The organism is Streptomyces alfalfae, assembly GCF_004127445.1.
GTDB classification, from domain to species: domain Bacteria; phylum Actinomycetota; class Actinomycetes; order Streptomycetales; family Streptomycetaceae; genus Streptomyces; species Streptomyces alfalfae.
On record NZ_QEXM01000012.1, the window covers coordinates 169,476 to 225,496 of the forward strand.

General features: G+C 71.6%; 52 protein-coding genes and 1 pseudogene (2 of these 53 cut by a window edge). 23 read left to right on the forward strand and 30 right to left on the reverse strand.

Features of this window, described 5'->3' with window-relative positions; all coding sequences use genetic code 11:
* A protein-coding gene (pdxR, locus tag DCW30_RS03390) for a MocR-like pyridoxine biosynthesis transcription factor PdxR (protein WP_062777777.1) crosses the window boundary here: on the forward strand, nt 1-1,040 show its 3' portion. It extends 484 nt beyond the left edge of the window; 1,040 of the gene's 1,524 nt are visible here — the last part of the coding sequence; its start codon lies beyond the left edge, outside the window; it ends in the stop codon at nt 1,038-1,040.
* Here pdxR (DCW30_RS03390) and DCW30_RS03395 read toward each other — a convergent pair.
* From DCW30_RS03395 to DCW30_RS03465, 15 genes are all read right to left on the reverse strand, one after another.
* Nucleotides 976-2,442 carry a UbiD family decarboxylase gene (locus tag DCW30_RS03395; RefSeq protein WP_076682390.1) on the reverse strand — a complete coding sequence of 489 codons (1,467 nt, stop codon included), beginning with the start codon at nt 2,440-2,442 and terminating at the stop codon, nt 976-978. The genes pdxR (DCW30_RS03390) and DCW30_RS03395 overlap by 65 nt on opposite strands.
* Nucleotides 2,439-2,792 (reverse strand): chorismate mutase, encoded by a 354-nt coding sequence (locus DCW30_RS03400; protein WP_076682392.1) that lies wholly within the window; start codon nt 2,790-2,792, stop codon nt 2,439-2,441. Before DCW30_RS03400 ends, DCW30_RS03395 begins: the two co-directional genes overlap by 4 nt.
* On the reverse strand, nt 2,789-3,184 hold the full coding sequence (locus DCW30_RS03405) for a cupin domain-containing protein (protein WP_107419628.1): 396 nt from the start codon (nt 3,182-3,184) through the stop codon (nt 2,789-2,791). The genes DCW30_RS03400 and DCW30_RS03405 overlap by 4 nt, the downstream gene beginning before the upstream one ends.
* A gap of 84 nt (nt 3,185-3,268) precedes the next feature.
* Complete coding sequence (locus tag DCW30_RS03410) at nt 3,269-3,949, reverse strand: flavodoxin family protein (RefSeq protein WP_076682394.1); 681 nt, start codon at nt 3,947-3,949, stop codon at nt 3,269-3,271.
* A 93-nt stretch (nt 3,950-4,042) separates the two neighbouring features.
* Nucleotides 4,043-5,347: a TrpB-like pyridoxal phosphate-dependent enzyme gene (locus DCW30_RS03415; protein ID WP_062777767.1), complete on the reverse strand. Its 1,305-nt coding sequence runs from the start codon at nt 5,345-5,347 to the stop codon at nt 4,043-4,045.
* A gap of 2 nt (nt 5,348-5,349) precedes the next feature.
* Complete coding sequence (locus tag DCW30_RS03420) at nt 5,350-6,645, reverse strand: MFS transporter (protein WP_076682396.1); 1,296 nt, start codon at nt 6,643-6,645, stop codon at nt 5,350-5,352.
* Nucleotides 6,645-7,874 (reverse strand): ATP-grasp domain-containing protein, encoded by a 1,230-nt coding sequence (locus DCW30_RS03425; RefSeq protein WP_076682398.1) that lies wholly within the window; start codon nt 7,872-7,874, stop codon nt 6,645-6,647. Before DCW30_RS03425 ends, DCW30_RS03420 begins: the two co-directional genes overlap by 1 nt.
* Before the next feature lie 29 nt (nt 7,875-7,903).
* Nucleotides 7,904-8,692, reverse strand: a complete 789-nt coding sequence (locus DCW30_RS03430; protein WP_076682400.1) for a B3/B4 domain-containing protein — start codon at nt 8,690-8,692, stop codon at nt 7,904-7,906.
* 189 nt (nt 8,693-8,881) lie between these two features.
* Complete coding sequence (locus DCW30_RS03435; protein WP_076682402.1) at nt 8,882-10,135, reverse strand: MFS transporter; 1,254 nt, start codon at nt 10,133-10,135, stop codon at nt 8,882-8,884.
* Nucleotides 10,135-11,424: an amidohydrolase family protein gene (locus DCW30_RS03440; protein ID WP_076682404.1), complete on the reverse strand. Its 1,290-nt coding sequence runs from the start codon at nt 11,422-11,424 to the stop codon at nt 10,135-10,137. Before DCW30_RS03440 ends, DCW30_RS03435 begins: the two co-directional genes overlap by 1 nt.
* A gap of 38 nt (nt 11,425-11,462) precedes the next feature.
* Entirely contained in the window at nt 11,463-12,128 is a 666-nt protein-coding gene (locus tag DCW30_RS03445) for a hypothetical protein (RefSeq protein ID WP_206269284.1), read from the reverse strand.
* Nucleotides 12,118-13,539 (reverse strand): phenylacetate--CoA ligase family protein, encoded by a 1,422-nt coding sequence (locus DCW30_RS03450; protein ID WP_076682406.1) that lies wholly within the window; start codon nt 13,537-13,539, stop codon nt 12,118-12,120. The genes DCW30_RS03445 and DCW30_RS03450 overlap by 11 nt, the downstream gene beginning before the upstream one ends.
* Nucleotides 13,540-13,666: 127 nt before the next feature.
* A complete protein-coding gene (locus DCW30_RS03455) occupies nt 13,667-14,374 on the reverse strand; it encodes an SDR family NAD(P)-dependent oxidoreductase (RefSeq protein WP_205576569.1) in 708 nt (235 codons plus the stop codon).
* Nucleotides 14,375-14,420: 46 nt separating this feature from the next.
* Nucleotides 14,421-15,056 (reverse strand): anthranilate synthase component II, encoded by a 636-nt coding sequence (locus DCW30_RS03460; RefSeq protein WP_232627042.1) that lies wholly within the window; start codon nt 15,054-15,056, stop codon nt 14,421-14,423.
* On the reverse strand, nt 15,053-16,519 hold the full coding sequence (locus DCW30_RS03465; RefSeq protein ID WP_237283301.1) for an anthranilate synthase component I family protein: 1,467 nt from the start codon (nt 16,517-16,519) through the stop codon (nt 15,053-15,055). Before DCW30_RS03465 ends, DCW30_RS03460 begins: the two co-directional genes overlap by 4 nt.
* A 710-nt stretch (nt 16,520-17,229) precedes the next feature.
* Here DCW30_RS03465 and pdxR (DCW30_RS03470) point away from each other — a divergent pair.
* Nucleotides 17,230-18,714 carry a MocR-like pyridoxine biosynthesis transcription factor PdxR gene (gene pdxR / locus DCW30_RS03470; RefSeq protein WP_076682410.1) on the forward strand — a complete coding sequence of 495 codons (1,485 nt, stop codon included), beginning with the start codon at nt 17,230-17,232 and terminating at the stop codon, nt 18,712-18,714.
* On the opposite strand, the gene DCW30_RS03475 is transcribed toward pdxR (DCW30_RS03470), so the two are convergent.
* Nucleotides 18,711-18,902 carry a leucine zipper domain-containing protein gene (locus DCW30_RS03475; RefSeq protein ID WP_079249842.1) on the reverse strand — a complete coding sequence of 64 codons (192 nt, stop codon included), beginning with the start codon at nt 18,900-18,902 and terminating at the stop codon, nt 18,711-18,713. The two genes, pdxR (DCW30_RS03470) and DCW30_RS03475, sit on opposite strands and share 4 nt — an antisense overlap.
* A gap of 81 nt (nt 18,903-18,983) precedes the next feature.
* Between DCW30_RS03475 and DCW30_RS03480 the strand changes: the two genes are divergently transcribed.
* Both DCW30_RS03480 and DCW30_RS03485 read left to right on the forward strand, forming a co-directional pair.
* Nucleotides 18,984-20,528 carry an MFS transporter gene (locus tag DCW30_RS03480; protein WP_076682412.1) on the forward strand — a complete coding sequence of 515 codons (1,545 nt, stop codon included), beginning with the start codon at nt 18,984-18,986 and terminating at the stop codon, nt 20,526-20,528.
* Nucleotides 20,525-21,130, forward strand: a complete 606-nt coding sequence (locus DCW30_RS03485) for a TetR/AcrR family transcriptional regulator (protein WP_232627040.1) — start codon at nt 20,525-20,527, stop codon at nt 21,128-21,130. Before DCW30_RS03480 ends, DCW30_RS03485 begins: the two co-directional genes overlap by 4 nt.
* Nucleotides 21,131-21,186: 56 nt before the next feature.
* Here DCW30_RS03485 and DCW30_RS03490 read toward each other — a convergent pair whose 3' ends face one another.
* Both DCW30_RS03490 and DCW30_RS03495 read right to left on the reverse strand, forming a co-directional pair.
* Nucleotides 21,187-21,603: a CBS domain-containing protein gene (locus tag DCW30_RS03490; RefSeq protein WP_198504650.1), complete on the reverse strand. Its 417-nt coding sequence runs from the start codon at nt 21,601-21,603 to the stop codon at nt 21,187-21,189.
* A gap of 143 nt (nt 21,604-21,746) precedes the next feature.
* Entirely contained in the window at nt 21,747-22,910 is a 1,164-nt protein-coding gene (locus DCW30_RS03495) for a diaminopropionate ammonia-lyase (protein ID WP_076682416.1), read from the reverse strand.
* A 117-nt stretch (nt 22,911-23,027) separates the two neighbouring features.
* On the opposite strand from DCW30_RS03495, the gene DCW30_RS03500 reads away from it, so the two are divergent.
* Nucleotides 23,028-23,966: a LysR family transcriptional regulator gene (locus tag DCW30_RS03500; protein ID WP_076682418.1), complete on the forward strand. Its 939-nt coding sequence runs from the start codon at nt 23,028-23,030 to the stop codon at nt 23,964-23,966.
* Between the two features lie 16 nt (nt 23,967-23,982).
* On the opposite strand, the gene DCW30_RS03505 is transcribed toward DCW30_RS03500, so the two are convergent.
* Nucleotides 23,983-24,624 carry a carbonic anhydrase gene (locus DCW30_RS03505; protein ID WP_076682420.1) on the reverse strand — a complete coding sequence of 214 codons (642 nt, stop codon included), beginning with the start codon at nt 24,622-24,624 and terminating at the stop codon, nt 23,983-23,985.
* A gap of 236 nt (nt 24,625-24,860) precedes the next feature.
* Between DCW30_RS03505 and DCW30_RS03510 the strand changes: the two genes are divergently transcribed.
* The 4 genes from DCW30_RS03510 to DCW30_RS03525 all read left to right on the forward strand — a co-directional run bounded on the left by DCW30_RS03510 (nt 24,861) and on the right by DCW30_RS03525 (nt 28,668).
* On the forward strand, nt 24,861-25,445 hold the full coding sequence (locus DCW30_RS03510) for a sigma-70 family RNA polymerase sigma factor (protein WP_076682422.1): 585 nt from the start codon (nt 24,861-24,863) through the stop codon (nt 25,443-25,445).
* Nucleotides 25,442-26,194 (forward strand): anti-sigma factor, encoded by a 753-nt coding sequence (locus tag DCW30_RS03515; protein ID WP_076682424.1) that lies wholly within the window; start codon nt 25,442-25,444, stop codon nt 26,192-26,194. The genes DCW30_RS03510 and DCW30_RS03515 overlap by 4 nt, the downstream gene beginning before the upstream one ends.
* A gap of 73 nt (nt 26,195-26,267) precedes the next feature.
* Nucleotides 26,268-27,917 carry a molybdopterin-dependent oxidoreductase gene (locus tag DCW30_RS03520; protein ID WP_076682426.1) on the forward strand — a complete coding sequence of 550 codons (1,650 nt, stop codon included), beginning with the start codon at nt 26,268-26,270 and terminating at the stop codon, nt 27,915-27,917.
* Between the two features lie 100 nt (nt 27,918-28,017).
* The gene (locus DCW30_RS03525; protein WP_076682428.1) at nt 28,018-28,668 is read left to right on the forward strand and encodes a fasciclin domain-containing protein; all 651 of its coding nucleotides are present in this window, start codon (nt 28,018-28,020) and stop codon (nt 28,666-28,668) included.
* A 112-nt stretch (nt 28,669-28,780) separates the two neighbouring features.
* Here the strand turns inward: DCW30_RS03525 and DCW30_RS03530 are convergent, their stop codons facing one another.
* The 3 genes from DCW30_RS03530 to DCW30_RS03540 all read right to left on the reverse strand — a co-directional run bounded on the left by DCW30_RS03530 (nt 28,781) and on the right by DCW30_RS03540 (nt 33,940).
* Nucleotides 28,781-29,938 (reverse strand): cellulase family glycosylhydrolase, encoded by a 1,158-nt coding sequence (locus DCW30_RS03530; RefSeq protein ID WP_076682430.1) that lies wholly within the window; start codon nt 29,936-29,938, stop codon nt 28,781-28,783.
* Between the two features lie 517 nt (nt 29,939-30,455).
* The gene (locus DCW30_RS03535; RefSeq protein ID WP_076682432.1) at nt 30,456-31,484 is read right to left on the reverse strand and encodes a LacI family DNA-binding transcriptional regulator; all 1,029 of its coding nucleotides are present in this window, start codon (nt 31,482-31,484) and stop codon (nt 30,456-30,458) included.
* Complete coding sequence (locus DCW30_RS03540; protein ID WP_076682434.1) at nt 31,481-33,940, reverse strand: glycoside hydrolase family 2 protein; 2,460 nt, start codon at nt 33,938-33,940, stop codon at nt 31,481-31,483. Before DCW30_RS03540 ends, DCW30_RS03535 begins: the two co-directional genes overlap by 4 nt.
* Before the next feature lie 270 nt (nt 33,941-34,210).
* Here DCW30_RS03540 and DCW30_RS03545 point away from each other — a divergent pair, with 270 nt between their 5' ends.
* From DCW30_RS03545 to DCW30_RS03555, 3 genes are all read left to right on the forward strand, one after another.
* Nucleotides 34,211-35,533 carry an ABC transporter substrate-binding protein gene (locus DCW30_RS03545; protein WP_076682436.1) on the forward strand — a complete coding sequence of 441 codons (1,323 nt, stop codon included), beginning with the start codon at nt 34,211-34,213 and terminating at the stop codon, nt 35,531-35,533.
* Between the two features lie 128 nt (nt 35,534-35,661).
* Nucleotides 35,662-36,654 (forward strand): carbohydrate ABC transporter permease, encoded by a 993-nt coding sequence (locus tag DCW30_RS03550; protein ID WP_076682438.1) that lies wholly within the window; start codon nt 35,662-35,664, stop codon nt 36,652-36,654.
* The gene (locus DCW30_RS03555) at nt 36,651-37,538 is read left to right on the forward strand and encodes a carbohydrate ABC transporter permease (RefSeq protein ID WP_076682440.1); all 888 of its coding nucleotides are present in this window, start codon (nt 36,651-36,653) and stop codon (nt 37,536-37,538) included. Before DCW30_RS03550 ends, DCW30_RS03555 begins: the two co-directional genes overlap by 4 nt.
* 118 nt (nt 37,539-37,656) lie before the next feature.
* Here DCW30_RS03555 and DCW30_RS03560 read toward each other — a convergent pair whose 3' ends face one another.
* Nucleotides 37,657-38,304 carry a hypothetical protein gene (locus tag DCW30_RS03560; protein WP_123985566.1) on the reverse strand — a complete coding sequence of 216 codons (648 nt, stop codon included), beginning with the start codon at nt 38,302-38,304 and terminating at the stop codon, nt 37,657-37,659.
* Nucleotides 38,305-38,520: 216 nt separating this feature from the next.
* Nucleotides 38,521-39,423 carry a LysR family transcriptional regulator gene (locus DCW30_RS03565; RefSeq protein ID WP_076682444.1) on the reverse strand — a complete coding sequence of 301 codons (903 nt, stop codon included), beginning with the start codon at nt 39,421-39,423 and terminating at the stop codon, nt 38,521-38,523.
* Between the two features lie 170 nt (nt 39,424-39,593).
* Here DCW30_RS03565 and DCW30_RS03570 point away from each other — a divergent pair, with 170 nt between their 5' ends.
* Both DCW30_RS03570 and DCW30_RS03580 read left to right on the forward strand, forming a co-directional pair.
* Nucleotides 39,594-39,905, forward strand: a complete 312-nt coding sequence (locus DCW30_RS03570; protein ID WP_076682446.1) for an EthD family reductase — start codon at nt 39,594-39,596, stop codon at nt 39,903-39,905.
* 751 nt (nt 39,906-40,656) lie between these two features.
* Nucleotides 40,657-40,839, forward strand: coding sequence for a hypothetical protein (locus DCW30_RS03580; RefSeq protein WP_062777700.1), 183 nt, complete (start codon nt 40,657-40,659; stop codon nt 40,837-40,839).
* Between the two features lie 61 nt (nt 40,840-40,900).
* Here the strand turns inward: DCW30_RS03580 and DCW30_RS03585 are convergent.
* Nucleotides 40,901-42,112: pseudogene (locus DCW30_RS03585) on the reverse strand (amino acid permease); the annotation flags it as partial.
* A gap of 235 nt (nt 42,113-42,347) precedes the next feature.
* Nucleotides 42,348-43,022, reverse strand: a complete 675-nt coding sequence (locus tag DCW30_RS03590; RefSeq protein ID WP_076682448.1) for a GbsR/MarR family transcriptional regulator — start codon at nt 43,020-43,022, stop codon at nt 42,348-42,350.
* Between the two features lie 182 nt (nt 43,023-43,204).
* Between DCW30_RS03590 and DCW30_RS03595 the strand changes: the two genes are divergently transcribed.
* Together DCW30_RS03595 and DCW30_RS03600 are read left to right on the forward strand one after the other, a co-directional pair.
* On the forward strand, nt 43,205-44,398 hold the full coding sequence (locus DCW30_RS03595; RefSeq protein ID WP_076682450.1) for a cytochrome P450: 1,194 nt from the start codon (nt 43,205-43,207) through the stop codon (nt 44,396-44,398).
* Complete coding sequence (locus DCW30_RS03600; RefSeq protein ID WP_076682452.1) at nt 44,395-44,616, forward strand: ferredoxin; 222 nt, start codon at nt 44,395-44,397, stop codon at nt 44,614-44,616. Before DCW30_RS03595 ends, DCW30_RS03600 begins: the two co-directional genes overlap by 4 nt.
* An 83-nt stretch (nt 44,617-44,699) precedes the next feature.
* On the opposite strand, the gene DCW30_RS03605 is transcribed toward DCW30_RS03600, so the two are convergent.
* Complete coding sequence (locus DCW30_RS03605; protein ID WP_076682454.1) at nt 44,700-45,764, reverse strand: fatty acid desaturase family protein; 1,065 nt, start codon at nt 45,762-45,764, stop codon at nt 44,700-44,702.
* A 563-nt stretch (nt 45,765-46,327) separates the two neighbouring features.
* On the opposite strand from DCW30_RS03605, the gene DCW30_RS03610 reads away from it, so the two are divergent.
* The 6 genes from DCW30_RS03610 (at nt 46,328) to DCW30_RS03635 (ending at nt 52,448) form a co-directional block, all read left to right on the forward strand.
* Nucleotides 46,328-46,765 (forward strand): NfeD family protein, encoded by a 438-nt coding sequence (locus tag DCW30_RS03610; RefSeq protein ID WP_076682456.1) that lies wholly within the window; start codon nt 46,328-46,330, stop codon nt 46,763-46,765.
* A 29-nt stretch (nt 46,766-46,794) separates the two neighbouring features.
* A complete protein-coding gene (locus tag DCW30_RS03615) occupies nt 46,795-47,904 on the forward strand; it encodes an SPFH domain-containing protein (RefSeq protein WP_076682458.1) in 1,110 nt (369 codons plus the stop codon).
* A gap of 236 nt (nt 47,905-48,140) precedes the next feature.
* Nucleotides 48,141-49,010: a universal stress protein gene (locus tag DCW30_RS03620; protein WP_076682459.1), complete on the forward strand. Its 870-nt coding sequence runs from the start codon at nt 48,141-48,143 to the stop codon at nt 49,008-49,010.
* Nucleotides 49,011-49,474: 464 nt separating this feature from the next.
* The gene (locus DCW30_RS03625; protein ID WP_076682461.1) at nt 49,475-49,966 is read left to right on the forward strand and encodes a hypothetical protein; all 492 of its coding nucleotides are present in this window, start codon (nt 49,475-49,477) and stop codon (nt 49,964-49,966) included.
* Entirely contained in the window at nt 49,963-50,460 is a 498-nt protein-coding gene (locus DCW30_RS03630) for an NUDIX domain-containing protein (protein ID WP_079249843.1), read from the forward strand. Before DCW30_RS03625 ends, DCW30_RS03630 begins: the two co-directional genes overlap by 4 nt.
* Nucleotides 50,457-52,448 carry an ABC transporter ATP-binding protein gene (locus tag DCW30_RS03635; RefSeq protein ID WP_076682463.1) on the forward strand — a complete coding sequence of 664 codons (1,992 nt, stop codon included), beginning with the start codon at nt 50,457-50,459 and terminating at the stop codon, nt 52,446-52,448. Before DCW30_RS03630 ends, DCW30_RS03635 begins: the two co-directional genes overlap by 4 nt.
* An 82-nt stretch (nt 52,449-52,530) precedes the next feature.
* Here DCW30_RS03635 and DCW30_RS03640 read toward each other — a convergent pair whose 3' ends face one another.
* The 3 genes from DCW30_RS03640 to DCW30_RS03650 form a co-directional block, all read right to left on the reverse strand.
* Nucleotides 52,531-54,507 carry a hypothetical protein gene (locus tag DCW30_RS03640; protein WP_119271178.1) on the reverse strand — a complete coding sequence of 659 codons (1,977 nt, stop codon included), beginning with the start codon at nt 54,505-54,507 and terminating at the stop codon, nt 52,531-52,533.
* 166 nt (nt 54,508-54,673) lie between these two features.
* Complete coding sequence (locus tag DCW30_RS03645) at nt 54,674-55,297, reverse strand: DJ-1/PfpI family protein (RefSeq protein ID WP_076682469.1); 624 nt, start codon at nt 55,295-55,297, stop codon at nt 54,674-54,676.
* A gap of 2 nt (nt 55,298-55,299) precedes the next feature.
* On the reverse strand, nt 55,300-55,962 hold the full coding sequence (locus DCW30_RS03650; RefSeq protein ID WP_062777985.1) for an HD domain-containing protein: 663 nt from the start codon (nt 55,960-55,962) through the stop codon (nt 55,300-55,302).
* A gap of 53 nt (nt 55,963-56,015) precedes the next feature.
* Between DCW30_RS03650 and DCW30_RS03655 the strand changes: the two genes are divergently transcribed.
* A protein-coding gene (locus tag DCW30_RS03655; protein WP_076682471.1) for a GlxA family transcriptional regulator crosses the window boundary here: on the forward strand, nt 56,016-56,021 show its 5' end (the start). Its footprint extends 984 nt past the window's final position; 6 of the gene's 990 nt are visible here — the first part of the coding sequence; the start codon lies at nt 56,016-56,018; its stop codon lies beyond the right edge, outside the window.

Below are 56,021 nucleotides of genomic sequence, written 5' to 3' on the forward strand. Positions count from 1 at the left end.
CCACCCTCGGCTACGGACTCGCCGAGGGCTCCCTCGCGCTGCGCGCCGAGATCGCCACCCTCGTGCGGCAGAGCCGTGCCCTGCACACCTCCCCCGACCGCATCGTGGTCACCAACGGCGCGACCCAGGCCATGGACATCCTCGTCCGCGCGCTGCTCGCGCCCGGCGACATCGTGGTGATCGAGGACCCGAGCCACACCGTGCTGCGGCAGATCTTCGGCTCGTCCGAGGCCGTCGTGGTCCCGGTGGCCGTGGACGAGGAGGGTCTGCGTGTGGCGGACATCGACGCCCGCGTGCGGGCGCACGGCCACGACCCGGCCCGGGTGCGCCTCGTCTATGTGACGCCGTCCCACCAGTTCCCGACCGGCCACGTGATGTCCCAGGCGCGGCGGCGGGCGCTGGTGCGGTGGGCCCACGAGCGCGGAGCCACCGTCCTGGAGGACGACTACCACAACGAGTACCACTTCTCCGGCGAGCGGCTGCCCGCCCTCGCCTCCGACCAGGACAGGGACGTCGTCGTCTACGTCGGCAGCTTCAGCAAGACCCTCTTCCCGGCGCTCCGCATCGGGTACGCGATCCTCCCCCGGCGCCTGGTCCAGCCCTTCCTCGGCATCAAGTGGATCACCGACCGGCTCACGCCGACCGTCGACCAGGAAGGGCTCGCCGACTTCATCTCCTGCGGCGCGTACGCCCGGCACATCAGCAAGATGACCCGGCTGTACCGACAGCGCAGACACCGGCTCCTCGAAGCGCTCTACGAACACTTCGGGGCCGGGGTGCGGCTCTCCGGCGAGGCCGCGGGCCTGCACGTCCTGGTCACGCTGCCGGGTCTGCGCGGCCAGGACGAGGCGGGGATCGCCCGCCGCGCGGCGGCGCTCGGGGTGCGGATCTACCCCGCGTCCGGGTACTACGTGCAGGACCCGCCGTCGGAACCGGCCTTCCTGATGGGTTACGCGGCGCTGTCCGCGGCGCACATCACCGAGGGAGTGGCGCGTCTGGCAGCCGCGGTGCAGGAGCCGGCGGCGGTGCGTCCCGCGTGAACCCGGGCCTGCGGAACCGGTCCCGCTGGGCGAAGGGGACCGTGCAGTCGAAGACCGCCTTGGCCGTGCGGCCGTCGGCCGACACCGTCGGGGAGTAGAGGGGTGACTGCGTCGGGTCGAGGGGGAAGCCCTCGCGGTCCGGGAGCACCACCACGTCCTGGTCGGCCTGGAGCCGGGTGGCCATCGCCCACCACAGGTCCTGGTCGGACTCCGGGTCCACGTCGTCGTCGACCGCCACCACCAGCTTGATCATGCGGAACTCCTCCAGGATCGCCCGGCAGTGGTCCCGGACCGCGGCGTCGTCGGCGGCGGCCCGTTTGCGCCGCCACTGCACGACCGCCATCAACTGCCCGCCCCCGGCGGTGTGGCAGTGCACCGAGGAGACCGGTGCGCCGCGCCGCGAGAGCCGTTCGAGCACGGCGGCCTCCATGCCGAAGCCGAGCAGGACCGACTGTTCGTGGCCGGGGCCCGACACGGCCTGGAGGATCGCTCCCGGCCTGGCCGTGATCCCGGTGATCCTGATGACCGGGAGCGCGGGGTGGGCGCGGCCCTGGTAGCCGAGGAACTCCAAAGTGGCAGCGGCCCCTCCGGGGTTCTCCGGCATGGTGTCCGCGAGGAGTTCGCCCTCCAGGACGTACTCGGCGTGCGCGATGCAGTCGGTGTCCACCGTCCGGCAGGGCATCAGCTCGACCGGGGCCCCGCCGAGCGCCCCGGCCACCGCCAGCTCGTCGAGGCCGGCGGGGACCAGGGACGTCGGGCAGCACGAGGCGAGGAGCACGGCGGGGGCGACACCCAGGTGGATGGCGACGGGCAGGCTCTCGCCGCGGCGCAGCGCGGCCTGATGGGCACGCTCCAGGTCGCGGCCCGGCACCATCCAGATGGTCAGCAGGTCGGGACCCTGCACGCACATCCGGTGGATGGACAGGTTCCGCACACCGGTCTCGGGGTCGGTGGCGAGCACCGCGCCGAGCGTCAGATAGGGCCCGGCGTCCTCGTCGGTGAGCACCGGGATCGGCAGCGTGGTGAGGTCCGGTGCGCACGCGGTGCGGCGGATCGCGGCAGCGTCTTCGACGTGCACCGCGGGCAGCGGTGACGCGACGGCGTCGCGCAGGTGGTGGGGCAGCTCCACGGGGGTGAGCCCCAGCAGACCGGCGGCCCGCCGGCGCGTCCCGTACAGCCCCATCAGTACGGCGCTGGGGGCGCCGGAGTCGGGAGTGACCTGTTCGAAGAGGACCGCGGGGCCCGGCCCGGTGGGCGGCGGGGCCGGGGCCCCGGCCCACCGGGCGTAGCGGGCGGACACCCCGTAGCGGGCCGGGACCTCCTCCCTGACCCGCACCAGCTCGCCGGGCGTCGCGTCGAGCCCGGCGAGCGCGGTGCGCAGATCGGCGAGGCGCCCTCTCACGAGCGGGCCCCCGCGGCGGTTTCCCGCCGCCGCTCGGCGAGGCGGTCGAGCTGGAGCCGGGTCAGCTCGTCGATGAGGGTGCGGTAGGTGGCCTCGGCGATCGCGGGCGGCATCCCGTGCTCCTCGGCCAGCCCGCGCACCTTGGCGACGACCTGTTCGACCCGGCCGGGCGAGCGGACGGCGTCCTCGTCCCGCTTGTACTCGGTGAGGGTGCGCACCACGGTGGTGCGCTCGGCCAGCAGGGCGACGATCCTGCGGTCCAGGTCGTCGATGGAGAGCCGCAGTTCGGCGATCCGCCCGTCCCCCGGGCCCGGGTCGCCGCCCGGCTCGGCCTCGGTGCCGCTGCTCATGACGCGGGGACCTGGTCGATCACGAAGACGACGGTGGGCTCGCCCTCGGCCCCCTGCGAGCGGTGCCGCTCCTCGCCGGGGATGAGGAAGCCCATGCCGGGCCGGCAGGGCACCGAGCGGTCGTCGAAGTGGATGGTGAACTCGCCCTGCAGCACATAGCCCTGGTGGCCGCGCGTGCACCACTCCTGCTCGTCGAAGCCCGCGGGCAGCTCCATCAGTCTGGCGCGCATGCCCTGCGTGTAGGCGATCTTCACCCGGCCGTCGGCGCCCGGCTTGTGCCACTTCTCCCACGGGATGGCGTCGAAGTCGATGCCGACCAGGGTGGGCGTCACACCCTCGGCCGCCGGTGCGGCCTGTGCCGTGTCGTTCGCCTCTGTCGCCTCGGTCGTCATTGCGGTTCCCTTCTCGGTATCACGGACATTGCGGAGCGTGCGGACGCACGGGCTTGCGGAATTGCGGCACGACGGACCCCGGGTTCACGGCGCGCGGTTCGCGAGGGGCCGTGCGCCCTGCCGCGACACCCGCTCGTTGCGGTCGGTCGGGGGCAGCACCGGCTCGCCGGTGAGCGCTTCCTGGCTCTTCAGGAGCTGGACCATGTCCAGCATCCGGTGGACCATGCGCTCCAGGGCGTCGAGGCCCTCGGCGTCGTTGAGGCCCGGCTCAGGTGAGGTGTTGCGCAGCAGCGCGGGAAAGCCGCTGCCGACGAGGATCATGCGGTTGAGCAGAAGGTTGTCGACGAGCTGGTTGTGCACGGAGGAGTCGCTGTAGCGCCGGCCGGTGACGATGATCCCGCCGACCTTGTTGGCCAGCGGCCGGTCGAAGCGCAGGAAGCCGACGCCCGCCCGCTCGATGAAGATCTGCATCAGATGGGCCAGACCGAAGCCGTGCACGGGCACCGCGTAGAGGATGCCGTCGGCCCGCTTCATCCGCTCCACGATGTCCGGCATCCCGTCCCGCAGCTCGCACGGCGTGAGCCTGCTGTTGCAGTCACCGCACGGGCTGCACGGTGAGATGCGGTGGTCCCGCAGGTGGATGGCGTCAAACTCGGCGCCGCGTTCCCGCGCCAGCAGGCCCGCGTGGTCCAGGGCCAGGTCGGTGTTGCCCCCGGCCCGTTCGGAGCCGGATATCCCAAGGATGGAAGGTCGCTTTCCCTGCACTGCTCTCCCCGTTCTCCTGTACGACGTGCGCGAGGGGTGGGCCGCCGTCGGGCCCGCCCCCGCTCCCCGGCACGGTCAGTCGTGTGAGTCGTGTCAGTCCTGGAGCTTGCCTGCGAAGTAGTCGATGTACGCCTGCATGTCGAAGTGGCCGTGCCCGGAGAGGGTGAAGAGGATGCTCCGCTCCGCGCCCTCCTCCTTGGCCTTCAGCGCCTCGTCGATGGCGGCCCGCACGGCGTGCGTCGACTCGGGGGCGGGCACGATGCCCTCGTTGCGCGCGAAGGTCACGCCCGCCTCGAAGCAGGCGGTCTGCGGGACCGCGCGGGCCTCCAGCAGATCGGCCTCCTTGAGGGCGCTGATGATCGGCGCCATGCCGTGGTAGCGCAGGCCGCCCGCGTGGATGCCCGGCGGGACGAAGTCGTGGCCGAGGGTGTGCATCTTGGTGAGCGGGGTGAGCCCGGCGGTGTCACCGAAGTCGTACTCGTAGCCGCCCTTGGTCATCGTGGGGCAGGACGAGGGTTCCACGGCGATGGCGCGCACCGAACGGCCGCCGCCCAGCTGCTCGCGCAGGAAGGGCAGGGCGAGTCCGCCGAAGTTGGAGCCGCCGCCCGCGGCCCCGATGACGATGTCCGGGTAGTCGTCGGCCAGCTCCATCTGCAGGAGCGCCTCCTGGCCGATGATCGTCTGGTGCATCAGCACGTGGTTGAGCACCGAGCCCAGCGCGTACTTGGCGCTGCCGCCGCTCGCCGCGGCGACCTCCACCGCCTCGGAGATGGCGAGGCCCAGGCTGCCGGTGGAGTCGGGGTCGGCCGCGAGCGCCGCCCGCCCGGCCGCCGTGAGCTCGCTCGGGCTCGCCGTCACGCTGGCGCCGAAGGTCTCCATCAGGCCGCGCCGGTAGGGCTTCTGCTGGTAGCTGACCTTGACCATGTAGACCTCGCAGGCGAGGCCGAAGTAGGAGCAGGCGAGCGCGAGGGAGCTTCCCCACTGTCCCGCGCCGGTCTCCGTGATGAGCCGCTCCACCCCGGCCCGCTTGTTGTAGTACGCCTGCGGGACGGCGGTGTTGGGCTTGTGGCTGCCCGCCGGGCTGACGCCCTCGTACTTGAAGTAGATGCGGGCCGGCGTGTCCAGGGCCTGTTCCAGGCGGCGGGCGCGGATCAGCGGCGCGGGCCGCCACTGCCGGTAGATGTCGATGACCGCGCCCGGGATGTCGACCTCCCGGTCGGTGCTGAACTCCTGGGCTATCAGCTCGGCGGGGAACAGCGGTTCCAGGTCGGCTTCGGTGATCGGCTCCTTGGTGCCGGGGTGCAGCATCGGCGGGAGCCCGCCCGGCAGATCCGGGATGACGTTGTACCAGGTGGTGGGGATGCGGTCTTCGGCGAGCAGGAACTTGGTGTTGGGCATGATCACTTTCCGGTAGGTGCTTCGGCTGGTGCGGAGGAGGACGGCTGGTCCCGCGGGTCGGGGGCGACGATCAGGCTCTTGACGCGCAGCAGCGCGAAGGCGGCCATGCCCACGACCGGCGTGAGGAAGAGGACGGTGAAGGCGGGGCCGTGGCCGTGGGACTGCCAGATGACTCCCAGGCCGACGGGGACGATCAGGCGCGCCACGCCGAGGACGAATCCGTTGAGCGCCATGAAGCTGCCGACGCGGCTCTCGTGGACGTGGCCGGCGATGTAGGTGGGCACGACGACGGAGACGATGATCTCGCCGAGCGTCCACACCACCGTGGACAGCAGCACCATGGGCAGCGAGAAGGCGAAGACCAGCGGCGCGAGCCCCGCGGCCCACAGCGCTCCGGCCGTGACCAGCAGCGCCTTGGCGCCGTATCGCTGGATCCGCTGCTCGATGAGCAGGCCGAAGCAGACCACGATGACGCTGTTGATCGTGTAGACGACGCCGACCAGCCCCGCCGACCGGTCGAGCACCGTCGTCACGGCCAGGGGCAGGGCGTACTCCAGGCCGATCAGGGGCGCGACGTAGAAGAAGGAGGCCAGGACGAGCAGGAGCACATGGTGGTGCCCCCGCCTCCCGCCGGGCTCCCGCTCGGCGGGCCCTTCCGTCTCGGCTCCTTCGGGGTCCGGCGCGTCCCGCGCGGCGCGCCTGCTGTCGCGCGGCACCCACAGCACGATGAGCGCGGCGCACAGCAGCCCGGCCAGGATGTTCCCCGCGAACATGACGTGGTAGGAGTACGCCGCCGCGAGGCCGCCGAGCAGCGGGCCGACGCCCATGCCCAGGTTGTTGCCGATGTAGCTGATGGTGTACGCGAAGGGCCTCTGCTCGGGCGGGGCCAGATCGGCGATCAGCGTGTTGGACGCGGGCCCGAACATGCCCATGCCCACGAGGGCGACGAAGAGCAGGCCCGCGTACGTCCACGGCGGCCCGTCCAGGGTGGCGAGGCCCAGGTATCCGGCCGCGTTCAGGAGCAGCGCGGTGATCAGTGCCGGACGGCGCCCGCGCAGGTCGCAGAACGGCCCGCTGAGCAGACTGCCCGCCAGCAGACCGGTGCTGCCGACCGAGATGAGCAGTCCCGCCTCGCCGGTGCTGAGGTCCTTGCCCCGCACGAGGTAGACGGCGAGCAGCGGGAAGACGAACATGCCCGCGCGGTTGACGAAGGCCGCGAGGAACAACACCCGCAACGCGAGCGGGAGTTCCTTGAACCGGGTCACCCACGTCGGCCCCGGCTCCTTCAGGTCCGGCATCAGCCGTGCTCGGCTTCCCGCACGGTTTCGACGCGGAACGCGTCGCGCACGGTCTTGAAGCGGCCCCGCACGTCGTCGAAGTCGGTGCCTTCGCAGACGTACCAGCCCAGGACGTCATTGGACCGGGTGGGCGGGGCGAGCACGTCGCCGACGCGCTTCCAGACGTCGGCGTCCAGTACGGAGTCCAGGGCCATCAGCTCCTCGGGCGTGCTGATGGCGGTGATGCGCCCGTACGCCGCCGAGCCCAGGTACTCGGTGCCCACCTCGGGGCCGGTCCGCGCGGCGGGCCGGTGGTCCGCGTCGAGTTCGAGGCGGCACCACTCGCCGGCCAGGTTGATGCCGCGCCCCGCCTCGATCGCCGGCACGATCGATCCGCCGCCGGCCCGCGCCCCGGCCTCGCCGAAGACGACGGAGCCGTCGTCGAGCAGGAAGAACTCCGCGTGCGAGACGCCGGTGCGCATCCCGAAGCCGCGCAGCACCTCGGCGTTGAGGGCCAGAATGCGCCGCTCGCCCTCGGAGAGGTCGTGCTTGCGGGAGATCGTGCCGCCCGGCTCGTCGAGGTACTCCAGGACGGAGTAGGTGTACTGGGAGAGCTGTTCGAAGACGACGTCGCCGTTCTGCAGCAGCGAGTCCACGTGGAACTCGGTGCCCCTGATGAACTCCTCGACCCGGTACTCGTGGCGGTCGTCGCCCATCTCCCGCCAGACGCGGTCGAGTTCGGCCCGGTCGTCGATCCGGTAGGTGTTGCCGCAGGCCCAGCCCGCGTACGGCTTGATCACGACGGGGTACCCGACCTGCTCGGCGAAGTCCGCGACCGCGCCGACGGTGTCCGGGCGGACCGAGCGCGCCACCTTGACGCCGAGTTCCTCGGCCCGGCGGTGCATGACGTTCTTGTCCCGGAAGTTGAGGGCCTCGTCCGGGGTCAGACCGGGGATGCCGTGGTCGCGGCGGGCACGGCTCGCGGGCAGGACGTCGCCCTCGAAGAGCGGGAAGATCCGCTCGATCCGGTGCCGGGCGACGATGCGGTCCACCGCCGCGCGCACGGAGGCGGTGTCCTCCAGGTCCGCGTGGTACCGGGGCAGTTCGCCGGCCTCGGGCGCCTCCCAGCCCTCGGGCAGCAGCACCACCGTCTGGACGCCGAGGTCGGCGGCGGCCGCCACCACGCTGCGGAACTGGGCCTCGTACCGGCCGGCCTCCGGCCGGTAGACCACCAGGATCGAGCGGTTCATCAGGGTCTCCTCCACGGGATGGATGGCGCTCAACGGGCCGGAAGGGCCGCCGGAGCGGTGAACAGCACGGCGGACGGGGCGGACCGGTCGAGCACGACCGGCTGCTGCCGTCGCCCGCCGGGACCGCCCGGCCCCTCCAGTGCGTCCAGTGCGTCCGCGATCCGGCCGAGGGCCGCGTCGACCGCCTCACGTCCCCCGTCGTGCACCGCCTCCACCGTGATGAGGAGCCTGCGCTGCCCGCGGTCCGTCTTGACCACATCGCTCTGCCGCCAGTTCCAGCGGCGCGAGTGGGCCCTGCCCCGGCCGTCGGCGTAGACGATCTCGCCGGGCTCGGGGTGCTCCGGGGCGTCCGGGGCGCCGAGGGGCAGATAGACCTCGTCGCCGTCGGCGGGGCGTACGGAAAGCTCGCCCGCGAGGTCGCCCACGTCGCAGGAGGCCACGGGGAGCCGGGCGGTGAGCGACGCGGCGTTGCAGAGGTCGACCAGGGCGTTGACGCGCGGCAGCCGGTCGCCCTTGGCGACCCGGCGCAGCAGGGACTCGGCCGCGCACGGGAACCGGTTGGGGTTGACGTCGAAGGCCCGGTACGCCTCGCGCCAGGCCGCGACGGTGGGCAGCGCGGAGACGTCGGCCTTGCCGAGCGACAGCCGGTGCAGCGCGTCCTCGGCGTCGGTGAGCGAGGAGGACACCGCGGGGTCGGCCGCCGCCACGTCGATGTCCGGGACGGCGATCAGCCCGAGGACGTAGCCGGGCACACGGTCGAACAGCCGGTCGTCGACCGTGACTGTCAGGGTGCCCGTGGTGGAAGTGGACCGATCCATGTGAATGTCCTTCGTGGCAGGTCGGGGACGGTGTGGCAAGGCACGACAGTAGGGAGCGGGCGGGGCGGCGGTTGTGGCCAATTCCCGGCGATCCTGGAAGACCACTTGCGCCGGACGCCCCCGGGAAGTGGCTGCTTCCGGACGGTGGTCCCCGGAAGCGGCCGCTTCCGGCCGCCCGCCCCGCTCGGCTCAGGTCCCGTCCCGCACGGGTTCCGGCGCCGTCGGCGTCGGGTCGGGGGCCTTGTCCCGGGCCGTCCGCACCCCGCGCGCGGCGACGAGGGTCACGAGCAGGGCCAGTGCGGCGCACGCGGCGCCGGCGGGGCCGAGGGTGTCGAGCGCGTCCGTGCCCCCGTGCGTGATCACCTGGCCGCCCAGGAAGCCGCCCAGGGAGATGCCCGCGAACGTGGCCGAGGAGTTCAGCGAGAGCAGCAGCGGCCCTGATCCCGGGTCGATCGTGAACAGCCGGTGCTGCTGCGGCGGTTGCGTGGCCATCGCGGCGAGCCCCCACGCCGCCATGGCGAGCACCGCACCGGTCAGGGAGTCGCGGCTGTACGGGAGCGTCCCGAGGACGACGGCGAGCCCGGCGACCGAGACCGCGAGGACGGGTACCGCGCCCCAGCGGTCGGTGGCCCGGCCGCCGAGCATGGTCCCCGCGATCGCCGTGCACCCGAAGACCAGCAGGAGCAGCGCCAGCGTCGTGCCGTCGCCGTCGGTCGCCGGGGCGAGGACCCCGCCGACGTAGGTGAGCGCGAGATAGCCGCCCGTCATGAACAGCAGGGTGGTCACCACGGTCAGCAGCACGCGGACGTCCCTGGCCGGCGCCAGCCGCGCGGCGAGGTCCGGCGCGGCGGGCAGCCGCACCTGCGGCAGGAGCCCCGCCACGGCCGCGGCACACACCACGCCGAGCCCGGCCAGCGCCCAGAAGGTGGCCCGCCAGTCCAGGTCGGCGGCGAGCCAGGTGCCGAACGGCACCCCGGCCACGGTGGCCGCCGACAGCCCGCCGAGCACCACCGCGAGGGCCCGTCCGCGCCGCTCGGGCGGTGCGAGGAACCCTGCGGTGGCCGACGCGGCGGGGATGTAGAGGGCGGCGCTCGCGGCGGTCGCGATCCGGGCGGCGAGCAGCAGCCCCAGCGTGGGGGCGAGCGCGGAGGCCGCGTTGCCGAGCGCGAAGCCGGCCAGCGAGATCAGCAGCACGGTGCGCCGCTCAAGGCGGCCGGTGAGCGCGCCGAGCACCGGGGCGAGCACCGCGTAGGTGAGGGCGAAGGCCGTGCTCACCCAGCCGGCGTCGGCCAGGCCCGTGTCCAGGTCGCGGGCCACCTCCGGCAGCACCCCCGCCACCACGAAGGTGTCGGTGCCGATCGCGAAGGCGCCGACGGCGAGCACCGGCAGCACGGGTGCCCGGGAGCCCGGCGTCTTCGCGGCGGCCGTGTCCGTACCCGCCATCACCGCGCTCCCGCCGGGGTACGGGCGCGGAAGGGCTCCGCGCTGCCCGCGACGGCCTCGCCGCCGAGCAGCACCAGTTCGATCGCGCCGGGGCGGCTGAGCACCGTGATGTCCTCGGCGGGGTCGCCGTCGGTGACCACCAGGTCGGCGAGGCGTCCGGGCCGCACGGTCCCTGCCACATCGCCCCGTCCGGCGAGCCGGGCGCCGTTGGCCGTGGCCCAGGTGAGCACGGTCGGCGCCGGTATGCCGGCCATGGTCACGTACAGCTCCAGCTCCTTGGCGTAGGTGCCGTGCGGGGTCCAGGCGAAGCCGAAGTCGTCGCCCGCCACGATCGGCACCCCCATCTCCGCCATGATCGGCAGGATGCGCAGGGTGTTCTCGATCTCGGCGGTGAACTCCAGCGTCTCCAGGTACTCCGGCGTCTTGCCGTGCTCGGCGCCGGTGGTCAGCAGCATGTGCGGCTGGTAGAGGCTGGGCACCACGAAGATGCCGCGCTCCGCGATCGCCTCCAGGGCGGCGTCGTCCGCGTACGTGGCGTGGTCGATGACGTCCACCCCGGCGGCGATGGCGTTGCGGATGCCGGCGAGGCCCCGCGAGTGGGCGCGGATGCGTGCCCCGTGCTCGTGTGCCGTGCGGGCGGCGACGACCAGCTCCTCGGCGGTGAAGAGCAGTTCGCGCGAGCGCCCGTTGGGGAAGGTGTCGTCTCCGGAGGAGAACACCTTGACGATCTCCGCTCCCTGGGCGATCTCCCCGGCGACGTACTCGGCCATCTCCTCCGGGGTGTCCGCGAGCCGCATGAGGTCGGAGGGGATGCGCTTCTTGACGTCGGCGTTGCGGCGCTCGGGCGGCCCGGACACCATCAGGTCCCGGCTGCACGGCGTGATGCGGGGGCCCTTGAGCCGCCCGGAGTCGACGGCCCCGCGCAGCGCCATGTCGATGCCGGCGACGGAGCCCGCCCCGACGAAGGCGGTGTAGCCGAGCGAGAGCAGCCGGGTGGTGTTCGCCGCGGCGCCCAGGGTGACCTCGGGGACGGAGTACTTGAACAGCATCTCCCGTCCGTCGAGGACGTCCAGGTAGGCGATGTGGGTGTGGCCGAGCGTCATCCCGGGCATGACGGTGCGCCCATCGAGGTCGAGGACGTCCACCTCGGGGTGGTCCGCGGGGGCCTGTCCTGCGGGGAGTACGGCTTCGATGCGCTCGCCGTCGATCAGGACGCTGTGGTGCGGCAGCGAGGCCGCGCCGAGGCCTTCCTGGACGGTGGCGTCGTGCAGCAGGGTCTTGCGTGGCACGGGAATGGTCTCCAGTTGTTCGCTGGTGCGGTCGGAGTTCAGGTGCGGGGCGCGAAGGCGTCGCGGGCGTGGCCGAAGAGCGTCCAGATGATCTCGGCGCCGGGGCGGGTGCTGACCCAGCGCAGCCCGTGGCCCCGTACGCCGGGCGCGTTGGTGAGCGCGAGGTCGGCCGCGCCGTCGCGCAGCAGCTCCGCGGCGTGCTGGGTGGACGCGGCGTCCACCCAGCGCACCTCACGTCCGCGCAGGGCGGGCGGCACGACCTCGGAGTAGATCCGGCGCACCTCCCACATGGCCGCGACCGCCACGGGGCCGGTGCCGCCGGGCAGGCCGGTGTCGGGCCGTTCCGCTATGCCGTACTCGGGGGTGGCCTGCGGGAAGAACGCCCGCAGGCGCAGGTCCCTGTGCCAGTGGAAGCGGGTCAGCCCCTGGTAGGCGCTCGGCACCAGCGCGAAGTCGAAGCTCTTGGCGAGGAGTTCGGACAGCACGTCGTCGAAGGTGGGCATCAGCTCGACGCGCAGCCCGTACCGCTCGGCGAGGAAGCCTGCGGCCAGGTGGCTGGACGTGCCGGCGGGGCCCAGTGTCCCCAGGGTGACCCCGGACCGTTCGGCCCACAGGCCGGTCAGCTCGTCCCAGCGCGCGCCGAGTTCTTCCGCGGGCCGCCAGGCGGAGAGGGTGCCCTGCGGCGCCGCGGCGTCAGTTCTCATAGCCACGGTTCGCCGCCATCCGCTGGGCGACCCGGGTCTCGTGGTCGGGCGCGGTGCGCCGGTCGACGATGCGGGCCGCCTTCCAGCTCACGAAGGCGCCGGTGCTCACGATCGGGTCGAGGCCGTCACTCAGCTCCACGCCGACCGGCACCCCGAGGGCCTCGGTGGCCCGCTCGCGGACGCCTTCGGCGGTCGCGGCGGGGTTCTCGGCCTGCCCAGCGAGCAGTTCGAGCCGGACGGTGAGCCGGTCCTGCCCCGCGGTGTCCCGCTCGATCACCACCTGGTAGCCGGCGGCTCCGGTGACACCGGTCAGCACGGCCGTCTCGATCTGTCCGGCGGTGAACAGCCGCGCGCCGAGTTCGAGGCGGTCCAGGGTGCGGCCGACGATGCGTACGAGGTCGCCGGGCATCTCGCAGTCGCAGTCGGACGCCTCGACCGTCACGGCGTCGCCCGTGCGGTAGCGGACGAGCGGCTTCACGCCGTCCACCAGCATCGTCACCGTCAGTTCGCCGGTGCCGCGCGGGCCGTGCGAGACGCCGGTGGCCGCGTCCACCACCTCGATGAGGTAGTTGGTCTGTGAGAGGTGCATCCGCTTGTTGCGGCAGGCGGTGGCGATGACGAACGCCTCCTGCGAGCCGTACAGGATGTTGTAGACGTCGGCGCCCCAGACGCTCTCCAGGTTGTGGGCCAGGGCGGGCGTGCACATTTCGCCGGTCACGAACAGCAGCTGCACGGCGAAGTCGCGGCGCAGGTCGTAGCCGTAGTGCTCGGCCGCCTTGGCGAGGGTGAGCGCGACGCCCGGCGTGCAGCAGATGACCTCCAGCTCCAGGTCCCGCATCAGCTGCAGGGCCTTGGGGAAGCCGATGACCGGGGAGTAGGGCCAGATCTTGGCGTTCATCGAGCCGACGTTGCGGGCGACGTCGCCGAGGGTGTCGCCGAAGGAGTGCACCTCGGTCGGGCCCATCAGGCCGATGCGCGGGGCGTGGCCGTCGAAGTGGCGCCGGAAGATGGAGGCCCAGGACTCGGTGACGTGGGCGTTGCTGGCGATGACCTCGCGTTCGTCGCGCGGGCACGGGGTGGCGGGGCCGGTGGTCCCGGTGGTCTCGTAGAAGAAGACGGCGTCGGTCAGGGGGCGGCTCAGGACGTCGAGCATCTCCGTCCGCAGGTCGGCCTTGGTCGTGAAGGGCAGCGCCGTCAGGTCGTCGGGTGTCACCGCCGCCAGGTCCACGCCCTTCAGATGGCGGGCGTAGAACGGCGAACCGGTCGACACCTGGTCGAGTACGGTGCGCAGGCGGCGGGCGCGCCAGGCGTCGAGCGCCTCGTCGGTGAGGGTCCGGTCGTAGAAGGCCCGGTGCACGTCGAGGTATTGCGCGGCGAACTCGGCCGCGGGCCCCTGCGTGGGCAGCCACATGGTGGTGGTCCTCTCGGATGGTGGGTCGCGCGAGGGCCCCGGCGCCGGAGGGCGCGGCGAGGCGGCGCGTGAGAGTGGTCGAGGGGTGGGGGCGCGGACCGGGGCGACGGTGCTCCGGCCGGGAAGGTCAGTGCAGGCCGCCGTCGACGTCGAGCACGCTCGCCGTGACATATCCGGAGTCGGGTCCTGCCAGGTAGCGGACGGCGGCGGCGACCTCGGCCGCCCGGCCGAACCTGCCCAGCGGCACGCTGTCCAGGTAGCCGGTGGTGCGGTCCGCCGGGATGCGGGCGGCCATCGGGGTGTCGATCACTCCCGGCGCGACGGCGTTGACGCGGATGCCGTGCGGGGCGAGCGAGCGGCCGAGGCCGCGGGTCAGGGCGATCACCGCGCCCTTCGACGCTCCGTACGCCGTGTCGGGGCTGCCCACGCGGCCGCTGATGGAGGCGATGTTGACGACGCTGCCCGGACGCCCGGCCGCGACCAGCCGGCGCGCCATGGACTGCGTGCAGGAGAAGGCCGACCCGGTGTTGACGTCGAGGACGCGCCGGTAGCTCTCCGCGTCGTAGTCGAAGAAGTCCCTCGCCTCGTAGATTCCGGCGTTGTTGACCAGGACCGAGGGCGGCCCGTACTCCTGCTCGATGTGCCGGAAGAGCTCCTCGGCCGCGCTCGGATCGCCCACGTCGGCAACCAGTTCGGCGTGTGCCGCCGGGTCGGCGCCCGTGGTGATGTCCACGGCGAGCACGTGGTGGCCGGCCTCCGCGAGCGCCGCCGTGACGGCTCTGCCGATGCCGCCCGCGCCGCCTGTGACCACGGCCGGAGCATGCTGCTCGGTCACGTGTCCTCCCCCCATGCTGTGTGGTGTCGGGTTCAGCGCCCGCTGCCTAGCCGGCCCGCGCGGGCGTCCGTCGCGCGGCCGACAGGAAGTTGTCGAAGAGCCGCAGCCCGTGGTCGGTCATCACGCTCTCCGGGTGGAACTGCACCCCTTCGACCGCGAGCGTGCGGTGGCGAATCCCCATGACATAGCCGTCGTCGAGCGAGGTCGCGGTCACGTCGAGCTCGGGCGGGACCGACGCGTCGACGATCAGCGAGTGGTAGCGGGTGACGGTCAGCGGCGTCGCGAGGCCGTCGAACACACCGCGGCCGTCGTGGCGGACCCGGCTGGCCTTGCCGTGCATCAGGTTCTGCGCGACGGCGACCCGGGCCCCGTAGGCGAGGCCGATCGCCTGGTGTCCCAGGCACACGCCGAGCAGCGGCACCCGGCCCGCGAAGGTGTGCACGAGTTCGACGTGGCCGGAGGCGGCCGGATGGCCGGGCCCCGGGCCGAGCACGACCGCGTCCGGCCGCAGTCCGGCCAGCTCCTCCGGCGTGCCGGTGCGGGAACGTATCACCTCGGTGTCGGCGCCGAGGGTGCGCAGGTACTGGTCGATGATGTGGCTGAAACTGTCGTACGCGTCGACGAGCAGCACCTTCGGCCGGCTCTCGGCGCTCACGGGGTCCGTCGGGTGTACGGCGCTCACGGCAGCAGCTCCTCGCCGGTCAGGGCCCAGTAGGTGGCGCTCATCTTGGCCAGCGTCTCCCGCCACTCGGCGGCGGGCACGGAGTCCGCCACCACGCCGGCGGACGCCTGGGTGGTGTAGTGGTCGCCGTCGTGGACGGCGGTGCGGATGCACAGCGTGAGCATCGCGAAGCCGCGCACGTCGACCAGGCCGAGGGCGCCCGCGTAGATGCCCCGCGGATCGTCCTCGATGTCGTTGATGATCTCCATGGCGCGGACCTTGGGCGCCCCGGTCATCGTGCCCGCGGGGAAGGTGGCGCAGATCGCCGTCCAGATGTCCGTGCCGTCGGTGACCTGCCCGGAGACGGTCGAGACCAGATGGTGGACGTAGGCGAAGGGTTCGACCTCCATCATGGCGTCCACCGACAGCGTGCCCGGCACGCAGATCCGCCCGATGTCGTTGCGGCACAGGTCGACGAGCATGACGTGCTCGGCCTGTTCCTTGGCGCTGGCGCGCAGTTCGGCGACGCGGCGGGCGTCCTGAGCCGCGTCCGCGGCCCGTGGCGCCGTGCCCGCGATCGGCCGCATGGAGATCCGGCCGCCCTCGATGCGGATGAACAGCTCCGGGCTCGCCCCGATCACCGTACGGCCGGCCCACGGGACCAGGTACATGTACGGGGACGGATTGCGGTGCCGCAGCCGCTGGTAGACCTCCAGCGGCGTCAGCTCCGACTCCACGTCGATGCGGTGGCCGATCTGGATCTGGTAGCTGTCGCCCACCCCGATGTGCCGCAGGCAGCGCTCGACGCGCTCGGTGAACGTCCGCTCGTCCACGTTGTCCCGTACGGACCGGGGCGCGGGCGCCTCGGGCACGGCGGGGGCGGCGTGCCCGGCCGTGCCGGTGACCAGCACGTCCGGCAGCGGGGTGCTGTCCGGCGGCAGCAGCTGCCCGGACGCGGAGAGGCGTCGTACGCTCCCCGAGCCCAGGTCGTACCAGACCGTGTGCCGGAAGAGCGCGAGTGTGCAGCGCGGCAGGTCCCCCTCCCGCTGGCTCTGCGGAAGGCGCTCCATGTCCCAGGCCGACTCGTAGGCCAGCGTGGTCAGGAACCCGAAGGCGAACGTGGTGTCGGGCACCTCGGTGTCGACGGTGAAGGCGCCCTGGACCGCGCGCAGCAGCCGCCACGCCTCCTGGGAGCTTCGCGCCGCCCACTCCCGCCGGTCGCCGCGGGCCGCCGTCGCCTCCCCCGCCACGGCCGAGACGACCTGGGCCAGCACCTCGCCCAGGGCTCCGGGCGCCGCCAGCTCCACGCGGTCGGCGTAGAGCCGGAGTTCGGCGAGGCGCCCCCAGCCGACCACGGCGGAGTGCCGGTCCTGGGCGGGGCCGTCCAGGCTCTCGAAGAGGTACACGTCGTCCTGCGCCCGGTCGCGGAGGAGCGCTTCGTAGACCAGGGCGGGTGAGCTGTGCGGGAGTTCGGTCGTGGTCACCCGGACCGCGATGGCGCCCGGGCGCGCGGGTCTCGGGGGCCCGGGGGTCTGCCGGGCCTTCGGCACGTACGTGGGCACACTGGGTGCGGAAAGCAATGACACGGTGAAAGAGCCCCTCTGGTCCACCTGGACCGCTCGAACCGCAGGTGGACGTGGTCGCCGCGGCGCGCTCCACACTGAGAACACCGCCGGCCCATCCGGCAGATGCCGGATCCCCCGCCCCCGTGGGCGGGTGTCGGCCACCCGCCGTCACACAGAGACCCCGGCGTCCCACCGCTCCTTTACGGCCATGCCGGGACGAGACCCGCGTTCCGCGGCCACCGGCCCCTTGACGGATGGCGGTGGTGCGGCAAGACGGTCGAAACCTCTGTGCTCATTGACCTCATCAAACGCGGTACCGCGCAGTCCAGACCAATTCGGACCGGGCCAAGGAGACCACTTGCCCGGCGTCTCGCGCCCGGTGGACCGGCGCGGCCGTCAGGTTCAGGTCAACGGCTCGGCGCGGGGCGCCGAACGGTCAACTGGCGCGTTTCGGCCCAATGTCACGTGATTCCCCGCGCCGCTCTGTGGCAGTATCCCGCCCCAGGGGAAGCGCCGGACGAGGCGTTCGCGGTGGAGCCGGCGGATCGCGGCGGGGAGGTTCCCGGCCGTGACCGGGTTGCCGCCTCGCTCGTCGGGCGATGGTCCGTGGTTCTTGGGGGGGACTCGCTGTGCCACACCTGCAGATCTCGATCGACCGTGACTCGAGCCGCCAACTGGCGGGACAGATAAGGGACTCGGTGAAGGGGGCCATCGAACGGCGGCGTCTCGCACCGGGCACCAGACTGCCGTCGACCCGCCAGCTCGCCGCCGACCTCGGCGTCTCCCGCAGCGTCGCGGTGGAGGCGTACGAGCAGTTGTGCGCCGAGGGGTATCTGCGCGCGCGGCGCGGCGCGGGCACCGTGGTCGCGGACGTGGACACGGGCGGCGGTTCACCGGTGACCTCCCCGCTGATCGCCGGCGCGGACGGCAGGCCCGGCCTGCTCGACCTGCGCACCGGGGCGACCGACGTGAGCCTGTTCCCGCGCCGGGAATGGCTCGCCGCCGTGTCGGACGCGATCGGCAACGCCAGTCTGCGCGATCTGGGTTACGCGCCGCCCTCCGGGCTTCCGCAGACCCGGCAGGTCCTCGCCGGCTACCTCGGCCGCGTCTGCGCGGTGGAGGCCGCGCCGGAGTGCGTCACGCTCACGGCGGGTTTCGCCCAGGGCCTCTCCCTGCTCTGCCAGACGCTGCTGCGGCGCGGCATACGCGAGCTGGCCGTCGAGGAACCGGGGCACCCGGGGCAGCGCGCCTTCATCGCCTCGCTGGGGATGACGCCCGTGTCCGCGCCGGTCGACGAACACGGTCTGCGGGTCGACGCGCTGGCCCGCACCGGCGCACGGGCGGTCCTGGTGACGCCCGCGTGCCAGTTCCCGACCGGCGCGCGGATGAGCCCGGAGCGCCGCCAGGCGCTCGTGGCCTGGGCGCGCGAGGTGGACGGGCTGGTGATCGAGGACGACTTCGACGGCGCGCTCGCGTTCGGCCAGCGGCCACCGGCGCTCCAGTCCCTGGCCCCCGAGCGGGTCGTGTACGCGGGCAGCGCCAGCAAGACCCTGGCGCCAGGGCTGCGGCTCGGCTGGCTGGTGGTGCCGTCCGCCGTGCTGCCCGGCGTCGAGGCCGTCCGCGCCACGGTGGACCTCGGCCTGTCCACCATCGACCAGCTGGCGCTCGCCCGGTTCATCGAGAACGGCCAACTGGACCGGCACGTCCGCGCCCTGCGGGCCCATCTGCGGCGGCGTCAGGAGGCCTTCGAGTCGGCCCTGCACGATCACCTGCCGCCGGCCCGGGTCGCGAACGTCGCGGCGGGTCTGCAGACCTATGTGCGGCTGCCACCCGGCCTGGACGAGGCCCAGATGGTCGGCGCCGCCTTCCGGAGGAACGTCCTGGTGTGGGGCGGCGCGCACTACCGCCACGACGCCGACGCGACGCACGCTCCGGCTCTGGTGGTCAACCACGCCGGGACGACCATGAGCCGTCTCGTCGAGGCCGCCCAGCACCTCGGCGCCGCGTACCTGGACTGCGCGGCCGACCCCCCGGCCCGGCGCGAACGCCCGGCGCGCCCGGTCCGCGCGGGCCGGGCGCGCTCCCGGGCGCAGTTCCTGGCGCACTGCGACTAGGTGTAAGCGGGCTGGACGTTGCGGAAGGCCGACCACCTGCAGTCGCGACGCCAGATCTCGACCCTCTCGGTCACCCACGCGGGGGTCGTGTGCGGACTGCGGTGTGGAGCCGCGGACCGATCCTGCAAGCCGAGCTCGCCGTAGCGACGCCAACGGTTGACCCGCTTCGACGCGCACCCCCAGGAGATTCCCTGAGTTCACCCCTGCCCACGAATTGAACTATGGTACAAGTAGTACGTACGTTCAACTACTCTGGGCGGGGAGACGTCATGAGCGTGGGACAGTCCGCACGTGCCGGGTGGCGAGAATGGGGCGGTCTCGCGCTGCTGGCGTTGCCGACCATGCTGTTGGGGCTCGACGTGACGGCGCTCTACCTCGTCGTTCCGAACCTGTCCGCTGACCTGGGCCCCACCGCGACAGAAACGCTGTGGATCATGGACGCCTACGGCTTCCTCATCGCGGCGTTCCTGATCACCATGGGAACGCTGGGCGATCGGGTCGGACGACGGCGCCTGCTGATGATCGGTGTGGCAGCGTTCGCCGCGGCCTCGGTGCTCGCGGCGTTCGCCCCCAGCGCCCTGTGGCTGATCGTGGCACGGGCACTGCTTGGAGTAGCCGGAGCAACACTCATGCCCTCGACGCTGTCGTTGATCAGCAACATGTTCCACGACGTCCGGCAACGGGCGCTGGCGATCGGCGTATGGGCCACGATGTTCGCCCTCGGCATGGCCGCGGGCCCGATCGTGGGCGGTGTGCTGGTCGCCGGCTTCTGGTGGGGCGCAGTCTTCCTCATCGCCGTGCCGGTCGCCCTCCTCGTGCTGGCTGGTGCGCCGACGCTGCTGCCCGAGTTCCGGACCCGCGCCGGCCGGCCCGACCTGCTGAGCATGGGTTTGTCCCTGGCCGCGCTCCTGCCGACCATCTACGCGATCAAGCATGTGGCCGCCCATGGCATCGACACCCAGGCGCTGGTCGCCTTCCTTCTCGGCGGCGCCTCGACGGTCGCCTTCGTGCGTCGCCAACTGCGCCTGGAAGAGCCCCTGCTGGACATGACTCTCTTCACCAGCCGGATCTTTTCCGCCGCGCTGACCGTCCTGTTGATCGGCTTGGTCGGCTTCGGTGGAGTGATGTTCCTGGTCACCCAGTACCTGCAGCTCGTCGAGGGCCTTTCACCGACAACGGCTGGGCTGTGGATGGGGCCGCCCGCACTGGCCATGCTCATCGGGGCCATCGGCGCACCGCTGCTGGCACGTCGTGTGTCACCGGGCGTCGTCATGTCGGCGACCTTGGCGCTGTCACTGTGCGGATACGCCCTGATTGCACTTGCTGGGGCCGACAGCAAGCTGAGCGTGGTCGGGGGATTCGCGTTCGTCTACCTCGGCCTCGGGGTGATCGCCGCCCTGGGCACTGACATCGTCGTGGGTGCGGCGCCCCCGGAGAAGTCCGGATCAGCCGCCGCCCTGTCGGAGACCGTTCAAGAGCTCGGCATCGCGACAGGGGTCGCGCTCCTGGGCAGCCTCACCACGGCGATCTACCGCACCGACATCGAGGTGCCGGCAGGGCTTTCCCCACCCGCGGTCGAGGCCTACGGCAACAGTCTCTCCGGAGCAACGTCCCTCGCGGACCAGCTGCCGACCTGGGCTCTGGAACCCGCACGAGCCGCCTTCACCGGCGGACTCAACACCGCCGCCGTCGCAGCAGGCATCGCGGTAGCCGCAGCTTCCCTGGCCTGCTTCACGACACTGCGGCACATCCGCCCCCTCGGCGACGCGAACCCTGGGGCGGCGGATAACCTCGACGCCCTGGATCGGCGATGAAGGTGGAGATGATGGCGGCTGAAGAAGGCACGGTCGATGGGCGCACACTGCGCGGTCAACGCCGCCGGGCCCAGATCATCGAGGCAACTCTCACGATCGTCCGCCGGGACGGCGCCACCGGCGTCACCCACCGAACCGTCGCCAAAGAGGCCGGGATCACCACCAGCCTGACCCTCTACTACTTCGCCACCCTGGACGACCTGCTGGTAGCGGCTCTGACCAGCGTCACAGACGCGTACACCCAACGCATCCGCCAGCTCATCGACACCGAGGACGACCCGCTCGATGGCCTCGCCCGGCTCATCGCAGAATCGGCCGGCCCCGGCCGTGAGCGCGCACTCGCCGAACGAGAGCTCTCCACCCTGGCGGCTCGCCGACCCGCCCTACGCCCTGTAGCGCGACGCTGGCGCGACCACGTCGCGGAACTCGCCCGAACACAGACCGGCGACGCGAACGCCATCGAAGCCTTCGTCGCCCTGTCCGACGGCCTGTGCACAGCAATCCTTCTCGACGACCACGAGGCCGACCCGGACCATATCCGGGCACTCCTCCGCGAGACGCTGTCGAGAACCACCCCCTGGCCCCGCCGACCGGATCAGTGAGCGTCTGGATCGGTGTCGCCGACGTCCCGCCCCGCAACAACCAGGCGGCAGGCGGTTCAGTCGGTCGAGAGGGCCTCGAGGAGGTCGCCGACCTTCGGGTCGGGCAGCGCGCGGGCGACGTCGGCCTGGGCGACCACGCCGACCAGGTCGTGGCCGTCGATGACCGGCAGGCGGCGTACCTTGTGGGTGGTCATCGTGCGCAGGATCTCTTCCGCGTCGTCGTCCGCGCCGATGGTCACCGCCTCGCCCTGGGCGAGGTCTCCGCTCAGGCAGGTGGCGGGGTCCTTGCCCGCGCCCAGGACCTTCACCACGATGTCCCGGTCCGTCAGCATGCCCTTGAGCTTGTTGTCCGTGCCGCAGATCGGCAGCGCGCCCACGCCGAGGTCCTTCATCTTGCGGGCGGCGTCCAGCACCGACTCCCGCGCCCCGACGCATTCGGCCCCGCCGGTCATGATGTCCCGCGCCTTCGTCATCACACGCCTCCTTGCTCGTCGTACGCCTGTCCGTGGGTTCGCTCAAAGTCTGCGCACCGCCGCGCCCCGCCGCCACTCGGCCGGGTCCGGCGCCCGCACTGGTCACGGTGGCTCGGCACGGGCGTCTTCCGGGCGTCGCGTGTTCAGTGACCGGTGGCGGAGTGCGGGTTGGCGGCGGCGCCCTCGGTGCTCAGCAGCACGGCCACCGAGGACGGCCCGAGCCCCAGCGCCGTGCGCCGTTCGTCGGCGTCCACACCGGTGAGTGCCGCGCGCAGACCGGCGAGCGCCGCGGCGCCGCAGGGGCCCGAGGAGACACCGAGGGCCGCGAGGCGGTCGGCCGCGCGGGCGCTGTCGGCCTCGTGGACGGCGACGGCGGCGTCCAGCCCGCCGTGCAGATAGGGCCACGCGATGCTGGAGGGGGTGCCGCAGTTCAGGCCGGCCATGCTGGTCTCACCGGTGGCGACGCTGACGGGTTCCCCGCGGGTGAGGCTTTCCAGGACGCAGGCCGCCGTCTCCGGCTCCACCGACAGCAGCCCGGGGGCAGGGGCATGCCCCACGGGACGGCTGCGGTAATGGGTGACCACGGCCTGTGCCAATGACCCCACACCGACGGGCACCGCGACGAGGTCCGGTCCTTCGGCGACACCTCCGGCCGCCAACTGCTCGTCGATCTCGGCGCAGAGGGTGGAGTAGCCCTCGACGATCCACCACGGGATCTGCTCGTAGCCCGCCCACGCCGTGTCCTGCACCAGGACCGCGTCCGCCGCCGAGGACGCCTCGGACGCCAGGCGTACGGCATCGTCGTACGAGCCCGCGACCTCGGTGAGCTTCGCCTGTTCGGCGGTGATCGCCGCCACGGCCCGCGGATGAACGCCTCGCGGGACGAAGACGTGAGCGTGCTGCCCGAGCAGCCGGGCCATACGGGCCACGGCGCGGCCGTGGTTGCCGTCGGTGGCGGTCACCAGGGTGAGCGGTCCCGGCGCGTCGTCGCGCGTGGCCCGCTCGGCGAGGACGCGGTGGATCGCCCAGGACGCGCCCAGCGCCTTGAACGCGGGCAGGCCGAGACGGCAGGACTCGTCCTTGACGAAGACCCGGCCGACCCCGAGTTCCGCCGCGATCTCGGGCAGTTCCACCAGCGGAGTGGGCGCGTGGTCGGGCAGCGCGGCGTGGAAGTCGCGCACCTCCGCCGCGGCGGGCGCACACCGCCAGGCGCGGGCACCGGGCCGCGCGAACCACGGCAGCGTACGGAGGGAGGAGGGGTGCGAGGGGTGCGAGGGATGCGAGGGGTGCGACGGGTTCTCGGGCATGCGTTCAGCGTGCGGGAACCGTCTCCGGTCGGTCCAGCGAATGTGTACGACCTATACTCATCGGAAAATCCGACCATTGAGGCGCGGCTTCACGACGGCGGGGAGAGCGGACCGGCGATGTTCGATCTGCACCGACTGCGCCTCCTGCGCGAACTCAAGCACCGCGGCACCCTGGCAGCCGTGGCCTCAGCCCTGTCCTACGCGCCTTCCTCCGTCTCCCAGCAGCTCTCCCAGCTGGAGGCCGAGGTCGGCGTCCCGCTGCTGGAACCGGTCGGGCGGCGGGTGCGGCTGACCGAGCAGGCCGAGATCCTCGTCGCCCACACCGAAGCGGTCCTCGCCCGCCTGGAGCGCGCGGAGGCGGAGATCGCCGCCTCGCTGACCGATCTGGCCGGCACGCTGCGCGTCGCCTCGTTCCAGACGGCGGCCCTGGCCCTGATTCCGGCCGCGCTCGGACTGCTGCGCGATCAGCACCCGCGGCTGCGCGTCCACGTCACGCACATGGAACCGGAGAACGCCCTCCCCGCGCTGCAAGCCCGCGATTTCGACCTGGTGCTCGCCGAGGAGTACCCCGGCAGCCCGCACCCGCGGCCCGCCGAACTCGAACAGGCGGACCTGCTCGACGACCACCTGCGCCTCGCGCTGCCGCTCGCACCGCGGGGAACGGCCGGCGGAGCGGACGCCGACGGCCCGATGACGGCGCTGCGCTCGCTGGCGGACCACCCCTGGGTGATGGAACCCGAGGGCACGGCCGCACGGCACTGGGCCATGACCTTGTGCCGCGACGCGGGATTCGAACCCGACGTGCGGTTCGAGACCACCGACATCCTGCTCCACCTGCGCCTCGTCGAGGAGGCGCACGCCGCCGCCTTCCTCCCCGACCTCGTCTGGGGCCGGCGGGCCCCGAGCGTCACCCTGCGGCACCTCCCGCGCGGCCGGCGCACGCGCCGCATCTCCACCGTGGTGCGCCGAGGCCGCGGCAGGCACCCCGCGATCCTGGCGTGCCGGGACGCCCTCCTCCGGGCGGCTGCCCTGCCGCCCGGAGGGGCGCCGACGTAGCACCGCAATATGCCGGTCAGGACGCCGAGTCGACGGTGACTTCGAGGCCGCGGGTGGTGACCAGGTGGGCGCTGCCGTCGGCCAGCCGGTAGGACAGCCCCACCACGGCGGCCCGTCCCGCCGCCATGCGGTCGGCCAGCACCCGGGAGCGGTCCAGCAGCAGGTTCACGGTGTGCCGGGTGTGCTCGGCGATGATGTCGCCGTCCTCCGTGAGACCGCCGGAACGGGCGGCCAGCACACTCGGCGTGACGCGCTCGATGACGTCCCGCACGTATCCGGGCGCGCTCGCGCCGTCCTCCACGGCGGCACGGGCGGCCGCGACCGCGCCGCACGCGTCGTGGCCGAGGACCACCACCAGGGGGCAGTCGAGCACGCCCACTCCGTACTCGATGCTGCCGAGGACCTCCGGCCCGGTCACGTGGCCCGCGGTGCGGACCACGAACAGGTCACCCAGCCCGCGGTCGAAGATGATCTCGGCGGCCAGCCGGGAGTCGGAACAGCCGAAGAGCACCGCGAACGGTTTCTGCGCCGGGGCGATCTCGGCGCGGCGCGCGGCGTCCTGGTTCGGGTGCTCCGGCGTGCCCGAGACGAACCGCTCGTTGCCGGCCAGCAGCATCTCGAAGGCTTCACGGGGAGTCAGCGTGAGGGCATCAGTCATGCCCGCAGACTACGACCAGGCCGTGACCGCCTCGGGGAGGCGTGACGCGACGAGGGAGCGGGGCGCGCCGTTGGATCAGCCGGGACCGGGGCAACAGGGTGAAGCGCGTCTCCTCGGTGGGTCGGTCCCGGTGGGTCGGTCCCGGTGGGTCGGTCCCGGTGGGTCGGACCAATCCGCCCGGGCGCGTGCTCCGAATCATGAGTACACGTTGCCCCTCTTGCGGAAAGCTGAACGACATGAGCGATGCCGTGCGCATCGGAACCCGTGCGACACCTCCCCCTGACCTGCAAGAACTGATCGCCCGTGTCGCTCGTGGTGACGAGGGCGCCTTCGCGGGCGTCTATGACGCGGTGATCGGCCCGGTCCTCGGCGTGGTGCGCGCCGTGCTGCGCGACCACGCTCAGTCCGAGGAGGTGGCACAAGAGGTCCTGGTCGAGGTGTGGCGCACGGCTCCTCGCTACCGGCAGGATCGCGGGTCGGCCATGAACTGGGTGCTCACCCTCGCGCACCGGCGCGCCGTGGACCGTGTGCGCTCGGTGGAGGCCTCCACCGCCCGCGAGAAGAAGGCCGCTCTGCTCGAACAGATGCCGGAGTTCGACGACGTGAGTGAACAGGTCGAGTCGCGCCTGGAGCGCGAGCAGGTGAAGCGCTGTCTGCGTGCCCTGACGGAGATCCAACGGCAGTCCGTGACGCTCGCCTACTACCAGGGGCTGACCTATCGGCAAGTGGCCGAGCTGCTCTCCTTGCCGCTCGGCACCGTCAAGACGCGTCTGCGTGACGGGCTCATCCGGCTTCGCGACTGTTTGGGAGTGAGCGCATGAACGGCGCAGCGGACCTGCACACCCTGACCGGCGCCTACGCCGCCCACGCTCTGGAGGACGAGGAGCGCGAGTCCTTCGAACGGCATCTGTCGGCCTGTGAGTCGTGCGCCCAGGAAGTCAGGGAGCTGCGGGCCACGACCGCGCGCCTGGGACTGGCGGCCTCGGTGGCGCCGCGCCCCGCGATGAAGGACGAGGTGCTGCGCCGGATCGCCGCGGTCCGGCAGGTGCCGCCGGCCGAGCGGGGCCCGGATGGCCCGCCCCCGAAGCAGCGGCCCCGCCGCCTGGCCCAGTGGGCGCTGGCCGCCTGTGTCGCCGCGGCGGCCGCGCTGGGCGGCACGGCGGTCTGGCAGTACGGCCAGACGCAGGCCGCTCGTGACCAGGCGCGGCAGGCGGAGCAACAGTCACAGGAGTTGGCGGCCCTGCTCGCCGCCCCGGACGCAAGGACCCGCGCGGCCAAGCTGTCCGACGGCGCCGGCGGAGCAGTCGTCGTGGCCGAGAGCCGTGACCGAGCCGCCTTCGTGGCCACCGGCATGGCGAAGCCGCCCGCCGGCAAGGTCTACCAACTCTGGTTCTCCGACGACGGAGTCATGCGCCCGGCGGGCCTCATGGACCCCGGGCGGAGCACCCAGACGGTGCTGATGGAGGGGCCGTTGGACGGGGCGGCGGGCATGGGCATCACCCTGGAGCCGGCAGGCGGCTCGGCGCGGCCCACCACGGCCCCGGTCGCGGTGGTGAACTTCCCCGCATGACCCGGACGTCGCCGCGGCGCACTCCGTGCCGGTGAGGACCAATCCGGCGGCCAGGTGGTGACGTATTCCTGGTATGGACAACGCGACACGGCCGCCTCGCGGCATCACACGGCCGGCGCTGGGAGCGCTGAGTGGTCTGCTGGCGGGGTACGCGGCGATCGCGGTCGCCCAACTGGTCTCCGCGGCTGTCCGACCGGAGGCCGGCCCGGTCATCGCGGTGGGCGGCGCGGCGATCGACCGGACGCCGCCGGGGGTGAAGGACTGGGCGATCCGGGAGTTCGGGACCAATGACAAGCTGGTCCTGCGACTCGGCATCCTCGCTGTGCTGAGCGTGCTCGCTCTCGCGCTCGGCGTGGTGGCCACGCACCACCGACCGGCCGGTTCGCTCGGCGTGCTGGCCTTCGGGGTCATCGGCGCGGTGGCAGCGGTCGGCCGACCCGATTCGACGGGCCCGCTCGACGCACTGCCCTCGGTCGTCGGCGCCGTCGTCGGCTCCGGCCTCCTCTTCTGGCTCGTGGGACGCCTCCCAGCGCCCCACCGGCCGGCGTCACGAGGCGCCGGGCAGGACCCGAAGGCGGTTGATGACCGCGATACGGCCGACGCGCACGACCCGGTCGCCGGGTCAGCCGAGGGCTGGGACCGGCGCGGCTTCATCCTCGCCGCCACCGCGGCGGCTGCCGCCTCCACCGGAGTGGGGCTCGCGGGCCGGGCCCTGAGTGGGTCGCAGGGGAAGGACGCCGTCGCGTCCCGCGCCGGGATCGCGTTTCCGCCCGTCACGTCGGGGGCCGGCTCCGTCCCGCGCGGCGCGGCCTCGCGGGTCGCGGGCGTCAGCCCCTTCATGACGTCGAACGACGATTTCTACCGGGTGGACACCGCCCTGGTCGTACCCAAGGTCGACGCCACCTCCTGGAAGCTGCGCATCCGTGGCAAGGGTGTGACCTGCGAACGGACGCTCACCTTCGACGAGTTGCTGAAGATGCCGCTCATCGAGCGGCGCATCACCCTCACGTGTGTGTCCAACGAGGTCGGCGGCCCCTATGCCGGAAACGCCCGCTGGATCGGCGTCCGCCTCGCCGACCTGCTCGAACAGTGCGGAGTCAGGCCCCCGTCGAAGGGCGGTCCCGCGGACCAGTTGGTCGCCCGTTCCGTGGACGGGATGACCATCGGCAGTCCCGTCGAGGACGTCATGGACGGCCGCGACGCGATGCTGGCCCTCGGCATGAACGGCGAACCCCTGCCCTTCGCGCATGGATTTCCCGTCCGCATGCTCGTCCCCGGGCTGTACGGGTACGTCTCCGCCTGCAAGTGGATCAAGGACATCGAGCTCACCACGTTCGACTCGTACGACACCTACTGGGTCAAGCGCGACTGGGCCCGGCGCGCGCCCGTCAAGACCCAGTCCCGCATCGACACCCCCAACCCCTTCGCCCGCCCCCGGGCCGGCACGGTCATGGTCGCCGGGGTCGCCTGGGCCCAGCACCGCGGTATCGACAAGGTCGAGGTCCGGGTCGACGACGGGCCGTGGGCCGGGGCCCGCCTCGCCGCCGAGGACACCCGCGACACCTGGCGGCAGTGGTCGTACGCCTGGCAGGCCACCAAGGGCGATCACACCCTGACCGTCCGGGCCACCGACCGCACCGGCGAGACCCAGACCGCCGAGCGCACCCGCACCGTCCCCGACGGCGCGTCGGGCCGGCACTCGGTGGTCGTCACCGTCGAATAGGCCGACCAGAAGCAGAAGCGACCAATCCGCCCGCCGCTCGGCTCCGGATCACCTACGACAAGGCCGTCGGCCTCCCGTGACCCACCATTGAGGAACTGACATGCAGACTCGAATCCGTCGTATCGCCGTTGCAGTCGCCACCGCCGCGGTGCTGCCGCTGGCCCTGACCGCCTGCTCCGACAGCGACTCCAAGGACACGGCGTCCGACAACTCCTCGTCCGCCTCCGCCAAGGAAGAGAAGTCCACCGAACCGTCCGACGACATGGCGGGCCCGACCGAGCCGTTCGGCCCCGCCTGTTCTTCCGTGCCCAAGGACGGCAAGGGCAGCTTCGCCGGGATGGCCGAGGACCCCGTCGCCACGGCGGCCTCGAACAACCCCGCCCTGTCGACTCTCGTGACCGCGGTGAAGAAGGCCGGCCTGGTCGACACGCTGAACACCGCCGAGAACATCACGGTGTTCGCGCCCACCAACGACGCCTTCGACAAGATCCCGAAGAAGGACCTGGACAAGGTCCTCGACGACAAGGCCCAGCTCACCAAGATCCTCACCTACCACGTGGTCGGCAAGAAGCTCACGCCCAAGGACCTGGAGAACGGCTCCTTCGAGACGCTGGCGAAGGCCGGCCTCACCACCTCCGGCTCCGGCGAGTCCTACAAGGTCAACGACAGCAGCAACGTGGTCTGCGGCAACGTGCGGACCGCCAATGCCAACGTCTACATCGTCGACACGGTCCTCATGCCCAAGAGCTGATACGAGCGGCGCGCCCACGCGTGACGGCTGCGCCGGTCTCGGCAAGAGCCGCGTCCGGCCGAACGTCCCGCCCTGGGAACACTTCAGGGCGGGACGTCACCGCGTCCGCCGGTCAGCGGTCCGCGGCACTGCCCCGGACGACGCAGGAGCGGTTGTTCTCCCAGCCCCATCCGTCACCGTCGGGGTCGGAGGCGCTGCCGCGCACGCAGTACGGGTAACCGTTGGGGGCCGTACCCCCCGTGCCTCCGTCGCCACCGCCGCCGTACACGGTGGCGGGCTTGGACGTGGCGGCGATGCCGTTGCTCCCGTTGAAGAAGCGGTTGCCCCAGTTGGTCAGCCTGTTCGGGTCGAAGCCGTGGACCATGTCGAGGTACTCGACACCGCCGCCGTTGCCGCTCCACGACCAGCCGAGGTAACCGATGCCGAGGGACTGCGTCGTCGCCATGATGGCGTTCTCGTCGGGGTTGCCGTCGCTGTGCTGGTCGCCGAATTCACCGACGACGACGGGCAGTTTCCTGCCGACGAAGGCGTTGAGATAGTCCTTCACCTCGGTCGCGGTGTCGTAGACCCCGTACATGTGGACCGAGAAGACGGTGTTGCGGTCGGGGTCGGAGGCGAAGACCGACGCCGCGTTGTCCCGCATCGTGCCCGACCAGTCCTGGCCCCAGTTGGGCGCGTCGACCATCAGGGCGTGGTCGAGCCCCGCCTTGCGGAGCTTTCCGATGGCCGACTTGGTCGCGCCGGTCCACGCCGTGTAGTTGGTGTTGCCGAAGGGCTCGTTGCCGATGTTGACGATGACGTAGTCCTCCTGGCCCTCCAGCGCGCTCTTCACGCCGACCCAGTAGTCGGCCGCCTGGTCCAGGCTGGTCGCGGCACCGTCCTCGCCGTAGCCGGTGGTGTCGTGCACCTCAAGCACGCAGATGACCTTGTTTTTCTTGCACTGGTCGATGAGCGCGGAGACCTGGGAGGCGCTCGTCTTCGTCCAGCGGCCGCCGCTGCTCAGGACGACGCGGACGGTGTTGGCGCCCTTGGCCGCGATGTCGGCGATGGAGCGGGTGCGCTCGGGATACCAGGTGTAGGCGTGGTTGACCCCGCGCATGACGAACGGGTTGCCGTTGCCCTCGACGACGCGCCCGTTGCTGACGTGGATGCCGCCGGCCGCCGCTTCCGCCCTGCCGACGGCGGGCCCGGCGAGCGAGAGCAGCAGCCCGAGAACGGCGGCGAACGCCGCCCCCGCGGTGGTGATCAGCGTGCTTCTTGGCTGTCGCATGTGTCTCCTCGGATGGGATGGACAGGTGTGACGGCGCCTGAGTGGGCCCACCGGGTGCTCCTTGCCGACGCCGTTGCATGTGACAACGATGTCAGGCGGCGGGAAGCCTCACCGAGGCGTGCTTCACGAGCGCCGGGGGCGTGGAGCGGTCCCCCGGACGAGCGGTCGGCGGATCACTGGGGCGGCCGAGTCCCGGCTGCGGACCGCCCGGCGTCAGACCATGAGGCACCGCATGTTCCGCCCATGTCAATAGACGGTTCACGATGTGTCTCGGCGAGTGGAGAAGCCGTCGGCCACTAAACCGCTAAACACCCTGCCCAGCACCCCACAGCACTTCCGAGGGCGGCTTCTAGCAGCGGAAACCGATCTTGGGCAATTGATTGACAGGAGAAGTGCGCCCTTCTACGTTCCTCTTCGGTTAACCGGTCATGCGAACCCTCCCGCCCCATACTTCTTACTGCGGAACGCGAAGGGGCGCGGCGAGCGCCGCGCCCCTCGATGCCCTTGTCCGTGACCTCTACGAAGGAGGTGAGGCCGTCGACGCCCTCGGCACCAGGGACGGCGTCGCGACGGGCCGGGACGTCACGTCGTGACCCGCGAGCACCTCGAACAGCACCCGCGTGACCTGCGCCCCGAAGCCGTGCACATCGTGGCTCATCGCGGACAGGGTCGGATGCGTCAGGCGGCACAGCTGGGAGTCGTCCCACGCGAGCAGCGACAGATCGTCCGGCACGGAAAGGCCCATCTCCGCGGCGACACCGAGCCCGGCGACCGCCATGATGTCGTTGTCGTAGAGGATCGCCGTGGGCCGCTCCGCGGACAGCAGCAGGGAGCGGGTGGCGCGCGCACCGTCCTCGCCCGAGAAACCCGTCTCGACGTGCGGGCCGCACGCGAGGCCGAGTTCACCCATCGTCCGCTCGAACGCGGTCGTCCGGATGGCGCTGTGCCCGAGCCCCCGGGGACCGCCCACATGCGCGATGCGCCGGTGCCCCAGGACGGCCAGATAGCGCACCGCCTCGGCGACGGCGGCGGCGTCGTCGGTCCACACCGAAGGGAACCCGCCGGTGAGGGACGGATGACCGACCGCCACGGCCGGCAGACCGATGCGCGACAAGGGGCCGATCCGCGGGTCCTCGCCGTGGAAGTCGACCAGGATCGAACCCCCGATCTGTTGCTCCCGCCACCAGCGTTCCTGCAGCCCGATCTCCTCCTCCAGCGAGCCGACGAGGCGCAGCAGCAGCGAGCAGTCCCGCTCGGCCAGCACGCTTTCGATGCCGGAGATGAACTCCATGTAGAAGGGCTCAAGGCCCAGCAGCCGGGCGGGGCGGCAGATCGCCAGGCCGACGGTGTCGACGGACTGGCGGGACAGGCTGCGGGCCGAGGAGTTCGGGGCCCAGCCCAGCTGCCGGGCCGCCGCGAAGATCCGCTCCCGGGTGGCGTGGGAGACCCCCGGTTTGTCGTTGAAGGCCAGGGACACGGCGCCCTTGGACACGCCGGCGGCCGCGGCGACGTCCTTGATCGTGACGCGTACGGACGGTGCGCTCACGCCGGTTCCACGCAGAACAGCGCCGCCCGTACGGCGTTGGCCCCGGTCTCGGTCGCGCCCGTGACCCGCAGGCGGACCTGTTCGCCGGGCAGCAGGGTGCGCAGTCCCGTGTCGCAGACCGCGTCCGGTCCGAGCCGGTCGGCCTGCAGGAGGAGGTCGCGTACCAGGGTGTGTGCGGTTACCACGACCTCGACCTTACCGGTCCGGCCCGCCAGCGGGGACTCCACGACCACGTCGTAGTGCGGCGCCGGGTAGGCGAAATCCCGGTCCGGGACCGGGAGGTGCACGCTGCGCAGATCCTCGCTGTCGGCGACGAGGAACTCCTTGGCGGAACCCGGAGCGGGGACCACGTCCCGCGGCACGGTCTGCCGGTGCGCCGAACGCCCGGCGACGGTCACGTCGAGCCCGTGCTCAGCGGCTTCGGTGCCGTCCGCCCGCAGCCGGCGCAACCTCACGTGCGCCTGCCAGGGCTCGGCGGACTGGTTGACGACGGCGAGCACGGGGCCGTCGTCGCCGTCGCCCGGCTGGAGCGTGAGGAGCCGGTCGGCGTAGACCCGGCGCAGTTCGTGGTAGAGGGGCTTGAGGCGGCCGTCGCCGTCGATGGCCGCCCAGGAGCTGACCGGCCAGCAGTCGTTGATCTGCCAGACGACGGTGCCGGCGCACACGGGCCAGTGCGAGCGCCAGTGCTCGATCCCGGCGGCGATCGCGCGGGCCTGCACGACCTGGGTGAGGTAGTGCCAGCGGTCGAAGTCTCCCTCGGGCAGCACGAAGTGGCGTTCCACGCCCCGGTTCAGCTTGCCGTTGCCGTCCTCGGCCTTCTGGTGGTGCAGCATGCCGGGCGAGTCGGGCGCGAGCCGTTCGCCGGGCAGCGCCCGGCGCAGCGTGGCCATCGCGGGCGGCGCCTGCCAGCCGAACTCCGACACGAAGCGGGGCACCGAGTCGCGGTACTCGGCGTAGTCCCGGCGGTTCCAGACCTCCCACGAGTGGTGGGTGCCGTGGGCGGGGTCGTTGGGGTGGTGGTCCCAGGAGCCGGACCAGGGGCTGCCTGCGGTGTAGGGGCGGGTGGGGTCGAGTTCGGCGACGATCCTGGGAAGCAGGTCCAGGTAGTAGCCGCCGCCCCAGGAATCGCCGCGCAGGTCGGGCTCCCAGTTCCAGTCGCGGAAGCCCCAGAGGTTCTCGTTGTTGCCGTTCCACAGGACGAGCGAGGGGTGCGGCATCAGTCGGACAACGTTGTCGCGCGCCTCGGCCTCGACTTCGCCGCGCAGCGGCTGCTCCTCGGGGTAGGCGGCGCAGGCGAAGAGGAAGTCCTGCCAGACCATCAGCCCCAGCTCGTCGCAGGCGTCGTAGAACGCGTCGTCCTCGTAGATGCCGCCGCCCCATATCCGCACCAGGTCCACGCCCGCGTCGGCCGTCTGGCGCAGCCGGGTGCGGTAGCGCTCCGGGGTGACGCGGGAGGGGAACACGTCGTCGGGGATCCAGTTGACTCCGCGTGCGAAGACGCGTTCGCCGTTGACGACCAGGGTGAAACCGGTGCCGTGCTCGTCCGCCGAGCGGTCCAGTTCCACGGACCGGAAGCCGATCCGCCGGCGCCAGGAGTCGAGGGGCCGCCCTTCGGGGGCCCGATCCGCATCCGGTGCGGCCTCGCCCTCGACCAGTGTGAGTTCCAGGTCGTACAGAGGCTGTTCGCCGTATCCGCGCGGCCACCACAGGCAGGCGTCCGGCACCTCCAGCGTCAGCTCGGCGTGCTCCCCCTCCACCACGCCGTACGCCTTGGCGATGCCGTCGCCGACGGTGGCGCGCACGGCGAGCGGGCGGGCCGCGCCCTGCGCGGTCCGCTCGACCTCGACGCGCACCTCGACGCGGCCCGTGCCGTCGTGGACCGTCACCAGCGGGCGCACGTCGGCCAGCCGGGCCGTCGACCAGCGCTCCAGCCGGACCGGGCGCCACATGCCCGCGGTCACCAGGGTCGGGCCCCAGTCCCAGCCGAAGCTGCACGCCATCTTGCGGATGTACTGGAACGGCTCCGGATAGACGTTGGGGCGCTCCCCCGTCAGCGCCCGCACCGAGGCCGCCTCGTCGTAGGCGGAGGCGAAGTCGACAGCCAGGGGCCCATGGCGGCCGGTGACGTCGAAGCGGTAGCGCCGGTGCATGTTCCGGGTGCGGCCCAGCTCCCGCCCGTCCAGGGTGACGGTCGCGGCCGTGTCCAGTCCGTCGAAGACCAGGTCGGTCCGCTCGTGCGGGCCCCCGACGGTGTCGGCGGCCCGCAGGTCGCGGACGTAGGTCCAGGCGCGCTGCCCGATCCAGGCCACCTCCTGTTCGTTGACGCCGATGAAGGGGTCAGGGATCAGTCCGGCCGTCAGCAGGTCGGTGTGGACACAGCCGGGCACCTGGGCGGGCAGCAGGTTCTCGCTGTGGCGAAGGCTCCAGCCCTCGGTGAGCGGGACGACTTCCTTCATGTACGGCTCCTTCGGCAGAACGGGCCCGGTGACGTGGAAACGCGGCTCAACCTAACCCCGTAGAAGTGAACCGGTCTAGTCCTCATTCTCCGAGCGGCATCTCTGTGTGACGTGAATGCCGCACGGGCGTCGCAGGCTCACCTCTCACCTGGTGTAACGATTAGGTATCACGAGGGATAGGGCAGCTTTACCGGTTCACACACGGCTGACATAGTCGCCGTCAACCACCACCGGAGCCCGAGCCGTAATCCTTGGAAAGGAGCTGGGCACATGGGGAAGAGGACGCTGAGCGTCGCACTGCTCGCCACCGCGATGCTGACCGTCGCGGGGTGCAGCGGAGGGGGCGGCGCGAACGCCGGCGAGACCGCCGCCGCGCCGGCGAACCCGGACGACGTCTCGGGGGACATCACCGTGCTCACCAATCGCACCGACCTGGTCGAGGACGGGACGATGAAGAAGTACGCCGCCGAGTTCAACAAGACCTATCCCGATGTGAAGGTCGAGTTCGAGGGTCTGACCGACTACGAGGGGGAGGTCAAGATCCGCATGAACACCGAGGACTACGGCGACGTCCTGCTGATCCCCTCCGCGGTCGCCAAGGGCGACTACCCCAAGTTCTTCGCGCCGCTCGGCAAGACGTCGTCGATGAAGCCCAGCTACCGCTTCACCGACAAGACCGACGTGGACGGCAAGACCTACGGCATCGCCACCTTCGGCACCGCCAACGGCATGGTCTACAACAAGGCGCTGTGGAAGAAGGCCGGGATCACCGACTGGCCGAAGACGACCGAACAGTTCCTCGACGACCTCAAGGCCATCAAGGACAAGACCGACGCGACCCCGTACTACACCAACTTCAAGGACGGCTGGCCGCTGGAGAGCCCCTGGACCAACAGCGTCGGCTCCATCAGCTGTGACGTCCGGGGCCACGACAAGCTCGCCGAGACGGACGAGCCATGGGCCGAGGGCGGCGACCTCAACGCCCTCGACACCCTGCTCCACGACACCGTCCACGAGAAGCTGTCGGAGAAGGACCCGGCCACCACCAATTGGGAGAGCTCCAAGACCCTCCTGGCCAAGGGCAAGGTGGGCAGCATGGTGCTCGGCTCCTGGGCCGTCAACCAGATGCGGGACGCGGCCGAGAAGGCCGGCGAGAACCCCGACGACATCGGCTTCATGCCCCTCCCCTCCCAGAAGGACGGCACGTTCTGCTCCACGCTGGTCTCCGACTACCAGCAGGCCGTCAACATCCACTCCGACCACAAGGAGGCCGCCCGGGCGTGGATCGACTGGTTCACCGGGAAGTCCGGGTACGCGGCCAAGGAGGGCGCCGTCTCGGCCCTGAAGTCCCAGGGGATGCCGGCGACACTCGACGACTTTGCTGACAACGATGTCAAGACGATCGAACGTTCCGCGGCGCGGACGGCCGACGTCGACGCCATCGACAACGCCTCCGAGATCGGGCTCAACAAGCCGGACTACCGCAAGAAGCTCATCGACATCGCCCGCGGCGCCACGGACGGCTCGCTCAAGGGTTACTTCGACGACCTGAACAAGCGCTGGTCCGAGGCCAGGCAGACCGCCGGTTCCTGACGCCGGCACCCGTCGGCACGCTCCGGCATCCGCCGCCCTCGAAGCCCGCCGGGTCCCTCCCCGTCTCCCGGTGCACGGGACCCGGCGCCCAGCGCCCTCAGCGGACGACGAAAGGCCCTGGCTCCGCAATGACCCGATCCCGAACCGTCTCCACCGCGTCACCGCCCGCTCCGCCCGCCGAGCCGGGCCCGACCGGCAAGCAGAACGCCCCGCGACGCTCCCGGCAGCCCGCGCGGGGCGGCGCGCCGTGGCGCGACCGGCCGATGCGCACGATCACACCCTGGCTGTTCCTGCTGGCCCCCCTGGCCCTGCTGGTCACGTTCACGTACGTGCCGGTGGGCAACATGATCTACTACAGCTTCACCGACTGGGACGGCGTCAGCCCCGACCGCGACTACGTCGGCACGAAGAACTACACCGAGATCTTCACCCGCCCCGAGCTGTTCCGGGTCTTCGCGGTGAGCTTCTACTACCTGGCGGCGTCCGTCGTACAGATCGTCATCGCCCTGTACTTCGCCACCGTCCTCAGCTTCGACCTGCGCTTCCGGAACCTGTTCAAGGGCATCCTGTTCTTCCCCTACCTGATCAACGGCGTCGCGATCGGGTTCGTCTTCCTGTACTTCTTCCAGGACGGCGGCACGCTCGACTCGGTCCTGTCCTGGTTCGGCGTCGGCGCCGACCACGCCTGGCTGGGCAGCCCGGAGTCGGCCAACACCTCCATGGCCGGTGTGTCCGTGTGGCGCTTCACCGGCCTGAACTTCGTGCTGTTCCTCGGCGCGATCCAGTCGATCCCCGGCGAGCTGTACGAGGCCGCCCAACTGGACGGCGCGAGCCGCTGGCAGCAGTTCCGGCACATCATCGCGCCGAGTATCCGGCCGGTGCTCAGCCTGAGCGTCATCCTGGCGATCTCCGGCTCGCTCTCCGTCTTCGAGATCCCCTACATCATGACCGGCGGCGCGACCGAGACCTCGACGTTCGTCATCCAGACGGTGAAGTTCGCCTTCCAGTTCAACAAGACCGGCCTGGCCTCGGCCTGTGCGGTGGTGCTGCTGGCGATCATCCTGGTCGTCACCTGGATCCAGCGCCGCCTCGTGCCCGACGAGAAGGTGGACCTCGTATGACCCTCACCACTGCCGCGCGCCCACACCCTCACCCTCAGAAGCAGAAGCAGACGCGCCGCCGTCCGCGCGTCGGCACCACCCTGACGTACCTGTCGCTGATCGCCGCCTCGGCCGTGGTGCTGCTGCCGCTCGTCGTGATCTTCCTGACCTCGCTGAAGTCCTACGGGGAGATCTCCGACGGCCAGGGCGCCCTCGCCCTGCCGGACGACTGGCTCAACTTCTCCAACTACGCCACGGCCTTCACCGACGGCCATCTGCTGACGGCCTTCGGCAACACGGCCTTCATCCTGCTGTTCTCCATCACCGGAACCGTGATCATCGGCTCGATGACCGCGTACGCCATCGACCGCTTCGACTTCCGCTTCAAAAAGCTCGTCATGGCCCTGTTCCTGATCGCCACTCTGGTGCCGGCCGTGACGACGCAGGTCGCCACCTTCCAGGTGGTCAACAGCTTCGGGCTGTTCAACAGCCGCTGGGCGCCGATCCTGCTGTACATGGGCACCGACATCGTGGCCATCTACATCTTCCTGCAGTTCATCCGCGGCATCCCGCGGTCCCTCGACGAGGCCGCGCGGCTCGACGGCGCCAACTCCTTCACCATCTACCGGAAAATCATCTTCCCGCTGCTGAAGCCCGCCATCGCGACCGTGGTCATCATCAAGGGCATCACCACGTACAACGACTTCTACATCCCTTTCCTCTACATGCCCTCCGAGGACCTGGGGACCATGTCGACGGCCCTGTTCCGGTTCAAGGGGCCCTTCGGGGCGCACTGGGAGAACATCTCCGCCGGAGCCGTTCTCGTCATCGTGCCGACTCTGGTGATCTTCCTGTTCCTCCAGCGCTACATCTACAACGGCTTCGCCCAGGGGGCCACGAAGTAGCGATGCCCCCACCGCTGCGGGGGCACGGTCCGCCTCGGTCTCGTCCGAGTCGGCCGGTGGTGGTGACGAGCCGGCGGATGACGGTGACGAGCCGGCGGATGCGGTGCGGGAGCGGATCTCAGCGCGCCGGCCGCACCAGCCCGCGGAACGGACGGAACCACGGGCCGGCACCGCTGGGTTCGTCCTGGAACCCGGTGAGCACGAGGAGCTGCCGTCCGGCCTCGCCGGCGTAGAAGTACTCCGCCACCGCGGCCGAGGACGCCGTGGCGGCGGGGGCGCGCTCGGCCAACGCATCGGCGAGCGAGCGGGCCCTCCCCTCGCCCTCGGTGTCGTGCCACGTCGCGGTGAAGCAGCGGGCGGCCGCGCCGTGGCGCTCCGCGAAGCGGTGGGGCAGGAAACGGCCCGGCGGATCAGCCGAGTACAGCGCCTGGACGGCACTGCCGAGCGTCTGCTGGTGGCGAGGGTCGGCGGTGAAGGCCCGGTGTGCCGAGGGACTCGTCCACTGGGCGAAGTTGAGGATGGTCCGGCCGTCGGCCCCCGCCAGACAGTGCCGCGCGAGGTATGCGGCCGGCAGCCGGGCCTTCTCCCAGGCGTCCATGACGCCGGACATGACCTTCCGCTGCTGTTCGGGCCCTCCGGTGTGCCATAGCGACGCCAGGACGAGGCCCGCGTCCGGACGGGCGAGGTCGGGGAGTGCGACCGGCTGGAGGCCGGTGACGTGGCATGCATGGCGCCAGGTTCCAACCTCAACTCTGGTTGACGTCAAGCACTTTCCATCGCCCCGGTCGACGACCCGGACTCAGGTTGACTCCCCCCCGACTTCGCGAGCACGTTCGGCGGCTCCGGGGCGGGCGGGCAGCGGAGCACGGCCGCAGCCCTTCACCCCACCGAAGCGGGTGCCGGTCATGGTGATCCGGAGCCCTGGCCGGTGCCGAGCCACCGCAGTCCGACGGCCGAGTCCGACTGTCTCAGTTCGACATCCCTACTCCGACAGCCAGTTCATCTCGTTCGCCACGGTTTTGGCGACGGCACGGACGCGGCGGTGCAGTGATGACTGTTCGTGCGGAAGGACCAGGTGGACCGTCAGGCCGGGTGCCCCGTGCAGGGGTCGCCAGGTGATGCCGGGCGGTGGCGCCGTGGCGGCGGCCTCGCCGGCCGGGGCGAGGGTGAGCCCGTCGCGCAGGTCGCGCTGCGACATGTCGAAAGAGACGGTGGGCGTCTGAAAACGGGGCTGTGGCCGGACGTCGCGGAACAGCGCGGCCAACTGGTCGTGGACCACGGGGTTGGCCGCACGGTCGGGGAGTCGCAACGGATACGCGGTCGCGGCGGCGATCTCGATCTCCAGGTGTTCCGCCAACGGATGGTGCTGCGCCAATTGAACGCCGATCCGCGCACGCCGCAGCAGGTACCGGCGTACGCCACGGCCCGGTTGTTCACCGCGGGTGACCCCGGCGTCGATGCGGCCGTCGGCGACCGCGGGGGAGATCTCGGGCGTCGCCATCGGGACCGCACTGACCTCAAGTCCGGGACCGCTGTACATCAGCTTGTCCACCAGGGCCGGAACCGTCTCGGCCCCGGTGCTGATGCTGTATCCGACGCGGAGCGTGCCCACTTCGCCGCCCCCCGCCCGCCGGGCGGTGTCCCATGCCCGGTCCAGCGCCGCGAGCGCAGGCGGCGCGGTCTCCGCCAAAGCCGCACCGGCCGTGGTCAATGCGACGCTCCGCGTGTCCCGCACCAGCAGGGCGCTACCGAGTTCCTTCTCCAGTCGGCGGATCCGGGCGCTGAGCGCGGGCTGCGCGATACCGATTCGGGCGGCGGCGCGGGTGAAGTTCAACTCCTCTGCCAGCACCAGGAAGTACCGCAGGCTGACCGTATCCGGCGCCATGCGCCCTCCCCGCCGATTGATAGCGATCCGCTCTGAGCCTATCCCGCATCGGTCTTTCCCTCGCGCCCAAGTCGGGCCCTAGCCTGCGCATATGACGATCCGATCGACCGCGGTCCCGGACAACACCGCACGCACTCGGCCCGCCGACGCCTCTCTGGACGGAGGCCGCCATGCATAGGTTGCTGGTCCTGTACCCCGAGCCCACCGACCCTGACCACTTCCGCGACTATTACGTGGCCAGGCACCTCCCACTGGTCATGGACTGGCCCGGCCTGCTTGCGTGGCGCTACAGCTTCGACGTGGCGGCGACCGAGGGGGAATCGCCGTATTTCGCGGCCTTCGAAGGCGACTTCGCCGACGCCGCCGCCTTGGCCGCGGCGCAGGCGTCGCCGCACGGCAGACGGCTGGCCGCCGATGTCGCCCACTACGCCACCGGCGGTGTGGTCGTCATCCACTATCCGGTGCGGGACGGCGCCGGCTGAGGCGGGACGGTACGCTCCGGGACGCGTTCGGCCGGCGGATGCGACCAGGCCCGGTCAGGGTGCCGCCAGTCCGGCCATCGGCGGAACACTGTTCGCGGTTGCCGGCTCGCCGAGCGTCGAAGGCCGTCGATGTCGTGGCCGGATGTCACAGTGGTCGGTGCGTACGTGCGGCGCGACGGCCGGGGCGGCAGCCCCGCGGCCGTCGCCGACAGCACCGGCTGCCTGGCCGCCCACCTGCTCGACAGGGAAGGGGCACGGGCGGTCGCGATCGAGGTGGAGCGGGGCGGCAGGCTCGGTCGACCGGTCTGTGTGCTCGCTTCGGTCCGAGGCGGGCCCGGTGGCATCACCACCCGGGTCGGCGGGTTGGCGGTGGTCCGCGACGGACACCTGGGCGAACAACTGGACCGTCCTCCGCCGCGATGCCGCGCCCGGTTCGGACCACACATCAGGGCGTCCCTGGGCCAAGCCCGGCGCCTTCGCCTCCGACATGGCGGCCCTGGTGCCACAGATCGCCGAGGGGCCCGGACCGCCCTGGAAATCATGCGCGGCATCGGATCGGTGACCGACCAGATGAGCGGCCTCATGCGCGGCAGGCCCTTCACCTCCCCTGCGGAGGGGTAGGCCCTGCATGCCGCGCACCACCGACCGGTGTGCCGGTGATGCCCGGGACGGCGACGGCGTGCCGTCAATGGAGCGTGAAGAAAGCGGGCGCGGACCGTCTGGACACGGCGCACCGGCATACCGTCACCCCATGAGCCGGAACACGCAGCGTTCACTCGCCGACAGCCGCATGCGTGCGACGTCGTTCTCGCTGGCCGTCGCGGCCGTGCTCCTCAGCGCGCTCGGCGTCGCCCTGTCCAGCGTATGGGTGCTCGGCGTCGGGGCTTGGCTGCTCATCTCGGCAGTCCTGATCGAGCTGATCTACCGCCCCTGACCGCGGCTCCGCATCGTCCGGCCCTTCCCGGTGGACGCTGCTTCCTCTTCGGCCGGGGTGTTCAGAGGCGCATGCGGAGCCGGCAGATCACCGCGTCCGTGTCCCTGCGGACGGCGTGGGCGACGACAGCGCCCCGCTGGTTCTGCAGGAGCCGCTGCCACAGCCTGTCGGGCTCGGCCTCCGGGAGGAGCACGGTGATCCGGGTGCCGGGCGCGGAGGCGGCGCGTTCACGGACGTACGCGGTGATCGGGCGCCCCAACGAGCGCCACTCCGCGGAGAGCCGTACGAGCTCGACGCCCGGATTCCACAGCGCCCAGTCGCGCTCCAGGGCCTCGGTCTGGGCCCGGCCCTCGGGGTCGGGGTGGCAGACGGTCACCGCCCGGACCTCGTCGCCCAGCGAAACGGCGGTGGTCAGGGCTTCGCTGGTCAGCCGGGTCAGCGACGAAACGGGCACGAGGACCAGGGAAGGGGCGTGACGCGGCGGTTCGGGGACCCGCCCGACCCCGAGGCGCTCGCCGATGCGGCCGTAGGCCCGGTGGACCGTCTCGTAGGAGACGACGAGCAGGGGCAGCGCGATCACGATCAGCCAGGCCCCGTCGTGGAACTTGGTGGCGGTGACCACGACGGCCGAGACACCCGTCAGCACGGCCCCGAAGCCATTGAGCAGGGCCTTGCCGACCCAGCGAGGACCACGTCGCCGGCGCCAGTGCAGCACCATGCCGGTCTGGGCGATGGTGAAGCCGACGAAGACGCCGATCGCGAAGAGCGGCACGAGCGTGTTCGTGTCACCGCCGGAGAGCACCAGCAGGCCGGCCGACACGAGCGCCAGCCAGACGACCCCGTGCCGGTGCACCTGACGGTCGGCCTTCAGGCCGAAGACATGCGGTACGTGGTTGTCGCGGGCCAGCAGCTTCAGCAGGACCGGCAGGCCGCCGAAGGACGTGTTCGCCGACAGGGCCAACAGCACCACGGTCGCGAACTGGACCACGTAGAAAGCCCCGTTGTGGCCGAAGGAGGCGTCGGCGAGCTGGGCGAGAACGGTCATGCCCGCCACCGGCTGGAGACCGAAGCGGGAAATCAGCACCGACAGGCCGATCAGCATCACACCGAGCAGCGCGCCCAGCGCCACCTCGGCGCGCATCGCCCGCCGGGCGGCCGGGGCGCGGAAGGACGGCACCGCGTTCGCCATCGCCTCGACGCCGGTCAGCGCCGAGCAGCCGGAGGCGAATGCCTTCAGGAGCAGCAGAGCGCCGACGGTGGTGGCGTCGTCGGCCGCCCGCATGACCACCCTGACCACGGAGAAGAACGCCGTACCCGATGCCGGGGAGCCCCCTGACCCCGGTGCCCGGCACCGGCTGACGGCCGTGACCGGACTCGCCGCGCTGTCGCTGGACGCGATGGCGTCGGTGGCCCGATCGGGACCGAGCGCGCGCCGACGGGGACACGGAACACCGACGGGGGGCACGCAAGGGGGATCGCCGCCCCATGGCATGTCATATCAGGTCATGTCACGTCAGGAGGTCGCGCCAGCGGTCGGCGGATTCCCTCATGTCCTCGATGACCCGCTCCAGGAACGTGCCTGCCTTGAGGAGCCGCTGTCCCACCGGCGTGTCGGGGCCGAGCGTCTCGGCCGCCGCCATCGCGGCCCGCGCCGATTCGAGTGTCTGCCGCGCGCTGATCGCGATCGAGTGGTACCAGGCCTCGTCGTCGACGACGTAGACGTCGCGCCGCCGCTGCGGATCGCGTTCGCGCCGTACGTACCCGTGCCGGACCAGGAAGTTGACGGCTACGGAGACGGAGGCCGGACTGACCTTCAGCCTGCGGACCAGCTCGGCCGCGGTGCGCCTGCCGTCCTCGGCCATCAGCAGGTCGACGTGCACACGCGCCGTCATCCTCGGCATCCCCGACCTGACCGCCAGCTCGACCATCTCGTCCTCCGTCGTGCCGTGCGACGGCCGGTCCGCGTGGAGGTGTGCCGGTGTGCCGCGCCGCGCCCGCTCCACCGCCACCTGGTGCGCCTGGTGGGGCCGGTATCCGCCGGGGCCGCCGTTACGTGTCACCTCCCGGCTGATCGTCGAGGTCGGACGCTCCAGTCGGCGGGCGATCTCGGCGTAGGAGAGGCCGTCGGCAAGTCCGGCCCCGATGCGCTGGCGCTCCTGCTGGCTCAACCGTCCTCCGGGCATGGAGCCAGTATTGCCTTCACCGCCCCCCCATCGCAACGCTCCGTTGCATTCGGATGCACACCATTGCATCAATTTAGCGCCCGTGAGCTGTAGTTACGGGTTTCAGCGATTGACGATGACATGAACGCAACGTAGCTTTCGAGCAGTTCCAAACACGTCATATCGCGAGATGAGGACTGTTCATGAGCGAGTCCGTCCACACCGTCACGGCCCTGCCGACGGAGCGCCGCAGCGGCTGCCCCTTCGACCCGCCGGCCGAGCTGCTCGACGCCCGTCGGCAGGGGCCCATCAGCCGCTACACCCACCCGGGCGGCAAACCCGGCTGGCTGGTCACCGGGTACGACATGGTGCGATCGGTGCTGGCAGATCCGCGGTTCAGCTCGCGCAAGGACCTCATGAACGTCGTCGACTTCGAGCTTCCGCCGGCGCCACCCGGCGAGTTCCTCCTCATGGACGACCCGGAGCACAGCCGCTACCGGAAGCCCCTGGTGGGGAAGTTCACCGTGCGGCGGATGCGGATGCTCACCGAGCGGATCGAGCAGATCACCGCCGACTGCCTGGACGCCATGGAGAAGAGCGGGCCGCCGACCGACCTGGTGACGGCGTTCGCCAAGCCCATCCCCACCATCGTCATCTGCGAGATCCTGGGTGTGCCCTATGAGGACCGGGCGTCCTTCCAGGAGCAGATCGACTCGTTCATGGGCGGGGAGGTCAGCGACGAAGAGCTGATCGCGGCCTACACCGCGACCCAGGAGTACCTCGCGCGACTGGTGGCCGCCAAGCGGGCGAACCCCACCGACGACGTGCTCAGCGAACTCACCGACAGCGACCTGACCGACGAGGAGCTGAAGGGGATCAGCCTGATCCTCCTGGCGGCCGGCTTCGACACGACGGCGAACATGCTGTCCCTCGGCGCCTTCGCGCTGCTGCGGCACCCGGAGCAGTTGGCGGCGCTGCGGGCCGATCCCGCGCTCACCGACGGCGCCGTGGAGGAGCTGCTGCGGTATCTGAGCGTCGCGAAGACGTTCCACAGGACGGCGCTGGAGGACGTCGAGCTGGGCGGCCAGACCATCGAGGCCGGCACGACGGTCGTCCTCTCGTACAACACCGCCAACCGCGACCCCGAGCGCTTCACCGAACCCCACACGCTCGACATACGCCGACAGGCCGCCGGACACCTCGCCTTCAGCCACGGCATCCACCAGTGCCTGGGGCAGCAGCTCGCCCGCGTCGAGATGCGGGTCGCGTTCCGCGCGTTGATCGACCGCTTCCCCACGCTGCGCCTGGCCGTACCGGCCGACGAGGTCGGTCTGCGCCCGGAGGCCGCGGACATCTTCGGCGTCAAGAGCCTGCCGGTCACCTGGGACACGAAGTGAGCGCGCCCCTGCTGTCCGCCGACCGGGGTCGCTGCATCGGCGCCGGCATGTGCGCCATGACCGCCCCCGAGGTGTTCGACCAGGACCCCGACGACGGCCTCGTACTCCTGCTGGCCCCTGAGCCGACCGGCGCTGACCGCGCGGCCGCGCGGATGGCCGCCGGCCTCTGCCCCTCCGGGGCGATCACCCTCCATGAGCCGGAACCCGGCCTCAGCTAGGCCCTGACGGGGGTGCGGACCGGTTCGAGGACCACGCCACTTCTGCGAGAGCTTTCGCCCACGCCCTCACGGGGTCACTGGTGTCAGACGCGCTGGGACTGCTGTCGCAGCGGGCTGCCCGCCTGGTGCAGGCTTCTGAGCGCCTGTCCGTAGGAGGCGATGAGCGAGGTCTGGAGATACGTCACGCCCAGGGTGTCGCAGTAACGGCGTACGACGTGTTGCGCCTTGCGCAGGTTCGGCGAAGGCATGCTCGGGAACAGGTGGTGCTCGATCTGGTAGTTCAGTCCGCCGAGCACCACGTCCGTGAACCAGTTCCCGCGCACGTTGCGGGACGTGAGGACCTGTCGGCGCAGGAAGTCGGGCCGGTCGCCACCGGTGAGCGTCGGCATCCCCTTGTGGTTCGGGGCGAAGATGGCTCCCAGGTAGACCCCGAAGAGGCACTGGTGCACCACGAGGAACACCACGGCCTTGCCCGGGGACAGCACGAGGAACAGCGCGCCGAGGTACAGAGCGAAGTGTGCGACGAGGAGGCCGCCTTCGATCCGACGCTGCTTGAGGGAGCGGTCCGCCAGCGCCCGCACCCCCGCGACGTGCAGGTTGAAGCCCTCCAGCGTCAGCAGCGGGAAGAACAGGTAGGCCTGCGCCTTGCCGAGCAGGCGGGGCAGGCCGGTGGCCTTGCGGGCCTGGGCCTGACTCCAGACCAGGATGTCGGGGGCCACGTCGGGGTCGAGCTCTTCGTGGTTGGGGTTCGCGTGGTGGCGGGAGTGCTTGTCCTGCCACCAGCCGTACCCCATGCCGATCCCCATGTTGGCGGCGAGCCGCCCGATCAACGCGCTCGATCGGCTGCGGCGGAACACCTGGCGGTGGCCGACGTCGTGGGCGATGAGCGCGACCTGCCCGAAGACCGCGGCGAGGAACACGGCGGCGAGCAGCGTCCACCAGCTGTCGCCGATCTTCAGGAAGGCCAGCCAGCCGAGCCCGTAGACAGCGGTCACCAGGGCCATGCGCACGCCGTAGTAGAAGGGGCGGCGCCGCATCAGTCCGGCGTCCTTGACCTGCTTGGACAGACGAGAGAAGTCACTGCCCGCGCGGTGTTCCCGGGCCGGTGCGACGGTGTCACTCGCGCGTTGTGTCGTGTCAGTGGTCATCCTCGGTCCTGCCGTCCGCGAGCGGAGCGGGGGCAGGCGATCGTCGGGGGGCGAGGAGCGGGGGGCATGGGACGAGGAGCGGGGGGCATCAAGCCTCATTTCCCGAACGTCGGCTCGCACGCCGACGTGTCACAAGGACACGTCGCACACGGAATCGGCTCGGGGGGGGGTAGGGGGGATTGCGTCTGTCGCGCGCTGTCGTGGCGCGTCCAAGGGGTCGGTTGCCTCACGGTGCCGGCGCAGCACTTGGAGCCAGTGCGCTTCACAACTCGGCGCGGGGCCCGTACTTCTTCCCGAGCATGCGGGAGGAGCAGCCAGCGGCTGGGGACTCCGTGTCTTCAGGGTACACACGGCGCTGTAAGGGGCACGTCTGGTCTGAAACCGGCCATGCGCCCGAAACTTGTCCGCCCGGCCCGCTCCGGGGGCGTCCCTCCCGCCGCGGGTGGGGTCGAAGGCGCGGTCCGTGGCAGTAGGCATGTCATCTGATCAGGCGGTATAGCACTGTTCTGTCGGTCTTCCGAAAGGTAGCTTGTAAGCAGAGTCCCGCTGAGGGAGGCCGTCCGATGCCGTGGTTCGTATGGCTGCTCACCGCCGCGGCGCTCGGCGTCGTGGAGTTCTTCACCCTGACGCTGGTCTTCGGACTGCTGGCGGGCGCCGCGCTGGTGGCCGCCGTGGTCGCCGGTGCGGGTGTCGGACTTCTCGGCCAGCTCGTGGCTCTCGCGGCGACCGGAGCAGCGGGCCTGGTGATCATCCGCCCGATCGCTCTCCGGCATATGACGCAGCCTCCTCTCACCCGCGAGGGGAGCGACGCGTTGATCGGCAAGCGGGCCGAGGTCCTGCAGGAGGTCACCGCCACCCGAGGTCTGATCAAACTGTCCGGCGAGGAATGGTCTGCCCGCGCCCTGGACGAGAGCCACGTGATCCCGGTGGGCGGCCTGGTGGACGTCATGGAGATCGACGGCGCCACAGCCATCGTCTATCCCCGCGAACTCCTTCCATGAACAACTGGTCTCCGAGTGATGGAGGAAACGTGGAAACGGCACTCATCCTGATTCTCGTGGCGGTCATAGCCGTCGTCTTCCTCGTGGCCTCCACTGTGCGTATCGTCCCGCAAGCGCGCCGCTACAACGTCGAGCGCTTCGGCCGATTCCGTCGGACGCTGCAACCCGGACTGAACTTCGTCCTGCCGGTGGCGGACCGAATCAACACCAAACTCGATGTACGCGAGCAGGTGTACTCATCCGACCCGAAGCCGGTGATCACCGAGGACAACTTGGTGGTGAACATCGACACCGTGCTCTACTACCAGGTCACTGACCCACGGGCGGCGGCCTACGAGGTCGCCGATTACCTCCAGGCGATCGACCAGCTCACGGTGACCACACTGCGGAACGTCATCGGCAGCATGGACCTGGAGGGAACACTCACCTCGCGTGAGGTGATCAACGCCCAGCTCCGCTCGGTCCTCGACGACGCCACGGGCAAGTGGGGAATCCGGGTCAACCGCGTCGAGATCAAGGCCATCGATCCGCCCCACACCATCAAAGAGGCCATGGAAAAGCAGATGCGGGCCGAGCGCGACAAACGCGCGGCCATCCTGCACGCCGAAGGGGAACGGCAGGCCAAGATCCTCACCGCGGAAGGCACGAAACAGAAGGACATCCTGGAAGCACAGGGCACCCAACAGGCCATGATCCTTCGGGCGGACGGTGAGGCGAAAGCGGTGGAGCGCGTCTTCCAGGCCGTCCACCGCAACAACGCCGACCCGAAGATACTGGCCTACAAGTACCTGGAGACACTCCCCCACTTGGCGAAGAGCGACAACAACACGTTCTGGGTGATCCCGGGAGAGCTGACCGAGGCGGTCCGCACCGTCACCACCGCGTTCGGCGATCACTCGGCGATGGGGCTTCCCACACCCCCGCGCCCCGAGGAGACGAGCGGTGCGAGTTCCGAACGGAGTACGGACACAGGCGGGACTCCCGGGGTCGAGGCGGACTCGTCCCTCTCACCTGACGCCGCCGCGGCCGTCGACGAGGCCACGAAGCAAGCCGCCGCCGCGGTGAGCGATGCCAAGGCCGAGGCCCGGGCTGCGAGTACTCCCACGGTGCCGCGCAGGACGAAGGCCTCCGGCGACTGAGGCGGACTTCGACCGGAACTCGGCCGAGGGCACCTCCCTCTCGGGGCAGCCCAGCCGGACCGGCGCCGTCCGATCAGGTGCGACCGGGCTCGCCACGGCGCCGAACGGACCCGGCGAAAGGGCCGGTCGGCCCTCCCCCGCCCCGGCCGACCGGGCCATGATGAGTCCACGGAGCAGCGGCCCACACGTCGGCGCTCCGCCCCGTGGAACCGTGGAACCGTTGAGGAAGGCAAGCGATGACCCCCGCGATCACCGTAGGAGTGGACGGCTCTCCCGAAAGCCTCGCGGCTGTCGACTGGGCCGCCGACGAGGCCGCGCTCCGAGGAGCACCGCTGCGTGTGGTGCACGCCTGGCTCTGGCAGCCCCTCGACGTGCCCGTCGTGCAGGCCCCGGAGGAGCAGGCGAAATTCGCGCGCGCCATCCTGCGGGAGGCCGAGGCGCGCGCGGCGGACCGTCATCCGGATCTGCGACCCACCTCGGACATGGTGTCGGACACCGCCGTGGCCGCCCTCCTGGGCGAGGCCGAGCGCGCCGAGACGCTGGTCCTGGGCTCACGGGGACACGGAGCCCTCCTGGGCTTCCTGCTGGGCTCCTACGGACAGCAGGTGATCGCCGCGGCCGCCTGCCCCGTCGTCTCCGTCCGTGTCCCGCGGGACGGAGCCCTGCCGGACGGCGGTGACGTGCTCGTGGGGCAGCACGGGTCCGCGGAAGACAGTGCCGAGGTGCTGGGCTTCGCCTTCCGGGCAGCCGCGGCGCGAGGTGCCGCCGTGCGCGCGGTCCGGGCGTGGAGCCTGCCGCCCGTCTTCGCCTACAGTCCGGGCTCGCTGGCCCTGGTGGACGAGGCGGGCGGGCTGGTGCAGTACGAGACGAAGGCGTTGCGGGAGGCTCTCGCGCCGTGGCGTGACCGCTTCCCCGACGTGCCGGTGATCGAGCACGTCGAGCTCGGCAGTGGCGGACAGGTGCTGCTCGCGGCGGCTGCCGACGCGCGCCTCGTCGTCGTCGGCCGACGGGCCCGCCGCTCCCCGGTCGGCAGCCGCATCGGCTCCGTCGCGCACGCCGTCCTGCACCACGCGCCCTGCCCCGTGGCCGTCGTACCCCACTCCTGAGATCCGCGGACCGAGCCCCCGCCCATCTCGCGGCAGGCGGCCCGTGACCGGCCGGGCGGGCCCCGGCCGACCCACCGCCTCGTACACCTCGGGCGCCCTGCCCCGCGTCGTCGGCGTCGGCGAGTCCGCCACCCCGGCCCGAACGTCCTCCGCCCCCGGGCCCGGGACCTTCCGGTGACCGTCGCCGACGGCCGCTCACCTCCGCCATCCAGCGCCGGAGACGTCCAGCGAGCCGGGCGTCGACCGTGACGCGCCACCCTTCGTCCTCCGCGGGCGGGCCAGGATTCACACCGAGGTGACGTTCCTCCGGGGCTCCGCCTGGGCATGGCTGTACCTGTACCTGACATGTGTGCCGGCACGTGTGCTGCCCGACGGTCTGTCCCGCCGCCGGGCCGGCGCTCGGGCCTTACCCCGCTCTGCGGCCGGGGCTCCATGGGAGAAGGGCCGGTACGGGGGAGGTCGGTGTGATCAGCCAGGGTGGCGGCGGCACCGATCTTGCCGAGCGTGCTGATCGCGTCGTGAGCGGGATCAGTGCCCGCGACGCCTGGGGCGGAGACAACGCCCCTGAGCCTGGTTTCCCACTCCCCGAGCGCATCCGCCACCTCGCCGGGGCGGCAGTCGCGCGCGCACGTGTGGACCGCCGCATCGCGGTGGACCGCGTGCGCGGGGGCCCCGACCACGCCGTGCCGATCGCGGCGATGTCTTTCGTGCCGCTGGTCCACCTCTCCCGGCTGCTGCCCCGAGCGGGCCAGGGCGAGATGACGTACAGCTCGTCGCTCTGCCTCGACGACGCCGCCCGACGCCTCAGACGACGCGAGCGCGCCCTCACCTACAGGCTCCGGCACAGCGACGCCCTCACCTACGGCCCTCGGCACGGCGACGCCCTCGTGACCGCGCCAGGCCGGCGCACCATGCACAGCCGCCGGTCGCGGGGAGGGCTTCTGTGGCTTCTGTGAAGCATGCGCCTCACCTGCTGATCGTCGACGTCGCCCAGGTCCTGCTCCGCCCCGACGGCGCCGCCCTGTGCGTGCGCCGCAGGCCGGACGCCGCCCTCGCGCCGGGTCAACTCACGGTCCTGGGAGGCCGTCTGGAGGCCGGCGAGCCACTCGATCACGCGGCGCGGCGCGAAGCGCTGGAGGAGGCGGGGGTCCTCGTCAGCGCTGACCAGCAGGATTTCCGCGGCCTCATCCACCACCACGCTCCCGCCGGTGGCCCGGACCGGGTCACCGCCGCGTTCGTGGCCGGGTCCTGGGGCGGCGAGCCGCACAACGCCGAGCCGCACCAGCACCAGCACCAGCACCAGCACCAGCACCAGCACCACGGTCCTTTCTGGGTGCCCATCGACAGACCGTCGCCGGACTACCACCCCTCCACCGTCACGATCTTCCAGACGCTCATTCACGGCCCGTCCTATCGGGCCGTCAACCGGCCTGCGGGAGGCGCCCGATGAAGAGGTTCTTCGGACCGGTCACCATGGCCGAACCGCAGGTTTCCGACGCCGAACACGAGCTGTTCGGCGGCCCCCTGCGCTACGACATGGGCTGGTCCCAGCACGAGCACGCGGCCCTGGACCTGACGATGATGTCCGCGCTGCGCTCCATGCCCGCGCTCGTCGGCACCACGTTGCGTATCGCCTGGCAGGCCGACCGCCGTGCCCTGCTCTCGGTCGGGGCCAGCGAGATCGGCCAGGGCATCGCCGCCGCCGCCGGGCTGCTCGCCGTCAACGCGGTCATGCACGCTCTTCTCGCCGGCAGCGGCAGCGCCGCCGACCGGCTGCACTCCCTGCTGCCCGGCCTCCTGGCCGCCGCCGCCATCGCTGTCGTCAACTCAGCCCTCTCCGCCTGGTCCACCTCCCGCGCCGGACGGCTGGAACCCAAGGTGGAGCGGATCGCCACCACCCAGTACCTCGCCGCAGCGGCCAAAGTCGAACTGGAAGCCATCGACGACCCCGACTTCCGGCGCCTCGTGGACATCGCCCAGCACGGCCCCGCTTCGGCCCGCCGTATGATCAGCTCCTGCGTCGCCGCGCTGAACGGCCTCATCTCCCTGGTCACCACCGCCGGTGTCCTCGCCGTGCTGCACCCCGCCCTCCTGCCCATGCTGATCCTCATCGCCGCCCCGCGCGGCTGGGGCGCCATGCGCGTGGCCCAGGAGCGGTACGTGTCGGTGATGAGCTGGATCGAGCACGTACGGGCCAGCCGCCTGATCGGCAGCCTGCTCACCGAACGCACCGCCGCGCAGGAGGTCCGCCTCCACGCCGTCGGCCCCTTCCTCCTCAGCCGCTACGAACGCATGGCCGAGAGCGCCGAAGCCGAGCAGGAACGCCTCGCCTCCAGCAAGGCCCTCACCGAATGGGTCGCCTCCGCGCTGTCCGGCCTGGGGATGGCCGCGACCTACGGAGCCATGTTCTGGCTGATCATGACCGGGCACATGAGCCTCGCCGTGGCCGGGACCGCCGTCATCGCCGTGCGCACCGGTTCGGCGAGCCTGGGCACACTGGTCATGAACATCAACCAGCTCCACGAGGAGAGCCTCTACGTCCGCGATCACAGGCGCTTCCTCACCGAAGCCGAACAGCGGACGCCGCCCGCCGGCGGGGCGCCCGTACCCGAACGCGTCACGGAGATCGTTCTGGACCAGGTCACCTACCGCTACCCCGACCGGGACACCGCCGCCCTGGACGAGGTGTCCCTGACCCTGCCGATGGGGTCGGTCACCGCCGTGGTGGGCGAGAACGGCTCCGGCAAGAGCACCCTGATGAAGATCCTCTCCGGCATGCTGCTGCCCGCCTCCGGCACGCTGCGCTGGGGCGATGCGGACCTCACCGGCCTCGACCGCGCCCAGGTCTTCCGGCGCGTCTCCCTGCTCACCCAGGACTTCCAGCGCTGGCCCGTCACCGCCGCGATGAACATCCGCCTCGGCCGCCCCGACCACCCCGCGACGGATGAGGACCTCGCGCCCTCGGTCGACTACGCCGTCGCCGGACCCGTCATCGCCAAACTCCCCGACGGCCTGCGCAGCCTGCTGGCCCGCATGTTCCGCGGCGCCATCGAACTGTCCGGCGGCGAATGGCAGAAGGTCGGCCTGGCCCGCACGCACTGGCGCAGTTCGACATCGCCGGCGGACGGCGTCCTCATCGTCGACGAGCCGACCTCCGCCCTCGACCCCCAGGCCGAGATCGAAGCCTTCAACCGCATCCGCCGCCTCGCCGCGCCGAACCGAGCCGTCGTGCTCGTCACGCACCGCATGTCCGGCGTCCGCCACGCCGACCACATCTACGTGCTCGACGAAGGCCGCCTCGCCGAGCACGGCACCCACGCCGAACTCATCGCCGCCCGAGGCCGGTACGCCGCCATGTTCGACGCCCAGGCGGCCCAGTACGCCCCGACCGCGACCGTCCCCGAGCCCGCCGCCCCGACCGTCCCGGACCAGGCGTGACCCGCTCGACCGTGAGGCCCGCCGTGCCCACGTCCGTGCGGCGAGCGTGGGCGTCGGGCCGTCGCGCGGAGTGCCGCCACGCTCAGTGGGGACGCGTCCGCCAGGCCCGGGCGAAGAGTTCGGGCAGGGGGCCGCCGACGGGCCGGGAGTACACCTTGCGCCCGATGACCCGGACCCCGAGCAGCCCGGCCTTCCAGGTCTCCATCGGAGGGAAGAACCGGTCCCCGCCCGCCCAGTCGCCGGGCAGGAACACCCCCCGCCCGGCCCGGGCCCTGCGGTCGGCGACCACCAGACCGGCCTCGACGAGTGCGGCCGCGACGGCCTTGTGGTGCGCGGGAGTCCACCGGTTGAAGCGGCGCACACGGCGGTCGGTGGGCATGGGCAGGGCGAGCAGTTGCAGGTACAGGGTGGCGGCGTCCGTGTCCAGACCGGTGGTGGCGGCCGCCTCCTCGACCACCGCGGGTGCGGACAGCCGCGGATCGGCCTCGTAGCCGCCCGGCGGCAGCGCTCCCTCGGTGATGCGCTGCACGATCCGTTCGACTTCGGGCCCGCGCAGCCGGCGGACCAGCGCCAGACGCGAGTCCGCCACGTCGACCAAGGCCTCCAGGCGCCGCGAGCGCTCGTCGGCACCGTAGCGGCCGGGCCGGAAGTACACGCCGGGCGCCTCGCGCTCACCACGCCGGTCGAACCCCGCCTCGGACACGACGACCAGGCCGTCGTCCAGCGTGGGACGGGCGAGCGGCTCGGCGGCGTCCACGTGGGGCAGGGCGTCGGGGAAACTCGGCAGGAGGCTCGCCACGGTGTGGCCCCGCAGGCTGCGGCCACGGGCGGAGAGCAGCAGCTCCGGGTGGGCCAGGCGTTCCCGCAGCAGCCGTACGGTCTCCGGGACACCCCGGCGTACGGGATCTCCTTCGGGAAGCTCGGCGTACACCCAGTCGACGGCGTCGCACACCACGGCGAGCAGCTCCGCGAAACGGAAGCCCTCCTCACCCTCCCAGCCACCGCCGCTGATGCTGTTCATCCGCAGCCGGGTGTCGGGGTCCCGGGTCAGCCGGGGCTCGCGCGCGGGATCGGCGAACACGGCGCACACGGCTGCCGGGGCCATCCGCACATCACTGTGCTCGGCGGCGACGGCGAGCGTCGGCTCGGGCACCGCGGGGCGTACGCCCTGTTGCCTGCGCCAGGCCTCGGCGATCCGCTCGGCGAGCGCCGACTGCCCACCGTCGAGCCACAGCTGCTCGGGGTCCTCGGGCAGCACGTCGGCCAGCAGGTCGAGGCGCTCGGCCACGCTCAGGGCCGCCAACTCCCGCTCACCGGCCTCGGCTTCGGACTGCTTGAGTCCCATCACTTTGCGGGCCTCGGCGTCGAGGCCCCGGTACCCGTACTTCACATCGGGTATCCCGGCGAGCAGCAGCGCGGCGCCGGCCCGGCTCAGCCCGGTCCGCTTGGCGAGCACCGCGGCCGCCGCGCGGTCCCAGGGCGCGGGGCCCTTCTGCCGTACGAGGTCCGCGAGGCCCCGCAGTCGGTCAGGGGTGTCCCAACCGGCCGCGTGCACCGGTTCGGTGGCCGTGATCCGGCCTGGCGCCGGCGGCTGTGCGGCCCCCGTGCGCAACTCGACGAAGCGCTGCCCGTCCCGGCCGGTGCCGAGCCCGTGCAGAGCGACCACCGCACCCTCGCGGGTCCGAGCGGCATACGTGTCCCGGTCGGCGAGTTCGACGACGCCCGTACGCATCCGGGCGCGAACCTCCGGGTCGGCGAAGGGAGTCTCCGCCCATACCTCCAGCATCGCCAGTTGGACCGCGCGCAGATGGTCCGGCACGGGGAAAGAGCTCGCCCGCAGGGCCACGGCGCCGCACCGGCCGATGAACCGGTACCAGTTCCAGCCCCGGTACCGCGCGGGCGCCTCCTCGCGGCTCCCGGTCAAGTAGCCGCCGACCTCGGTGAATCCGGCGAACGTGCCGGGCCCCCAGTGTCCTGAGCCTTCGATGAAACCGTTGAGGGCCTGGGCGATCCGCTGCTCGTCGAAGGGCTGTGCGGGGCGTATCGGCGTGTGAGGCATGCGACCATCCTGCCGGATCGCCTGCCGGCCTCGCTCGCCGAGGCCGGGGCACGCGCTGCCCGGAACCGAGACAGTCGCCCCGACCCCGCGCTGCACGCCGGGATGGCCAACCCGCCGCGGCGCCGGACCACACCGTGGCCTCCGCCTCGGAGGCCTTCAGCCGTGCTCACGGGCCCTGGCGAGACCAAGCGAGGGGCTCGTCCGCCAGGTACGGCGGTGCCGGGTCGTACTGGAGGGCTTGACGCACGGCACGCGCGTGGGCGCGCCCGTGCAGCCGGCCGACGAGCCACAGGGCGCAGTCGATGCCCGCGGAGACACCCTGGCTGGTGAGCAGGTCGCCGTCGACGACATAGCGCGCGTCCCGCACGACGGTGACGTCACCGCGCTCCTCCAGTGCCTGCTCGTACTGCCGGTGCGTGGCGACCCGGCGGGAGCGGGCCGGGCCCGCGGCGTGCAGCAGGAAGGCCCCGGTGCAGACGCCGACCGTCCACACGGCGTGCGCGGCGGTGCCGGCGAGCCAGCCGGTGAGCCGCGCGTTGTGCGGCTCGACCTCCCGGGCGCCGGAGCCGCCGGGGACGAGGACGACGTCCAGGGGCGGGTGGTCGTCGAGGGTGTGGTCCGGCAGCACCCGCATGCCCTGGGAGCACCGTACGGGCCCGGAACGTTCGGCGACGAGCACGACGTCGTCCATGTCGTCCCGTAGCCGGGAGGAGGTGGTGAACACCTCCCAGGGACCGGCGAAGTCGAGTTCCTGCGCGGTGTCGAACAGCAGGATTCCGTAGGTGGTCATGGTCAGTTGCCCCAGCGCGCGGCGTCGGCCATGGTCTCCATGCGGGTCCTGTGGGGCGGCACGGACCTCTCCCGCAGCAGTTCGGAGGGGAGTGAGAAGGGCGGGGCCTTCTCCGGGCGCCGCCGTACCTGGGCGACGATCTCGTCGGTCAGGGTGGTGGCCATGGACAGCCGTGGATAGGCGGCGTGGATCGCGGCGCCGGTCGCGTCGTCGACGCAGTCCGTGTCCCAGCCGAAGTCCATGCCGGTCCCCTGGTGCACGAGGGCGCACAGGGTGCCGCGGCGTTCGGCGATGCCCGCCGTCGTGTGGAAGGCGATGGCCTCCCACACCATGTCGACACCGGCGGCGGGCAGGCCCTGCTCGGTGAGGAACTCCGCGGCCGTGTCGGCGCCGTCCACCTCGAACCGCTGATGGCGGTCACCCGCCTGTGTCAGGCCGATGTCGTGCAGCACGCAGGCCAGGAACAGGAGTTCGGGATCGTAGTCGCGCCCCGCCTCCGCGCCCTGGTGGTCGGCGCGCAGGCGGGCGAACAGCGCGCTGCGGACACTGTGGTTGGCCGTCGGGGTGGACTCCGTGTCGCGCACCAGGGCGAGTGCGCGGCGCGTGAGGGCGGTGTCGGGCAGTGGCGGGATTCCGGCGACGTTCGTGGTGTTCTCTGCGGTCATGGAATCGATGATCGGCTGCGACAACTGCCGGTGACAGTGGCAGAGTTGCCTTCATGCGA

Excerpts from the sequence above, each read along its gene's own strand:
- DCW30_RS03565 (WP_076682444.1), bottom strand. The coding sequence starts at position 39,423 with ATGGCGCCGGATACGGTCAGCCTGCGGTACTTCCTGGTGCTGGCAGAG.
- DCW30_RS03605 (WP_076682454.1), bottom strand. The coding sequence starts at position 45,764 with ATGACCACTGACACGACACAACGCGCGAGTGACACCGTCGCACCGGCC.
- DCW30_RS03580 (WP_062777700.1), top strand. The coding sequence starts at position 40,657 with ATGAGCCGGAACACGCAGCGTTCACTCGCCGACAGCCGCATGCGTGCG.
- DCW30_RS03500 (WP_076682418.1), top strand. The coding sequence starts at position 23,028 with ATGTTCGATCTGCACCGACTGCGCCTCCTGCGCGAACTCAAGCACCGC.
- DCW30_RS03445 (WP_206269284.1), bottom strand. The coding sequence starts at position 12,128 with ATGAGAACTGACGCCGCGGCGCCGCAGGGCACCCTCTCCGCCTGGCGG.
- DCW30_RS03420 (WP_076682396.1), bottom strand. The coding sequence starts at position 6,645 with ATGCCGGACCTGAAGGAGCCGGGGCCGACGTGGGTGACCCGGTTCAAG.
- DCW30_RS03400 (WP_076682392.1), bottom strand. The coding sequence starts at position 2,792 with ATGAGCAGCGGCACCGAGGCCGAGCCGGGCGGCGACCCGGGCCCGGGG.
- DCW30_RS03430 (WP_076682400.1), bottom strand. The coding sequence starts at position 8,692 with ATGGATCGGTCCACTTCCACCACGGGCACCCTGACAGTCACGGTCGAC.
- DCW30_RS03610 (WP_076682456.1), top strand. The coding sequence starts at position 46,328 with ATGCCGTGGTTCGTATGGCTGCTCACCGCCGCGGCGCTCGGCGTCGTG.
- DCW30_RS03590 (WP_076682448.1), bottom strand. The coding sequence starts at position 43,022 with ATGCCCGGAGGACGGTTGAGCCAGCAGGAGCGCCAGCGCATCGGGGCC.
- DCW30_RS03480 (WP_076682412.1), top strand. The coding sequence starts at position 18,984 with ATGAGCGTGGGACAGTCCGCACGTGCCGGGTGGCGAGAATGGGGCGGT.
- DCW30_RS03530 (WP_076682430.1), bottom strand. The coding sequence starts at position 29,938 with ATGCGACAGCCAAGAAGCACGCTGATCACCACCGCGGGGGCGGCGTTC.
- DCW30_RS03640 (WP_119271178.1), bottom strand. The coding sequence starts at position 54,507 with ATGCCTCACACGCCGATACGCCCCGCACAGCCCTTCGACGAGCAGCGG.
- DCW30_RS03450 (WP_076682406.1), bottom strand. The coding sequence starts at position 13,539 with ATGTGGCTGCCCACGCAGGGGCCCGCGGCCGAGTTCGCCGCGCAATAC.
- DCW30_RS03645 (WP_076682469.1), bottom strand. The coding sequence starts at position 55,297 with ATGACCACCTACGGAATCCTGCTGTTCGACACCGCGCAGGAACTCGAC.
- DCW30_RS03435 (WP_076682402.1), bottom strand. The coding sequence starts at position 10,135 with ATGGCGGGTACGGACACGGCCGCCGCGAAGACGCCGGGCTCCCGGGCA.
- DCW30_RS03425 (WP_076682398.1), bottom strand. The coding sequence starts at position 7,874 with ATGAACCGCTCGATCCTGGTGGTCTACCGGCCGGAGGCCGGCCGGTAC.
- DCW30_RS03405 (WP_107419628.1), bottom strand. The coding sequence starts at position 3,184 with ATGACGACCGAGGCGACAGAGGCGAACGACACGGCACAGGCCGCACCG.
- DCW30_RS03525 (WP_076682428.1), top strand. The coding sequence starts at position 28,018 with ATGCAGACTCGAATCCGTCGTATCGCCGTTGCAGTCGCCACCGCCGCG.
- DCW30_RS03635 (WP_076682463.1), top strand. The coding sequence starts at position 50,457 with ATGAAGAGGTTCTTCGGACCGGTCACCATGGCCGAACCGCAGGTTTCC.
- DCW30_RS03540 (WP_076682434.1), bottom strand. The coding sequence starts at position 33,940 with ATGAAGGAAGTCGTCCCGCTCACCGAGGGCTGGAGCCTTCGCCACAGC.
- DCW30_RS03495 (WP_076682416.1), bottom strand. The coding sequence starts at position 22,910 with ATGCCCGAGAACCCGTCGCACCCCTCGCATCCCTCGCACCCCTCGCAC.
- DCW30_RS03620 (WP_076682459.1), top strand. The coding sequence starts at position 48,141 with ATGACCCCCGCGATCACCGTAGGAGTGGACGGCTCTCCCGAAAGCCTC.
- DCW30_RS03595 (WP_076682450.1), top strand. The coding sequence starts at position 43,205 with ATGAGCGAGTCCGTCCACACCGTCACGGCCCTGCCGACGGAGCGCCGC.
- DCW30_RS03415 (WP_062777767.1), bottom strand. The coding sequence starts at position 5,347 with ATGCCCAACACCAAGTTCCTGCTCGCCGAAGACCGCATCCCCACCACC.
- DCW30_RS03520 (WP_076682426.1), top strand. The coding sequence starts at position 26,268 with ATGGACAACGCGACACGGCCGCCTCGCGGCATCACACGGCCGGCGCTG.
- DCW30_RS03485 (WP_232627040.1), top strand. The coding sequence starts at position 20,525 with ATGAAGGTGGAGATGATGGCGGCTGAAGAAGGCACGGTCGATGGGCGC.
- DCW30_RS03550 (WP_076682438.1), top strand. The coding sequence starts at position 35,662 with ATGACCCGATCCCGAACCGTCTCCACCGCGTCACCGCCCGCTCCGCCC.
- DCW30_RS03570 (WP_076682446.1), top strand. The coding sequence starts at position 39,594 with ATGCATAGGTTGCTGGTCCTGTACCCCGAGCCCACCGACCCTGACCAC.
- DCW30_RS03555 (WP_076682440.1), top strand. The coding sequence starts at position 36,651 with ATGACCCTCACCACTGCCGCGCGCCCACACCCTCACCCTCAGAAGCAG.
- DCW30_RS03510 (WP_076682422.1), top strand. The coding sequence starts at position 24,861 with ATGAGCGATGCCGTGCGCATCGGAACCCGTGCGACACCTCCCCCTGAC.
- DCW30_RS03505 (WP_076682420.1), bottom strand. The coding sequence starts at position 24,624 with ATGACTGATGCCCTCACGCTGACTCCCCGTGAAGCCTTCGAGATGCTG.
- DCW30_RS03650 (WP_062777985.1), bottom strand. The coding sequence starts at position 55,962 with ATGACCGCAGAGAACACCACGAACGTCGCCGGAATCCCGCCACTGCCC.
- DCW30_RS03515 (WP_076682424.1), top strand. The coding sequence starts at position 25,442 with ATGAACGGCGCAGCGGACCTGCACACCCTGACCGGCGCCTACGCCGCC.
- DCW30_RS03490 (WP_198504650.1), bottom strand. The coding sequence starts at position 21,603 with ATGACGAAGGCGCGGGACATCATGACCGGCGGGGCCGAATGCGTCGGG.
- DCW30_RS03545 (WP_076682436.1), top strand. The coding sequence starts at position 34,211 with ATGGGGAAGAGGACGCTGAGCGTCGCACTGCTCGCCACCGCGATGCTG.